The organism is Mycolicibacterium chlorophenolicum, from assembly GCF_001044235.1.
GTDB lineage: Bacteria > Actinomycetota > Actinomycetes > Mycobacteriales > Mycobacteriaceae > Mycobacterium > Mycobacterium chlorophenolicum.
The window spans coordinates 617,573-673,877 of record NZ_JYNL01000020.1; the positions used below are offsets into that span (position 1 = coordinate 617,573).

Annotated in this window: 55 protein-coding genes and 2 tRNA genes (2 of these 57 cut by a window edge); 17 read left to right on the forward strand and 40 right to left on the reverse strand. The window is 70.2% G+C overall.

Going from position 1 to position 56,305, the window contains the following annotated elements:
- The 14 genes from smc to MCHLDSM_RS11135 form a co-directional block, all read right to left on the reverse strand.
- On the reverse strand, positions 1-3,291 hold the 5' portion of the coding sequence (gene smc / locus MCHLDSM_RS11070; RefSeq protein ID WP_048470083.1) for a chromosome segregation protein SMC. It extends 297 nt beyond the left edge of the window; 3,291 of the gene's 3,588 nt are visible here — the first part of the coding sequence; it begins with the start codon at positions 3,289-3,291; the stop codon falls past the left edge of the window.
- A 26-nt stretch (positions 3,292-3,317) separates the two neighbouring features.
- Entirely contained in the window at positions 3,318-3,602 is a 285-nt protein-coding gene (locus MCHLDSM_RS11075) for an acylphosphatase (protein ID WP_048418130.1), read from the reverse strand.
- A complete protein-coding gene (locus MCHLDSM_RS11080; RefSeq protein WP_048470084.1) occupies positions 3,586-4,002 on the reverse strand; it encodes an OsmC family protein in 417 nt (138 codons plus the stop codon). The genes MCHLDSM_RS11075 and MCHLDSM_RS11080 overlap by 17 nt, the downstream gene beginning before the upstream one ends.
- Positions 4,003-4,097: 95 nt before the next feature.
- Positions 4,098-4,949 (reverse strand): bifunctional DNA-formamidopyrimidine glycosylase/DNA-(apurinic or apyrimidinic site) lyase, encoded by an 852-nt coding sequence (gene mutM / locus MCHLDSM_RS11085; RefSeq protein ID WP_048470085.1) that lies wholly within the window; start codon positions 4,947-4,949, stop codon positions 4,098-4,100.
- On the reverse strand, positions 4,942-5,643 hold the full coding sequence (rnc, locus tag MCHLDSM_RS11090; RefSeq protein ID WP_048470086.1) for a ribonuclease III: 702 nt from the start codon (positions 5,641-5,643) through the stop codon (positions 4,942-4,944). The genes mutM and rnc overlap by 8 nt, the downstream gene beginning before the upstream one ends.
- Positions 5,640-6,230, reverse strand: a complete 591-nt coding sequence (locus MCHLDSM_RS11095; RefSeq protein WP_048470087.1) for a YceD family protein — start codon at positions 6,228-6,230, stop codon at positions 5,640-5,642. Before MCHLDSM_RS11095 ends, rnc begins: the two co-directional genes overlap by 4 nt.
- A gap of 59 nt (positions 6,231-6,289) precedes the next feature.
- On the reverse strand, positions 6,290-7,027 hold the full coding sequence (gene sepIVA, locus MCHLDSM_RS11100; protein WP_048418125.1) for a cell division protein SepIVA: 738 nt from the start codon (positions 7,025-7,027) through the stop codon (positions 6,290-6,292).
- A gap of 101 nt (positions 7,028-7,128) precedes the next feature.
- Positions 7,129-7,695 carry a hemerythrin domain-containing protein gene (locus MCHLDSM_RS11105; protein WP_048470088.1) on the reverse strand — a complete coding sequence of 189 codons (567 nt, stop codon included), beginning with the start codon at positions 7,693-7,695 and terminating at the stop codon, positions 7,129-7,131.
- Between the two features lie 85 nt (positions 7,696-7,780).
- On the reverse strand, positions 7,781-8,257 hold the full coding sequence (gene coaD, locus MCHLDSM_RS11110) for a pantetheine-phosphate adenylyltransferase (RefSeq protein WP_048470089.1): 477 nt from the start codon (positions 8,255-8,257) through the stop codon (positions 7,781-7,783).
- A 39-nt stretch (positions 8,258-8,296) separates the two neighbouring features.
- Positions 8,297-8,851: a 16S rRNA (guanine(966)-N(2))-methyltransferase RsmD gene (gene rsmD, locus MCHLDSM_RS11115; protein WP_082168840.1), complete on the reverse strand. Its 555-nt coding sequence runs from the start codon at positions 8,849-8,851 to the stop codon at positions 8,297-8,299.
- Entirely contained in the window at positions 8,848-12,252 is a 3,405-nt protein-coding gene (locus tag MCHLDSM_RS11120; RefSeq protein WP_048470091.1) for a pyruvate carboxylase, read from the reverse strand. The genes rsmD and MCHLDSM_RS11120 overlap by 4 nt, the downstream gene beginning before the upstream one ends.
- A gap of 28 nt (positions 12,253-12,280) precedes the next feature.
- Entirely contained in the window at positions 12,281-12,916 is a 636-nt protein-coding gene (locus MCHLDSM_RS11125; RefSeq protein WP_048470092.1) for a vitamin K epoxide reductase family protein, read from the reverse strand.
- A complete protein-coding gene (locus tag MCHLDSM_RS11130) occupies positions 12,913-13,680 on the reverse strand; it encodes a DsbA family protein (RefSeq protein WP_048470093.1) in 768 nt (255 codons plus the stop codon). The genes MCHLDSM_RS11125 and MCHLDSM_RS11130 overlap by 4 nt, the downstream gene beginning before the upstream one ends.
- Before the next feature lie 33 nt (positions 13,681-13,713).
- Positions 13,714-14,826, reverse strand: a complete 1,113-nt coding sequence (locus tag MCHLDSM_RS11135) for an alpha/beta hydrolase (protein WP_048470094.1) — start codon at positions 14,824-14,826, stop codon at positions 13,714-13,716.
- Positions 14,827-14,989: 163 nt separating this feature from the next.
- On the opposite strand from MCHLDSM_RS11135, the gene MCHLDSM_RS11140 reads away from it, so the two are divergent.
- From MCHLDSM_RS11140 to MCHLDSM_RS34985, 5 genes are all read left to right on the forward strand, one after another.
- Positions 14,990-15,829 (forward strand): aldo/keto reductase, encoded by an 840-nt coding sequence (locus tag MCHLDSM_RS11140; protein WP_048470095.1) that lies wholly within the window; start codon positions 14,990-14,992, stop codon positions 15,827-15,829.
- Positions 15,830-15,847: 18 nt separating this feature from the next.
- Entirely contained in the window at positions 15,848-16,372 is a 525-nt protein-coding gene (locus tag MCHLDSM_RS11145; RefSeq protein ID WP_048470096.1) for a hypothetical protein, read from the forward strand.
- Between the two features lie 118 nt (positions 16,373-16,490).
- On the forward strand, positions 16,491-16,996 hold a 506-nt coding region (locus MCHLDSM_RS39215; protein ID WP_234713949.1), incomplete at its 3' end, for a PepSY-associated TM helix domain-containing protein.
- Between the two features lie 67 nt (positions 16,997-17,063).
- Positions 17,064-17,888, forward strand: a complete 825-nt coding sequence (locus tag MCHLDSM_RS39220) for a PepSY-associated TM helix domain-containing protein (protein WP_327083151.1) — start codon at positions 17,064-17,066, stop codon at positions 17,886-17,888.
- A 76-nt stretch (positions 17,889-17,964) separates the two neighbouring features.
- Positions 17,965-18,249 carry a hypothetical protein gene (locus MCHLDSM_RS34985; protein ID WP_082168841.1) on the forward strand — a complete coding sequence of 95 codons (285 nt, stop codon included), beginning with the start codon at positions 17,965-17,967 and terminating at the stop codon, positions 18,247-18,249.
- A 2-nt stretch (positions 18,250-18,251) separates the two neighbouring features.
- Here MCHLDSM_RS34985 and MCHLDSM_RS11160 read toward each other — a convergent pair whose 3' ends face one another.
- From MCHLDSM_RS11160 to MCHLDSM_RS11170, 3 genes are read right to left on the reverse strand one after another with little or no spacing between them, the layout of a single operon-like run.
- The gene (locus MCHLDSM_RS11160) at positions 18,252-18,959 is read right to left on the reverse strand and encodes an HNH endonuclease family protein (protein WP_048470098.1); all 708 of its coding nucleotides are present in this window, start codon (positions 18,957-18,959) and stop codon (positions 18,252-18,254) included.
- The gene (recG, locus tag MCHLDSM_RS11165) at positions 18,956-21,184 is read right to left on the reverse strand and encodes an ATP-dependent DNA helicase RecG (protein ID WP_048470099.1); all 2,229 of its coding nucleotides are present in this window, start codon (positions 21,182-21,184) and stop codon (positions 18,956-18,958) included. The genes MCHLDSM_RS11160 and recG overlap by 4 nt, the downstream gene beginning before the upstream one ends.
- Before the next feature lies 1 nt (position 21,185).
- Complete coding sequence (locus MCHLDSM_RS11170) at positions 21,186-22,820, reverse strand: fatty acid kinase ATP-binding subunit FakA (RefSeq protein ID WP_048470100.1); 1,635 nt, start codon at positions 22,818-22,820, stop codon at positions 21,186-21,188.
- Positions 22,821-23,033: 213 nt separating this feature from the next.
- Between MCHLDSM_RS11170 and rpmB the strand changes: the two genes are divergently transcribed.
- Positions 23,034-23,228 (forward strand): 50S ribosomal protein L28, encoded by a 195-nt coding sequence (rpmB, locus tag MCHLDSM_RS11175; protein WP_043407506.1) that lies wholly within the window; start codon positions 23,034-23,036, stop codon positions 23,226-23,228.
- 16 nt (positions 23,229-23,244) lie between these two features.
- Here rpmB and MCHLDSM_RS11180 read toward each other — a convergent pair whose 3' ends face one another.
- Positions 23,245-23,922: a uracil-DNA glycosylase gene (locus tag MCHLDSM_RS11180; RefSeq protein WP_048418111.1), complete on the reverse strand. Its 678-nt coding sequence runs from the start codon at positions 23,920-23,922 to the stop codon at positions 23,245-23,247.
- A 27-nt stretch (positions 23,923-23,949) separates the two neighbouring features.
- The gene (locus MCHLDSM_RS11185; RefSeq protein ID WP_048470101.1) at positions 23,950-24,897 is read right to left on the reverse strand and encodes a thiamine-phosphate kinase; all 948 of its coding nucleotides are present in this window, start codon (positions 24,895-24,897) and stop codon (positions 23,950-23,952) included.
- Between the two features lie 107 nt (positions 24,898-25,004).
- Here MCHLDSM_RS11185 and MCHLDSM_RS11190 point away from each other — a divergent pair, with 107 nt between their 5' ends.
- A complete protein-coding gene (locus tag MCHLDSM_RS11190; protein WP_048418109.1) occupies positions 25,005-25,247 on the forward strand; it encodes an Lrp/AsnC ligand binding domain-containing protein in 243 nt (80 codons plus the stop codon).
- Between the two features lie 10 nt (positions 25,248-25,257).
- Positions 25,258-25,806: a DUF3515 domain-containing protein gene (locus MCHLDSM_RS11195; protein ID WP_048470102.1), complete on the forward strand. Its 549-nt coding sequence runs from the start codon at positions 25,258-25,260 to the stop codon at positions 25,804-25,806.
- On the opposite strand, the gene MCHLDSM_RS11200 is transcribed toward MCHLDSM_RS11195, so the two are convergent.
- From MCHLDSM_RS11200 to MCHLDSM_RS11210, 3 genes are read right to left on the reverse strand one after another with little or no spacing between them, the layout of a single operon-like run.
- The gene (locus tag MCHLDSM_RS11200; RefSeq protein WP_048470103.1) at positions 25,803-26,906 is read right to left on the reverse strand and encodes a D-alanine--D-alanine ligase family protein; all 1,104 of its coding nucleotides are present in this window, start codon (positions 26,904-26,906) and stop codon (positions 25,803-25,805) included. The genes MCHLDSM_RS11195 and MCHLDSM_RS11200 overlap by 4 nt on opposite strands.
- A 12-nt stretch (positions 26,907-26,918) precedes the next feature.
- Positions 26,919-28,034, reverse strand: a complete 1,116-nt coding sequence (locus MCHLDSM_RS11205) for a cystathionine gamma-lyase (protein ID WP_048470104.1) — start codon at positions 28,032-28,034, stop codon at positions 26,919-26,921.
- Positions 28,035-28,038: 4 nt separating this feature from the next.
- On the reverse strand, positions 28,039-29,016 hold the full coding sequence (locus MCHLDSM_RS11210; protein ID WP_048470292.1) for an NAD(P)H-dependent glycerol-3-phosphate dehydrogenase: 978 nt from the start codon (positions 29,014-29,016) through the stop codon (positions 28,039-28,041).
- Positions 29,017-29,078: 62 nt separating this feature from the next.
- Between MCHLDSM_RS11210 and cofC the strand changes: the two genes are divergently transcribed.
- From cofC to mutT1, 3 genes are read left to right on the forward strand one after another with little or no spacing between them, the layout of a single operon-like run.
- Positions 29,079-29,753: a 2-phospho-L-lactate guanylyltransferase gene (gene cofC / locus MCHLDSM_RS11215; RefSeq protein WP_407661924.1), complete on the forward strand. Its 675-nt coding sequence runs from the start codon at positions 29,079-29,081 to the stop codon at positions 29,751-29,753.
- A 52-nt stretch (positions 29,754-29,805) separates the two neighbouring features.
- On the forward strand, positions 29,806-31,968 hold the full coding sequence (locus MCHLDSM_RS11220) for an RNA degradosome polyphosphate kinase (protein WP_048418103.1): 2,163 nt from the start codon (positions 29,806-29,808) through the stop codon (positions 31,966-31,968).
- Positions 31,969-32,001: 33 nt separating this feature from the next.
- Positions 32,002-32,901 (forward strand): 8-oxo-(d)GTP phosphatase MutT1, encoded by a 900-nt coding sequence (gene mutT1 / locus MCHLDSM_RS11225; RefSeq protein ID WP_048470106.1) that lies wholly within the window; start codon positions 32,002-32,004, stop codon positions 32,899-32,901.
- 95 nt (positions 32,902-32,996) lie between these two features.
- Here the strand turns inward: mutT1 and MCHLDSM_RS11230 are convergent, their stop codons facing one another.
- The 3 genes from MCHLDSM_RS11230 to leuC form a co-directional block, all read right to left on the reverse strand.
- Complete coding sequence (locus tag MCHLDSM_RS11230) at positions 32,997-33,671, reverse strand: HU family DNA-binding protein (protein WP_048470107.1); 675 nt, start codon at positions 33,669-33,671, stop codon at positions 32,997-32,999.
- Between the two features lie 202 nt (positions 33,672-33,873).
- Positions 33,874-34,467, reverse strand: coding sequence for a 3-isopropylmalate dehydratase small subunit (gene leuD / locus MCHLDSM_RS11235; RefSeq protein WP_048470108.1), 594 nt, complete (start codon positions 34,465-34,467; stop codon positions 33,874-33,876).
- Positions 34,468-34,474: 7 nt separating this feature from the next.
- On the reverse strand, positions 34,475-35,926 hold the full coding sequence (leuC, locus tag MCHLDSM_RS11240; RefSeq protein WP_048470293.1) for a 3-isopropylmalate dehydratase large subunit: 1,452 nt from the start codon (positions 35,924-35,926) through the stop codon (positions 34,475-34,477).
- A 38-nt stretch (positions 35,927-35,964) separates the two neighbouring features.
- On the opposite strand from leuC, the gene MCHLDSM_RS11245 reads away from it, so the two are divergent.
- The gene (locus tag MCHLDSM_RS11245; protein WP_048470109.1) at positions 35,965-36,666 is read left to right on the forward strand and encodes an IclR family transcriptional regulator; all 702 of its coding nucleotides are present in this window, start codon (positions 35,965-35,967) and stop codon (positions 36,664-36,666) included.
- A 37-nt stretch (positions 36,667-36,703) separates the two neighbouring features.
- On the opposite strand, the gene MCHLDSM_RS11250 is transcribed toward MCHLDSM_RS11245, so the two are convergent.
- The 4 genes from MCHLDSM_RS11250 to MCHLDSM_RS11265 all read right to left on the reverse strand — a co-directional run bounded on the left by MCHLDSM_RS11250 (position 36,704) and on the right by MCHLDSM_RS11265 (position 39,306).
- A tRNA-Glu gene (locus tag MCHLDSM_RS11250) sits at positions 36,704-36,779 on the reverse strand.
- Between the two features lie 60 nt (positions 36,780-36,839).
- A tRNA-Gln gene (locus MCHLDSM_RS11255) sits at positions 36,840-36,914 on the reverse strand.
- 116 nt (positions 36,915-37,030) lie between these two features.
- On the reverse strand, positions 37,031-38,521 hold the full coding sequence (gltX, locus tag MCHLDSM_RS11260; RefSeq protein ID WP_048470110.1) for a glutamate--tRNA ligase: 1,491 nt from the start codon (positions 38,519-38,521) through the stop codon (positions 37,031-37,033).
- Positions 38,518-39,306, reverse strand: a complete 789-nt coding sequence (locus MCHLDSM_RS11265) for a fumarylacetoacetate hydrolase family protein (protein ID WP_048470111.1) — start codon at positions 39,304-39,306, stop codon at positions 38,518-38,520. The genes gltX and MCHLDSM_RS11265 overlap by 4 nt, the downstream gene beginning before the upstream one ends.
- Before the next feature lie 157 nt (positions 39,307-39,463).
- On the opposite strand from MCHLDSM_RS11265, the gene MCHLDSM_RS11270 reads away from it, so the two are divergent.
- Positions 39,464-40,639 (forward strand): MFS transporter, encoded by a 1,176-nt coding sequence (locus MCHLDSM_RS11270; RefSeq protein WP_407661923.1) that lies wholly within the window; start codon positions 39,464-39,466, stop codon positions 40,637-40,639.
- On the opposite strand, the gene MCHLDSM_RS11275 is transcribed toward MCHLDSM_RS11270, so the two are convergent.
- The 3 genes from MCHLDSM_RS11275 to serA are packed head-to-tail and all read right to left on the reverse strand — an operon-like array spanning position 40,627 to position 43,828.
- The gene (locus MCHLDSM_RS11275; protein ID WP_048470113.1) at positions 40,627-41,220 is read right to left on the reverse strand and encodes a hypothetical protein; all 594 of its coding nucleotides are present in this window, start codon (positions 41,218-41,220) and stop codon (positions 40,627-40,629) included. The two genes, MCHLDSM_RS11270 and MCHLDSM_RS11275, sit on opposite strands and share 13 nt — an antisense overlap.
- A 2-nt stretch (positions 41,221-41,222) precedes the next feature.
- On the reverse strand, positions 41,223-42,233 hold the full coding sequence (locus MCHLDSM_RS11280) for a 3-isopropylmalate dehydrogenase (RefSeq protein WP_048470294.1): 1,011 nt from the start codon (positions 42,231-42,233) through the stop codon (positions 41,223-41,225).
- An 8-nt stretch (positions 42,234-42,241) separates the two neighbouring features.
- Positions 42,242-43,828: a phosphoglycerate dehydrogenase gene (gene serA / locus MCHLDSM_RS11285; RefSeq protein ID WP_048470114.1), complete on the reverse strand. Its 1,587-nt coding sequence runs from the start codon at positions 43,826-43,828 to the stop codon at positions 42,242-42,244.
- 32 nt (positions 43,829-43,860) lie between these two features.
- On the opposite strand from serA, the gene MCHLDSM_RS11290 reads away from it, so the two are divergent.
- Both MCHLDSM_RS11290 and wrbA read left to right on the forward strand, forming a co-directional pair.
- Positions 43,861-45,291, forward strand: coding sequence for a phytoene desaturase family protein (locus MCHLDSM_RS11290; protein WP_201780373.1), 1,431 nt, complete (start codon positions 43,861-43,863; stop codon positions 45,289-45,291).
- A 32-nt stretch (positions 45,292-45,323) separates the two neighbouring features.
- Positions 45,324-45,920, forward strand: a complete 597-nt coding sequence (wrbA, locus tag MCHLDSM_RS11295; protein WP_048470116.1) for an NAD(P)H:quinone oxidoreductase — start codon at positions 45,324-45,326, stop codon at positions 45,918-45,920.
- Between the two features lie 61 nt (positions 45,921-45,981).
- Here wrbA and ilvC read toward each other — a convergent pair whose 3' ends face one another.
- The 3 genes from ilvC to MCHLDSM_RS11310 are packed head-to-tail and all read right to left on the reverse strand — an operon-like array spanning position 45,982 to position 49,381.
- A complete protein-coding gene (gene ilvC, locus MCHLDSM_RS11300) occupies positions 45,982-46,983 on the reverse strand; it encodes a ketol-acid reductoisomerase (RefSeq protein ID WP_174545894.1) in 1,002 nt (333 codons plus the stop codon).
- 47 nt (positions 46,984-47,030) lie between these two features.
- Positions 47,031-47,531: an acetolactate synthase small subunit gene (gene ilvN / locus MCHLDSM_RS11305; protein WP_048470118.1), complete on the reverse strand. Its 501-nt coding sequence runs from the start codon at positions 47,529-47,531 to the stop codon at positions 47,031-47,033.
- Positions 47,531-49,381, reverse strand: a complete 1,851-nt coding sequence (locus tag MCHLDSM_RS11310; RefSeq protein WP_048470119.1) for an acetolactate synthase large subunit — start codon at positions 49,379-49,381, stop codon at positions 47,531-47,533. The genes ilvN and MCHLDSM_RS11310 overlap by 1 nt, the downstream gene beginning before the upstream one ends.
- A gap of 274 nt (positions 49,382-49,655) precedes the next feature.
- Here MCHLDSM_RS11310 and MCHLDSM_RS11315 point away from each other — a divergent pair, with 274 nt between their 5' ends.
- Positions 49,656-50,051 carry a PH domain-containing protein gene (locus tag MCHLDSM_RS11315; protein WP_048470120.1) on the forward strand — a complete coding sequence of 132 codons (396 nt, stop codon included), beginning with the start codon at positions 49,656-49,658 and terminating at the stop codon, positions 50,049-50,051.
- Between the two features lie 3 nt (positions 50,052-50,054).
- Here the strand turns inward: MCHLDSM_RS11315 and MCHLDSM_RS11320 are convergent, their stop codons facing one another.
- Positions 50,055-50,885: a DoxX family protein gene (locus MCHLDSM_RS11320; protein ID WP_231508227.1), complete on the reverse strand. Its 831-nt coding sequence runs from the start codon at positions 50,883-50,885 to the stop codon at positions 50,055-50,057.
- Between the two features lie 136 nt (positions 50,886-51,021).
- Between MCHLDSM_RS11320 and MCHLDSM_RS11325 the strand changes: the two genes are divergently transcribed.
- Entirely contained in the window at positions 51,022-52,143 is a 1,122-nt protein-coding gene (locus tag MCHLDSM_RS11325) for a PQQ-dependent sugar dehydrogenase (protein WP_048470121.1), read from the forward strand.
- Position 52,144: 1 nt separating this feature from the next.
- Here the strand turns inward: MCHLDSM_RS11325 and MCHLDSM_RS11330 are convergent, their stop codons facing one another.
- The 4 genes from MCHLDSM_RS11330 to gatA form a co-directional block, all read right to left on the reverse strand.
- Positions 52,145-53,509 (reverse strand): sensor histidine kinase, encoded by a 1,365-nt coding sequence (locus MCHLDSM_RS11330; RefSeq protein ID WP_048470122.1) that lies wholly within the window; start codon positions 53,507-53,509, stop codon positions 52,145-52,147.
- A 7-nt stretch (positions 53,510-53,516) separates the two neighbouring features.
- Complete coding sequence (gene gatB / locus MCHLDSM_RS11335; protein WP_048470123.1) at positions 53,517-55,019, reverse strand: Asp-tRNA(Asn)/Glu-tRNA(Gln) amidotransferase subunit GatB; 1,503 nt, start codon at positions 55,017-55,019, stop codon at positions 53,517-53,519.
- A 121-nt stretch (positions 55,020-55,140) separates the two neighbouring features.
- Complete coding sequence (locus MCHLDSM_RS11340; RefSeq protein ID WP_048470296.1) at positions 55,141-56,172, reverse strand: ATP-dependent 6-phosphofructokinase; 1,032 nt, start codon at positions 56,170-56,172, stop codon at positions 55,141-55,143.
- Between the two features lie 18 nt (positions 56,173-56,190).
- Positions 56,191-56,305, reverse strand: partial view of an Asp-tRNA(Asn)/Glu-tRNA(Gln) amidotransferase subunit GatA gene (gatA, locus tag MCHLDSM_RS11345; protein WP_048470124.1) — the final stretch only. Its footprint extends 1,388 nt past the window's final position; the window shows 115 of its 1,503 coding nt (coding positions 1,389-1,503); the start codon falls outside the window, past its right edge — the gene reads right to left on this strand; the stop codon is at positions 56,191-56,193.

Below are 56,305 nucleotides of genomic sequence, written 5' to 3' on the forward strand. Positions count from 1 at the left end.
GGACAGCAGCGACAGGCGCTTGATCTTCTTGCCCGGCGGCCGGGCCTCGACCTCGATGCCGGTGGTCAGCATGTCGCTGGGGTCGGTCAGCAGCAACCGGCCCTCACCGCCGGGGAACAACGTCGAAAAGACCTGCGAGAACTCACGTTCGACGTCGGCATAGGCTTCGGAGAAGACCTGCAGGATGCGCGCGTCGACGTCGGCGACCACGTCGAGCAGGTCCTTGCGGGCGGCCTTGACGTCCTCGAGCTGGGTGGACAGGAAGTTGTAGCGCTCCTCCAGCGCTGCGAACTCCTCGAGCGCGAGGGGGTTGACCCGGCCCAGCTCTGCCAGCTCGCGCTCGGCCCGCTTGGCGCGCCGCTCCTGGGTGGGCCGGTCGTAGGGCATCGGCGCGGGCGCGGTCACCTGCTCCCCGCGTTCGCGCGCCTGCTCGTATTCGGCCATCTCCAGATCCGACGGCGGCAGCGGCACGTCAGGTCCGTACTCGGCCACGAGGTCGGCCACCGCCATCCCGAACTGCTCGAGCACCTGCTGCTCGAGCTGCTCGATCCGCATCGCCGCCTGCGCCTTGGCGACCTCGTCGCGGTGCAGGGCGTCGGTGAGGGCCGTGATTCGGGTGGTGAGCTCGGTGACCTCCTCGCGGGCCCTGGTCAACTCCGCAGCCCGGACCTGACGCTCGGCGGCGATCTCGTCACGGATCCGCGATCCGACGGCCACCGCGACGCTGAGCCGCTGCGCGACCAGTCGACCGGACTCGGCCACTGCCTCGGCCACCGCCGCGGCGCGCACCCGCGCCTCGCGGGCCTGCCGGGCCCGGATCCGGGCCTCCCGTTCGGCCGCCGCCGCGCGACGCAGCGAATCCGCCCGTCCGCGAACGGCATTCGCGCGTTCCTCCGCGGTGCGCACGGACAGCCGGGCCTCGACCTCGGCGGCACGGGCGGCCTCGGCCGCGGCGGTCGACTCCTGCCGGCCGACGGGCTCGGCCTCGAACATCGGCTCCTGCTGAGCGTTGTGCAGCCTCGCCTCGAGCTCACTGAGTTCGGCGACCGTGCGGTTACGCCCGGCCTCGAGTTCGTTGCGCTGCGTGATCAGCCGCTGCCACTCGTCGTCGGCGGCGCGGGCGTCCTGACCCAGCCGACCGAGCTGCTCGTAGATCGCCGAGATGGCCGAGTCGGATTCGTTGAGCGCGGCCAGCGCCTGTTCGGCGGCGTCCTGACGGCTGGCCTGCTCGGCCAGCGCGCCGGCCAGCGCCGCTGAGAGTTCGGCGGTCTGCCGCTCGGCGGCGACCAACTCGGTGCGCGCCTTGTCGACCTCGGACTGGATCTCCAGCGTGCTCGGCTTGCGATCCGAGCCACCGCTCACCCATCCCGCCCCGACGAGATCCCCGTCGGCGGTGACGGCTCGTAGATCCGGCTGTGCGGCAACGCATTCCAAGGCTGAGGCGAGGTCATCGACGACCGCGACACCGGCCAGCATCGCGGTCACCGCACCCCGCAGGCGCGGGGCGGGGTCGACCACGTCGAGCGCCCACACCGCACCGGCAGGCAACGTCGCCGTCGTACCGGCGGGCGCCGTCGGCCAGTCCCCCAGCACCAACGCGGCCCGTCCACCGTCGGACTCCTTGAGCGCATTCAGTGCGTCGCGAGCGGCCCCGACATCCTCGGCGGCCAGCGCATCCGCGGCCGCGCCTAGCACGGCCGCGATCGCCGCCTCGTGGCCGGGCCGCACCTTGACCAGGGCGGCGACCGAGCCGAAAAGGCCTGCGCCGCTACGGTTCTGCTGCAGCCAGGCGGCACCGTCCTTGCGGTCGAGGCCGACGGACAGTGCGTCGATGCGGGCCTGCAGCGACGCGACCTGCCGTTCCCCGGCACGTTCGGCGGCCTGCAGTTCGGCGACGCGTTCGTCGGCCAACCGCAGCGCGGCGACGGTCCGGTCGTGGTGCTCGTCGAGGCCGACCTCGCCCGCGTCGAGCTCCGCGACGCGGGCCTGCACCGTCTCGAACTCCGCCTGGGTCTGCTGAGCGCGCGCGGCCGCCTCGTCGATGCCCGCGCTCAGGCGCGCCACCGTCTCGTCGATCGACTCGACGCGAGTGCGCATCGTGTCGACCTGCCCGTTCAGCCGCGCCAGGCCCTCCCGGCGGTCGGCCTCGGCCCGGGCGGCCGCCATGTGGGCGCGTTCGGCCTCGGCGGCGACCTGCTCGCGATCGGCGAGTTCGGCGCGGGCGGACTCGAGTCGGGCCCGCGACTCCTCGAGTTCCTCGAGCAGCAGCCGTTCCTGTTCGGCCACCTCGTCGGCCTGCGCCTCGAGGGCGTCGGGATCGGGGCCGCTGGACGACGCCGGCTCGGCGTCGAGGTGCTGGGCGCGTTCGCTGGCGATGCGCACGGTCGCGCTCACGCGTTCCGCGAGCGCGGAGAGCCGGAACCACCGCTGCTGCGCCGCGTCGGCCCGCTCGCTGAGTTCGGTCACCGCGGCTTCGTGCGCGTCGAGTTCGAGGGTGCGCGTCTCGAGCCGGCGGGTCAGCTCGTCGTGTTCGCGGCGCAGCGTCGTCTCGGCCTGATCGGTGTCGTCGAACTCGGCCTTGCGCGTCACCAGGTCGTCGGCGGCCAGCCGCAGCCGCGCGTCCCTCAGGTCGGCCTGGATGGTCTGGGCGCGGCGGGCCATCTCGGCCTGGCGGCCCAGTGGCTTGAGCTGGCGGCGCAGTTCGGTCGTCAGGTCGGTGAGCCGCGCCAGGTTGGCCGCCATCGAGTCGAGCTTGCGGACCGCCTTTTCCTTGCGCTTGCGGTGCTTGAGAACGCCCGCGGCCTCCTCGATGAACGCCCGCCGGTCCTCCGGGCGCGACTCGAGGATCTCCGAGAGCTTGCCCTGGCCGACGATCACGTGCATCTCGCGGCCGATGCCGGAGTCGGACAGCAGCTCCTGCACGTCCATCAAACGGCAACTGCTGCCGTTGATCTCGTACTCGCCGGCGCCGTCGCGGAACATCCGCCGGGTGATCGACACCTCGGAGTACTCGATCGGCAGCGCGTTGTCGGAGTTGTCGATCGTCAGCGTCACCTCGGCGCGGCCGAGCGGCGCCCGCGACGACGTCCCGGCGAAGATGACGTCCTCCATCTTGCCGCCGCGCAGCGTCTTGGCGCCCTGCTCGCCCATCACCCAGGTGAGCGCGTCGACGACGTTGGACTTGCCCGAGCCGTTGGGGCCCACGACGCAGGTGATGCCGGGCTCGAAGCGAAGAGTCGTCGGCGAGGCGAAGGACTTGAAGCCCTTCAGCGTCAGACTCTTCAGATGCATGACGCGTTACCCTACCGCCGGGAGGCTCAGCGCTCGGTGAAGCCCGAGAGCGCGTCGGCCGCGGCGGACCAGTCGGCGACGACCGTGTCGACGTGACCCGGGGTTTTCCCGCCTTCGAGCAGGTCAAGCAGCTTTTCGCAGGCATCGCGGGGGCCCTGCGCGACCACCTGCACGCGGCCGTCCGGTTTGTTCGCCGCGAAGCCCGTCAGCCCGAGCTCGAGCGCCCGCGACCGTGTCCACCAGCGGAAACCCACTCCCTGCACATGGCCGTGCACCCACGCGGTGAGTCGGACGTCACTCTCCCCCAACATCTTTCACCTCAAATGTCACTTCAGTACCATTCTTCAACGTGCGTCCCACCGTGCACACCTGGTCGATGGCGCGCTCGACCACGGTCCGCAGCCGGGTGAGCTCCTCGGGCGACAGGCCCGACAGATCCAGTTCGAGCGACTCCTCGAGCAGCGGATAGCGCTCCTGCTCGCGGTCGGCGGCCCCGGCGACCCGGATCGTGGCGCGGTAGTCGTCGCCCAGGCGGCGGCGCAGCGGCTGATCACTGCTCAGGCCGCTGCACCCGGCCAGGGCGATCTTCATCAGCTCACCCGGGGTGAACACCCCCTCGTCGTCTTCGGAGCCGATGAGGACTTCCGCGCCGCGCGTGCTGCGTCCCGTGTAGCGCCGCACGCCTGTGCGCTCCACCCAGAGTTCGGTCATGCCCTATTTCTACAACCTCGCGCGGAAGCGCATTCCTGGTTGTGATCGCGCCCGCCCCACAGCCGGGAATGCGCTTCCGCGAGGGCCGACCGGCCTCAGCGCGCGCGGGGCCGTGGCTGGCAGTGCGGGCAGTGGAACGAGGAGCGGTTCATGAACTTGTCCCGCCGCATGATCGCCCCGCAGCGCCGGCACGGTTGGCCCTCGCGGCCGTACGCGTCCAGCGACCGGTCGAAGTAGCCGGACTCGCCGTTGACGTTCACATACAGCGAGTCGAACGACGTGCCGCCCTGGCCCAGCGCGTCGGTCATCACCGCGGCGGCGGCGTCGAGCAGCTCACCCAGCTTGGCCTTCGACAGCCCCGACGCCAGCCGGGCCCCGTTGACCTTGGCCCGCCACAGCGCCTCGTCGGCGTAGATGTTGCCGATGCCCGACACCACCGTCTGGTCCAGCAGCTGGCGTTTGATCTCGGAGTGCTTGCGCCGCAACACCGCAACCACACCGTCGCGATCGAAGTGCGGGTCGAGCGGATCGCGGGCGATGTGCGCGACGGGCACCGGCACCTCGTCGCCGTCGACCGTGACCGTGTCGGTGATCATCCATCCGCCGAACGTCCTCTGGTCGACGAAGCTCAGCGTGGTGCCGTCGTCGAGCAGCGCGGCGATGCGCAGATGGTTCTCGTTCGGCACCGGGCCGAGCAGCATCTGCCCGCTCATCCCGAGGTGCACCACCAGGGCCGACTCGTCGGACAGCTTGAGCCACAGGTATTTTCCGCGCCGGCCCGTTCCGGTGATCGTCATGTCGAGGAGCCGGGCGGTCAGATCCGCCGGGCCGGCTTCGTGGCGGCGCACCGCGCGCGGGTGGTGCACCCGCACCGCGGTGATGGTCCGGCCCGCGACGTACCGGTGCAGCCCACGCCGGACGACCTCGACCTCGGGGAGTTCAGGCATCCCGCTCTTCGGTCAGGGAATTCCATGCCGCCGCTGCGGCCTTGAGTTCGGCTTCCTTCTTCGTCTTGCCCACACCGGTGCCGTACTCGCGCTCGGCGATCACCACGGTGGCGGTGAACTCCTTGTCGTGGTCGGGCCCGGTGGAGGTCACGTTGTACACCGGCGCGCCCAGCCCGCGCGACGCCGTCAGCTCCTGCAGGCTGCTCTTCCAGTCCAGGCCGGCGCCGAGAGTCGGTGCGGTGTCCAGCAATTCGCCGAACAGCCGGAGGATCACCTCCCGCGCCGCCGCGGCGCCGTGCTCGAGATAGATGGCGCCGAGCAGGGATTCGACACCGTCGGCGAGGATGCTGGACTTGTCGGCGCCGCCGGAGTTCTCCTCGCCCTTGCCCAGCAGCAGATAGCTGCCCAGGCCCTTGTCCGAGAGCCGCCGCCCGACATCGGCGAGCGCCTGGGTGTTGACGATGCTCGCGCGCAGCTTCGCCAGGTCGCCTTCGGAGCGTTCCGGATGACGGTGGTAGAGCTCCTCGGTGATCGTCAGCCCGAGCACCGAGTCCCCGAGGAATTCGAGGCGTTCGTTGGTGGGCAGGCCGCCGTTCTCGTACGAGTAGCTGCGGTGGGTGAGCGCGATGGTGAGCAGTTCTGCGGGCAGCTCGATGCCGAGCGCCTCGAGGAGGGGCTGGCGGTCGCCCGTCACGACTCGTCTCCGGGCTGCTCGCGGAGCTGCGCGAGTTTGGCCCACCGGGGATCGATCTGCTCGTGCTGGTGTCCGGGCTCGGCGTCGGCCATCCGGACGCCGCACTCGGGACACAGTCCGGCGCAGTCGGGGGTGCACACCGGCGAGAACGGCAGCGCCAGCCCGATGGCGTCGATGATCGGCTGCTCCAGGTCGACGGTGTCGGTGCCGCCGTCGCGGCCGACGCGGGGCACCTCGTCCTCGTCGGTCGTCGCCTCGGTCGTGCTGTCGGGGTAGGCGAACAGCTCGGTCAGGTCGACCTCGACGTCACCGGTCACCGGCCGCAGGCACCGCGCGCACTCGCCTTCGGTGGGCGCCGACACGCTGCCCGTGACGAGCACGCCTTCCGACACCGATTCCAGCCGGAGCTCGAGGTGCATCGGCGCACCCTCGGGCACCGCAATCAAGTCCAGCCCGATCCGCGCCGGACTGGGCACGGTGTCGTCGACGGTGATCATCGAGCCGGGCCGCCGGCCGAGCCGGGAGATGTCGATGACCAGCGGCGATCGTGACCCCCGGCGCGCCGCGGCGTTAACGCGCGTCGCCATGGTCGTATCGTACGGCGGACCCGGCGGCACCTGTGCGCCGCCTGTGCCGCCGCGGGTCGCTAGCGGGCGGCGTAGTCGTGGGTGCCGGCGGCGGTCCGCAGCTGGTGACGGCCGCGGCCGACCGAGCGGATGGTGCCGTTGAGGAAGTCCTCGAACTCGGCGAGTTTGCTGTCGACGTAGATGTCGCACTCGCCGCGGAGCCGGTCGGCCTCGGCGTGTGCCGAGTCGATCATCCGGGTGGCCTCGGCGGTGGCGGTCGCGACGATCTCGGTCTGCGACACCAGCCGCTGCTGCTCCTTGATGCCCTCCTGCACGGCCTTCTCGTAGGCGAGGTTGCCGCTCTCGAGCAACCGGTCGGCCTCGGACTTGGCGCGTCCGGTGCTGGCCTCGTACTCGCGCTTGGCGGTCGCGGAGATGCGGGCCGCCTCTTCGCGGGCCTCGCCGACCATGCGTTCGCTGTGCTGGCGGGCCTCGGCGACCATGCGGTCGGCCTGGGCCTTGGCATCGGCGAGCAGCCGGTCGGCCTCGGCGCGGGCGTGGTTGACCATCGAGTCGGCCTCCGCGTTGGCCGTCGACACGGTGGATTCGGCGTGGTCCTTGGCTTCGCGCAGCAGGGTGTCCCGCGCGTCGAGCACGTCCTGGGCGTCGTCGAGCTCGCCGGGGATCGCGTCCTTGATGTCGTCGATGAGCTCCAGGACATCGCCGCGGGGAACGACGCAGCCGGCCGTCATCGGCACGCCGCGGGCTTCTTCGACGATCGCGCCCAGTTCGTCGAGCGCTTCAAAAACTCGGTACACGGCGGCACCCCTTCAGGCGTAGTTGTTAGTGACCAGTGTGCCTGGTGTTACGCCTGTGACTGAGTTTCCGCGCCGGTGTGTCGCGCTCGCGTGCCGTGGGGTCAGCGCAGCGCGGCGCTGATGACGTCGCGGGCGCGGTCCAGCATGGAGGCGAACGGCCCGACGGCGAAATTCAGCTTGGCCGACTCGACCCCGGGATGCGGCCGAGTGGGGGCGATCGCCTCGGCCGCCCTCACCGCGGCGGCGAGGCCCCTGAGCTCGCTCTCGTCGAGATCGCGCTCGAGCTTGGTGAACTCCTCGGTCTCCTCGCGTTCGGCATGCTCGAGTACGGCCTCTCGGAACGCGGTCAGCTCGGTGATGAACGCGTCGGAGCCGACGTCCATCGACTCCAGCTTGGTCAGCTGCACCTTCGCCTCGTGCTCCTCGCGCAGGCGCGCGTCGACGATGTCGTCGCCGGCGGCGCCGTCGTTGCGGGCCCGCGGGTGCACCACCATCTCCTCGGCCGTCTCGTGCACCGCGAGGAGTTGGCGCAGTTCGACGAACGCCTGCTCGCGGGCCTTGGTCCCCGAGGCTCCCAGCACCTCCTCGAACAGGTCCTTGATCAGATTGTGCTGGTCACGCAGGAACGCGATGACGTCGTCGGTCGATTGCACGAATGTCTCAACCACGGCGGGTACCTCCGTCAGGCGGATGGGTGGATGGGCGGCGCGGGGGCTGTCGCGCCTGCGTGTTACCTACCCGCCGACGGGCGGCTCAACCGCGCAGCTTGGCCTGCAGCCGGGCGTTGACGGCGGCCGGCAGCAACTCGGAGACGTCGCCGCCCAGCATGGCGACCTCCTTGGCCAGCGACGACGACACGAACGAATACTGCGGGGTGGTGGCGACGAAGAAGGTGTCGACACCGGCGATGTGCTTGTTCATCTGCGCCATCTGCAGCTCGTACTCGAAATCGGTGCCGGTGCGCAGACCCTTCACGATGGCGGTCAGGCCGCGGCTCTTGACGAAGTCCACGACCAGGCCCTGGCCGGACTCGACGCGCAGGTTCGGCAGATGACCGGTGGACTCGACGATCATCTCGATGCGCTCGTCGAGATCGAACATGCCCTTCTTGGCCGGGTTGACCAGAATCGCGACGACGACCTCGTCGAACTGGGCGGCAGCGCGTTCGAAGATGTCGATGTGCCCCAGCGTCACCGGATCGAAGGATCCCGGACACACCGCTCCGCTCATGGGGGTCGACGCTAGCAGCGGCAACCGGTGCCGCAGACGTCAGGCACGTTGGGCGAGCTCGACGCGGGTGTCGCCGTAGCGCCGGGACTTCCACGCGCTCCACCCGTCGGGCCAGACGATCTCCGGAACGGACGTGGGCCGCTCGACGACGACGACCGATCCACCGGTCACCCAGCCGTGGTCGGCCAGCGCGACAACGAGATCCGTCACCTCCCCGGTGGTGACCGCATACGGCGGGTCGGCGAGCACCAGGTCCGCCGGTGCGCCGGCCGCTCCGGCGAGGACGGTGGCCACCGGTGCGCGCCGCACGCGTGCTCCCCGCGCGCCCAGGGAGGCGATGTTGCGGTCGATCACCGCGGCGGCCCGCGCATCGGATTCGACGAACAGCGCCGACCGTGCTCCCCGCGACAGCGCCTCCAGACCGAGCGCCCCGGATCCGGCATAGAGGTCGACGACGTCGATGCCGGCGAAGTCGAGGCGCACCGTCAGCAGGTTGAACAACGACTCCCGGACCCGGTCGGTGGTCGGGCGGGTGCCGCGCTGAGGCACCGCGAGACGGCGCCCCCCGAACTCACCGGCGATGATCCGGCTCAGTGGACCACCACCAGCAGGTCCCCGCCCTCCACCTGCGCGGTCGCCGCCACGGCCACCCGGGTCACTGCGCCCGCCTTGGGCGCGGTGATGGCGGCTTCCATCTTCATCGCCTCGATCGTCGCGATCGTCTGGCCGGCGTCGACGGTGTCGCCCTCGGCGACGTTGACGGTGACCACCCCGGCGAACGGCGCCGCGATGTGGTCGGGATTCGTCCGGTCGGCCTTCTCGGCGACGGGGACGTCGCTGGCGATGCTGCGGTCGCGGACCACGACCGGGCGCAGCTGGCCGTTGATGATGCACATGACGGTGCGCATCCCGCGCTCGTCGGGATCCGAGATCGCCTCCAGCCCGATCAGCAACTCCACGCCCCGCTCGAGGGTGACCCGGTGCTCGTCGCCGTGACGCAATCCGTAGAAGAACTGGTTGGCCGACAGGCTGGAGGTGTCGCCGTACACCTCGCGGTGCGCCTCGTACTCCTTGGTCGGGCCGGGGAACAGCAGCCGGTTCAACGTCGCCTGCCGGGTGGGCCCGACCTGCGTGAGGGCCTGCTCGTCGTCCTCGCTGAGCGGGGTCGGCGGCTTGGCCGGGGCGCGGCCGGCCAGCGCCTTGGTGCGCAGCGGTTCCGGCCACCCGCCGGGCGGGTCGCCCAGCTCACCGCGCAGGAACCCGATGACCGAGTCGGGGATGTCGAACTTGTCCGGCTCGGCAGCGAACTCGTCGGCGGTGATGCCGGCGCCCACAAGTGCCAGCGCGAGATCGCCGACCACCTTCGACGACGGGGTCACCTTGACCAGCCGGCCGAGGATCCGGTCGGCGCCGGCGTAGGCGGCCTCGATCTCCTCGAAGCGGTCCCCGAGCCCGAGAGCGATGGCCTGCTGACGCAGGTTCGACAACTGTCCGCCGGGGATCTCGTGGGTGTACACCCGCCCGGTCGGCGTGGTGGGGCCGGATTTGGCAACGTCGAAGGGCGCGTACACCTTTCGCAGCGCTTCCCAGTAGGGCTCCAGATCGCACACCGCCGACAGCGACAGGCCGCTGTCGTACTCGGTGTGCGCGGTGGCCGCGACGATGGAGCTCAACGCCGGCTGGCTGGTGGTGCCCGCAAGGGGTGCCGACGCCCCGTCGACGGCGCTGGCCCCGGCCTGCCAGGCCGCCAGGTAGGTGGCCAGCTGCCCGCCCGGGGTGTCGTGGGTGTGCACGTGCACCGGCAGGTCGAACCGGCTGCGCAGCGCGCCGACCAGTGCCGCCGCGGCCTGCGGGCGCAGCAGCCCGGCCATGTCCTTGATCGCGAGCACGTGAGCACCGGCGTCGACGATCTGCTCGGCCAGCTTGAGGTAATAGTCGAGCGTGTAGAGGTTCTCCCCCGGATCCGACAGGTCCCCGGTGTAGCTCATCGCGACTTCGGCGACGGCCGTTCCGGTTTCGCGCACCGCGTCGATCGCGGGCCGCATCGAGTCGACGTTGTTGAGCGCGTCGAAGATCCGGTAGATGTCGATCCCGGTCGCCGTCGCCTCCTGGACGAAGGCGTGCGTCACCGATTCGGGGTAGGGCGTGTAGCCCACCGTGTTGCGACCGCGCAGCAGCATCTGCAGGCAGATGTTGGGCACGGCCTCGCGCAGCGCGGCCAGCCGTTCCCACGGGTCTTCTTTCAGGAAGCGCAGTGCCACATCGTAGGTCGCGCCACCCCAGCATTCGATCGAGAGCAACTGGGGGGTCAGCCGCGCGATGTAGGGCGCCACCATCAACAGCCCGGAGGTGCGGATGCGGGTGGCCAGCAGCGACTGGTGGGCGTCGCGGAACGTGGTATCGGTGATGCCGACCGATTTCGATTCGCGCATCCACCGGGCGAACGCCTCCGGTCCGACCTCGGTGAGCAGGTGTTTGCTGCCGCGCGGCGGCATTGTGTCGAGGTCGATCTGCGGCAGCTTGTCGTGCGGGTAGACCGTCGAGGTCCTGGGCCCGTGCGGTTGGTTGACCGTCACGTCGGCGAGATAGTTCAGGATCTTGGTGCCGCGGTCGGCGGGCGACCGCGCGGTCAGCAGATAGGGCCGGTCGTCGATGAACGAGGTGTTGACCCGCCCCGCGCGGAAGTCGGGATCGTCGATCACCGCCTGCAGGAACGGGATGTTGGTCGACACCCCGCGGACCCGGAACTCGGCCAGCGCCCGGTGCGCCCGGGCTACCGCGGTCTCGAAATCCCTTCCGCGGCAGGTCAATTTGACGAGCATGGAGTCGAAGTGCGCACCGATGTCGGCGCCCAGATGTGCGCCGCCGTCGAGGCGGATGCCCGCCCCGCCCGGTGACCGATAGGCGGTGATCCTGCCGGAGTCGGGCCGGAAACCGTTGGCCGGATCCTCGGTGGTGATTCGGCACTGCAGTGCGAAACCCCTTGGCGCGGTGAGCATGTCCTGGCTCAACCCGAGGTCGGCGAGCGTCTCGCCCGAGGCGATGCGCAGCTGGCTGGCCACCAGGTCCACATCGGTGATCTCCTCGGTGACCGTGTGCTCGACCTGGATGCGCGGGTTGCACTCGATGAACACGTGATGGCCGCGTTCGTCGAGCAGGAATTCGACGGTACCGGCGCAGGAGTAGCCGATCTCGCGGGCGAAGGAGACCGCGTCGTCGCAGATGCGCTGCCGCAGATCGGCGGGCATGTTCGGCGCCGGCGCCAGCTCGATCACCTTCTGGTGGCGGCGCTGCACGCTGCAGTCCCTCTCGAACAGGTGCATGACGTGGCCGTCGGTGTCGGCGAGGATCTGCACCTCGATGTGGCGCGGGTTGAGCACCGCCTGCTCGAGGTACACGGTCGGATCGCCGAACGCCGACTCCGCTTCCCGGCTGGCGGCTTCCACCGCCTCGGCCAGCGCGGCAGGATCGGTGACCCGGCGCATGCCGCGCCCGCCTCCGCCGGAGACGGCTTTGACGAACAGCGGGAACTCCATGTCCCGCGCGGCGTCGACCAGCTCGTCGACCGACGCCGACGGCGCCGAGGAGGTCAGCACCGGCAGGCCCGCGGCGCGGGCGGCCTCGATCGCGCGCGCCTTGTTGCCGGTCAGCTCCAGGACCGCGGCGCTGGGCCCGACGAACGTGATGCCGTTCGCGGCGCAGGCCGCGGCGAGTTCGGGGTTCTCGGAAAGGAAGCCGTAACCGGGGTAGACGGCGTCGGCGCCGGCCGCGAGCGCCACCCGCATGATCTCGTCGACGGACAGATAGGCCCGGACGGGATGGCCCACGTCACCGATCTGATAGGACTCGTCGGCCTTCAACCGGTGCAGCGAATTGCGGTCCTCGTGCGGGTACACCGCGACGGTGGCGATGCCCATTTCGTACGCGGCGCGGAACGCCCGGATGGCGATCTCACCGCGGTTGGCAACGAGGACTTTGGAAATCTGACCGGCCACGGTTCACCTTAACCGGCCGCGACGCCGATCAGATCAGTGTCGACCAGTAGTTCCAGAACCGCTCGAGGATCAACAGGATGACCGCGGTGAACCACAGCGCCACCAGCGACCAGCGCCAGGTGTGGATCGCGCGGACGACGGCGTTGCCGCTGCGCTGCGGCTGCAGCGCGAGCGAGGTGGCGACCACCAGTAGCGGGACCGTCACGCTCCACACCACCATGCAGTACGGGCAGAGCGCCCCGATGCGGTAGAGGCTCTGGAAGATCAGCCAGTGCACGAACACCGTGCCCAGCAGCGAGCCGACCGCCAGCCCCGCCCAATACCAGCGGGGCAGCGCCACCTTGGCGACGGCCAGCACGCCGGTGACCACGACCACGGCGAAGGACACGATGCCGATCAGCGGGTTCGGGAAGCCGAACACCGAGGCCTGCGGGGTGATCATCACCGAGCCGCAGGACAGCACCGGGTTGATGCTGCAGGTGGGCACGTAGTCGGGGTTGATGAGGATCTCGATCTTCTCGATCGTCAGCGTCATCGCCGCGGTGAGACCGATGACCCCGGCGATGAGAACCCACCACGCACTGCGGCGCGGTACCGCGACACCGCCCGGCTCGCCGGCCGACGGATCGGTCTGCTCGACGGGTCCGGTCGCGGTGACGGTCATGACGCGGGCACCGGCGCGGGAGCAGGCGGAGCGGCCTCGAGGCCCGGCACGTCACCCACGATCGTGCGGAGCTTGGCGACCAGCTCGTCGGGGGTGCTGTATTGGTAGTCCTCGCCGTTGATGCGGATGGTGGGCGTCGCCTTGATGCCGGTGGCACCGGCGAGCCCCTTCACCATGTCGACGAAGCGGCCCTTGTTGATGCACTCGGGCACGGTCCCGGCGGCGCCGGCCTGCCGGGCCACCTCCACCAGCCGGGCGTTGTCCGGATAGCTGGTTCCGGTCTCGCTGGGCTGCTGGGCGTAGAGCGCGGCGTGGAATCTGCGGAACGCGTCGTTGGACTCCTCGGCCACGCAGTAGGCCGCGCCACCGGCGCGCGACGAGTAGTTCTGGTTCTGCGGACGGTCCAGGATGCTGACCATGTAGTAGTCGGCGGCGATGACGCCGGCGTCGACCAGCTTGTTGATCGTAGGCCCGAACTGCTGCTCGAAGGCGCCGCAGTGGGGGCACAGGAAGTCCTCGTACATCGACACGACGGCCTTGGGCTCGTCGGTGCCTTCCTTCTTGATCACACTCGAGGAGGCGACGCGGATGGACTTGGTCTCGCCCGCGGTGGGCTGGTCATCGGCCGACATCACGATGTAGAGCACCAAGGCGACCGCGAAGATCACCACGACCGAGGTCAGACCGATCTGCACGAGCAGGTTGCGCTTGCGGTCGGCTGCCTTCAGGTCGTACCGCGCGTTCTTCTTGGGTTTGGTGGCCACGGGACACAGAGTACCGGCGCCGCGCGATGCTCCTCAGCCAACGCGGCTCAGATGTGCCCGCATCGCCGAGATCACATCCGCGGTGGCGGTGGCGCTGGCGCCCCCGAGCGGGAAGAAGTTCGCGAAGCCGTGCACCACCGAGCCGTACTCGCGGTAGTCGACCGGGGTGCCCGCCGCGCGCAGCGCGTCGGCGTAGTGACGGCCCTCGTCGCGCAGCGGGTCGAAGCCCGCGGTGACCACCAATGCGGGGGCCAGACCCGAGTGGTCGGCGGCCAGCAGCGGGGACACGTCCGGGTGGGTGCCGTCGACCGGCGCGTCGCCGAGGAACCGGGCGGTGAACCAGTCCATGTCGCGCTGGGTGAGGAAGAAGCCGTTGGCGAACAGTGTTCTCGACCGCGTCGACGCGCCGTGGTCGGTGACGGGATAGAGCAGCAGCTGCAGCGCCGGTGCCGGCACGTTCTCGGCGCGCGCCCGCAGCGACACCACGGCCGACAGATTGCCGCCGGCGCTGTCCCCGCCGACGGCCACCCGCCGCGGGTCGGCGCCGAGCGCGGCCGCATTGTCCCGGGCCCACAGATAGGCGGCGAAGGCGTCGTCGGCACCCGCCGGCGCCTTGTGCTCGGGGGCGAGCCGGTAGTCGACGGACAGCACGTGCACCGCACCCGAGCGACAGATCTCACGGCACAGGTCGTCGTGGGTGTCGAGGCTGCCGATCACGTGACCGCCGCCGTGATAGAAGACCAGCAGCGGCGCGTTCGGCTCGGTCGTGCGGTAGTGCCGGGCCCGGATCGGGCCGACCGCGCCGGACACCGTCAGGTCGGTCACCTCGGGCACCGGGATGCGCCGGTGGAAGCTGGCCGCCAGCTGTTCGAGCTGGGCGCGGGCGGCGTCGACGTCGTCGTCGGCCACCAGGCCGTCGAGGCCGAGGGCCTGCTGACCCGCGAGCATCAGATGCAGCGTGGTGTCGAGGGTGTTGCCGTCCAGGGTGATCGAGCGGCCACCGAGCAGCGCACGCTTGACCGGCTGCGGGATGCGGGGCAGCCCGCGCAGCGTGACACCGGCCACCGCGTTCGCCACGGCGTCGCGGCGGCGGGCCGGACGCGCAGCCGCGGTGGCGGATCGCTCGCTGGTCACACTGGAGGTCATGGGTGCTCCTTTTCTCGGCTGAGCCGTGATCCGCGACCGGCGACGCGGCATGGCGCTGATTAGGCGCGGTCTCCCTGCGGCAATATAGTCATCGAAGCCGACGGCACCGGCCTCGCGTGCCTGTGCCCGGTGAACGAGCATCCACTTCAGCAAAGAAGGTGTCATGACTTCGGCGGCCGCAATCCCCACCGTCACGCTCAACGACGACAACACGATGCCGACACTCGGCCTCGGTGTGGGCGAGTTGTCGGATTCCGAGACCGAGCAGGCCGTGCTGGCCGCGCTCGAGGCGGGCTACCGGCTCATCGACACCGCCGCGGCGTACGGCAACGAGGCGGCGGTCGGTCGGGCGATCGCGACGTCGGGTGTGCCCCGCGAGGACGTCTTCGTCACCACGAAGCTCTCGCCCGAGGAGTTCGGCTTCCAGTCCTCGCAAGACGCCCTGAAGGCGAGCCTGCAGCGGTTGGGTCTCGACTACGTCGACCTGTACCTCATCCACTGGCCGGTCGGCGAGGGCGGCAAGTACATCGACAGCTGGGGCGGTCTGATGAAGGCCAAAGAGGTCGGCGACACCCGATCGATCGGGGTCTGCAACTTCCACGCCCACCACCTCGACGACATCATCAGCCTGTCGTTCTTCACCCCCGCGGTGAACCAGATCGAACTGCACCCGCGGCTCAACCAGGCGGAGTTGCGCGCCGTCAACGCCGAACACGGCATCGCCACCGAGGCCTACGGCCCGCTGGGGGTGGGCAACCTGCTCGACCACCCGGCCGTGACCGCCGTCGCCGAGGCGCACAGCCGGACGCCGGCACAGGTGCTGATCCGCTGGAGCCTGCAGCTGGGCAACGTGGTCATTCCGCGCTCGTCGTCACCCGAGCGGATCGTCGCCAACTTCGACGTCTTCGGTTTCGAGCTCAGCGACGACCAGATGAGCTCGTTGAACGGCCTCGACGACGGCACCCGGTTCCGTCCCGATCCGGACACCTACACCGGGAGCTAGCCGGTTAAGGTGCGTGGCGTGGACACGCCGCGGACGCGCGCTCGTTCGGTGCGCGGCGCCCTGGTCGGGGTGTCCTCGGCGGCGATGACGACCGGAGCGCACATCGCGGCCGGCGGCGGCGTTCCCCGCGGCCCGGCTCTGATCGTCGCGCTGCTGATGTGCGTCACCGCCGGCGCGCTCGTCGCGCGCGTGCGGTGCGACGGTCTCACCGGGTACACCGCCATCGCCGCGGCGCTGGCCGGAGCGCAACTCGCCGGACACGTGACCCTGATGGTCGGCGCCCACCAACACCACAGCGCGGCCGGCCCGTCCTGGTTCATGCCCGCCGCGCACCTCGGCGCCGCTGCGCTTCTCGGTGCGGCGATCACGTCCGTCGAATACCTCTACGCCGTCTGTGTGTCGGTGCTCTGCTGGCTGCGGCTGTTCACGCTGCGCGCGCCTCGGGCGTCGTCCCCGGTCATCCGGCCCCGCCCCGATGTGGCGGTGCGCCAACCGGTTCTGAGCTTCGGTCTGGGCATGCGCGCCCCGCCTGCGGTGGCCTAGCACTTCTTTTTCTCCCCTGATCGACCCGCAGCGCCTGCGCTGGGGTCGTCGTGTGCCGCTGCGCGCGCTCCGTGCCGCGCCGGCGAACCCTCTTTCTCCGCTGACACGAAGGCTTTCCATGACCCTGTCCGACGACACCGTCGAACCCCTGTCCCCCGCCCCACCGACATCGCCCACGCGCCGACGATGGCGCCCGTTCGTGGTCCGTCTGCACTTCTACGCGGGCGTGCTCGTCGCGCCGTTCCTGCTCGTGGCTGCCGTCACCGGTGGCCTGTACGCCCTGGCGCCGAGCTTGGAGCGGGTCGTCTACCGCGACATCCTGTCCGTCGAGCCGCACGGACCTGCGTTGCCGTTGGGCGATCAGGTCGCGCGCGCCCGCACCGTCCGCCCGGATCTTGCGGTGACGACCGTCCGGCCGGCCGCCGCGCCCGGCGACACCACCCGCGTCTCGTTTCACGACCCGGCGCTGGAAGAAGACCGGTCCCGCACCGTGTTCGTCGATCCCCGCACCGGCGACGTCCTCGGGGAGGAGGTGACGTGGTTGGGCTACCTCCCGCTGAGCACCTGGCTCGACGGGCTGCACCGGCACCTCAATCTCGGTGAGCCGGGCCGGATCTACAGCGANGACGGCAGCCTTGATGCCGGTCAGCTGCGGCTCGATCAACGCGAACCCGGTGGCGAAGTTGCGCCATTGCGCCGCGGCCGCACGGCCCGGATCCTCACCGTGGACCGCAGCGGGTCGGGACGTTCCCGCACGATGAATTGGCATGGCGCCAGCGGTATCTGGCTGCTGGCCGGGTTGCTGTTCCTCTCGGCGACGGGCATCACGTGGTCGACGTACGCCGGTGCGCACGCCACCGAGATCCGGTCGGCCTTGAATTGGCAACGGCCGCAACTGGTCACCGCACCGGCGCAGTCCCACGCCGGGCATCACGGAGCCGAGGGGGCGGTGACCGACCCGGCCGCTCTCGACTACGACGGTGTGCTCGACGCCGCAGCACGGCACGGCGTGCGGATGCCCGTCGAGATCACCGCACCCGCCGAACCCGGTGCGACGGCGAGCGTCACCGAGATCGACGAGCCGTTCCGTTGGACCACGAACGCCGCCGCGGTGAACCCGACGGATCTGACGGTGACGAGCGCCGTCGACTACTGGCGCGACTACTCGGTGATCGCGAAGCTGGCCGACTGGGGCATCCGCGCGCACATGGGATTCCTGTTCGGTCTGCTCAACCAACTCGCGCTGCTCGCTGTCGCGATCGGACTGGTGACGGTCATCGTGCGCGGATACCGGATGTGGTGGCAGCGCAGGCCGACGCGGGGATCGAACTGGGCGGTCGGCCGACCACCGGCGCGGGGAGGCATCAGAGCGCTCCCTCCGGTGGCGATCGCCGCTGTCGGCGTCACCGCGGTGGCCGTGGGCTGGTTCCTGCCGCTGCTCGGATGGACGCTGGCGGCCTTCGTCATCGTCGACGTCATCGTTGCCGCGGTGGCGAGAACTAGCCGTGCGGCGTAAGGGCGAAAGCCTCTAGCGCGGGCGGAGCCGACGCGGTGCAATGGATGCACGCTGTCCTCGGCGAGAGGTGTCCACCATGTCCAAGCGTGTACTCATCACCGCGTTGGCGGCCGCGGCGACGGCGGTCGGCGCAGCGCTGCTGCCCGTCTCGGCGCCGCAGACCTTCACCGCCCAGCAGCCGTGGGATCCCGGCTGCTGGGGACCGTTCTCGTGGAATTCGGGCGAGTGCGACTGGTCCCCGGGGATGGGCGGCTCGACCACCAACGGCCCGTGGGATCCGTCGGTGACCGGACCCGGCCAGTTCAACCGGGGCGGAATGGGGCCCGGCATGATGGGACCCGGCATGATGCAGGGCTCGTAGCCTCAGCCCCGCGGGCAGGTGTCGGCGGCCTCGCGCAGCACCGGCACCGACGGCGCGTCGACCGGGAGGCCGTAACCCCGCAGCACGGCGATGTACTGCATCGCGTACTGACAGTGGAACGCCGCGTTGGGCGGCATCCACAGCGCCGGCTCCTTGTCGCCCTTGTCCTGGTTGGCCTGTCCGTCGACGGCGAGCAGATTGGCCGGATCGTTGGCGAACCGGGTGCGCAGCTCGTCGTTCCAGGTGCGCGCGCCCAGATCCCACGCCAGCGCCAGCGGCACGAGATGGTCGATCTGCACCGCCGCGCCGATCTGGTTGCCGCGCGTGAACGGCACCACCTCGCTGGTGTACGGGTCGAGCAGGGTGCCGGTGGCCACGGCGACGGGGCACCGCTTGATCGCCACGTAGGTCTTGTCCGCGAGGTCGCGGTTGAGGATGTCGTTACGGGTGTCGCACCCGTTGTGGCCGCCGGGCGCGGTGGTGTCGTCGGTCCAGGACTCGCCGAACGCGTCGCGGCGGTAGTCGTGGCTGCGGACGCGCGCCGGGATCTCGGCGACGCCGGCGAGCACGTCGACTCCGGGTGCGACCGTGGGGATGTCGGCCTGGGCGATGAAACGCGACGGGCCCTGCGCCGACGACGTGACCTGGACCGCCACCACGATCGCCAGCACCGCGGCGATCATCAGCCACAGCTGCTGCCTGCGGGTCACGACTTGTCCAGATACTGCACGCGGTCATCGGCGGTGAACGGCGCCGAGAGCGCCAGCATGCCCGGATCCGAGGGGTCCGACGCGTAGACCGCTTCGCAGAGCTCCCTGGCCGCGTAGATGATGTCGGCGTGTTCGGCCAGCGACAGAAACCTCAGGGTGATCGGGCGACCGGATTGGTTCTGCCCCAACACATCTCCCTCGCTGCGTTCACGTAGATCGAGGTCGGCGAGCGCGAAACCGTCCAGCGTGCCGGCCACTGCCGTGAGCCGCTGTCCGGCCTTGGAGTTCTCCGGCAGCCGCGTGGCCAGCAGGCACAGACTCGGGTGCTGCCCACGCCCGATCCGGCCCCGCAGCTGATGCAGCTGACTGATGCCGAAGCGGTCGGCGTCCATCACCACCATCACGGTGGCGTTGGGTACGTCGACGCCGACCTCGATCACCGTCGTGCAGACCAGCACGTCGATCTCCCCGGCCCGGAACGCCGCCATCACGGCGTCCTTCTCGTCGCCCGAGAGCCGGCCGTGCATGAGCCCCAGCCGCACGCCTGCCAGCGGACCGTGCTGCAGCCGCTGGTACATCTCGACGACCGTGACCGGTGGCGGCCCGGCCTGCTGTTTGTCCTTCTTTCCCTTGGCGGGCTTGTCGTCCTCGTCGATGCGGGAGGCGACGACGTAGGCCTGCCGCCCGGCCCGCACCTCCTCGGCGATCCGCGCCCACGCCCGGTCGAGCCAGGCCGGCTTGTCGGTGACGAAGATCGTGTTCGTGGTGATGGGCTGGCGGCCGCGGGGCAGTTCCCGCAGGGTGGAGATCTCGAGATCGCCGTAGACGGCCAGGGCCACCGTCCGGGGAATCGGCGTCGCGGTCATCACCAGAAGATGGGGCGTGATGCCCTCAGGAGCCTTGCCGCGCAGGCGATCCCGCTGCTCGACGCCGAACCGGTGCTGCTCGTCGACGACCACCATGCCGAGCCGGTCGAACTCCACGGCGTCCTGCAGCAGCGCGTGCGTGCCGATCACGATCCCCGCCTCGCCTGAGGCCACCTCGCGGCGCACGTCGCGCTTCTGCTGCGCCGACATCGAGCCGGTCAGCAGCGCCACCCTGGTGGCGTGCTCCCCGCCGCCGAGCTGACCCGCCATCGCCAACGGACCCATCATGGCGCGGATCGACTGGGCGTGTTGGGCGGCAAGGACTTCGGTGGGCGCGAGCAACGCGCACTGGTATCCGGCGTCGATCATCTGCAGCATCGCCAGCAGCGACACCACCGTTTTCCCGGACCCGACCTCGCCCTGCAGCATGCGGTTCATCGGGCGGGTGGCGGCGATCTCACCCGAGATCACCTCGAGCACCTCGTGCTGGCCCTGGGTCAGCGCGAACGGCAGCTGGGCCGTCATCGCCGCCCTCAGTCCGTCATCGCGCCGCGCGGCGACCGGGCCGGTACCGCTGAGTTGGGTGTGCCTGCGGACCACCAACCCCCACTGCAGGCCGATCGCCTCGTCGTAGGTGAGCCGTTCGATGGCCCGGGCCCGGTCGCGCTCGTGTTCGGACACGTGGACCGAGCGCAGCGCGGCGTCCTCGGACAGCAGATCCTGTTCGCGCACAAACGATGTCGGCAACGGCTCGGCGACAGGGTCGAGCACCGCCAGCATCTGCCGGATGCACGCGTAGATCTCCCAGGTCTGCACCTTCGAGGTGGCGGGATAGATCGGGAAGTAGTCCTTCTCGAACTCGGCCAGCAGCTCGTCACCGGTGGCGCCGGTCGAATCGGCGATCGCCGTCAGCGATTTCGTCCCGACGCTCTTGCCGTCGGAGGTCAGCACCATGAACGCCGGGTGCGTCAACTGCATGACGTCCCGGAAGTAGCCGACCTCGCCCGACAGCATCACCTTCGCGCCCTCGACGAGCGTCTTCTTCAGGTACTTGGCGTTGAAGAACGTGGCGGTCACCTTGGGCCGCCGGTGCCCCAGCGTGACCACCAGGTACTCCCGCCGCGGTTGGCGGTTGGTCCATCTGGCCTCGGCCTTGGTGATGACGTCGACGAACGTGACGTGTTCGCCTTCCTCGAGGTCGAGGTCCTCCCCCTCCCCCCGCACGCTCATCGAGTCGCTGTACTTGCGGGGGTAGTACCGCAGCAGCTCCCCGACCGTGGTGATGCCGAGGTTCTCCTCCAGCTTCACGGCGGACTTGCTGCCGATCACGAAATCCAGGCGGTCGTTCAGCGACGCCACGTCACTCCACCCCGATCAGCAGGGCGTCGCCGTGGTGGCCGGTGTCGAAGGTCACCATCTCGGTACCCGGATGCGTCCGCCGCACATGGTCGAGGAGGGCCTCGGCGACCGCCGTTCCGACACCCCGACCGGTCAGCACCGTCACCAATTCACCACCGGCCGCCAGGAGCAGGTCGATCAGTCCGGCGCCGGCGGTGACCACGTCGTCGGCGACGATGACGACCTCGTCCCCGGCGATGCCGAGACCGTCGCCGGGCTTGCAGGTGCCCGCCCACGTCAGCGCTTCCTCGGCGGCCACCCGCACCGACCCGTAGCGCGCGGCCGCGGCCGCGCGGGCCATCGTGTAGCCGTCGTCGACCACCCGGTGCGCGGGGTCGTGCACCGCGAGCGCCGCGAGGCCCTGCACCATCGACCCGGCCGGCACCGGCACCATGTTGATGCCCCAGTCCGAGGCGACCGCCCAGCCGGCGAGCAACTCCTCGGCGGCGACGTAGCCGTTCGGCAGCACCATGACCTGCTCGGCGCCCGTGTTGACCAGCGCATGCAGCAGCTGATGGGCACTGACCGGCAGACCGGGCCCGGCCCGCAGGACCTGTGCCCCCTCGCCGGTGAACAGGTTCTCGGCGCCGTCGCCGTCCACGACGGCCAGCACCGCACGTTCGCGCACCCACCCACCGGCCGGATGCCGGTCGGCCCCGCTGCTCAGCGACGTGATCTGGATGCGGCTGGGGGTGCCGACCTCGAGCGCGGCCTCGACCGCGGCGCCGGCGTCGTCGACATGGACGTGCACCGAGTACCGGTCCGAGTCCCCGGCGCCGGACGCCGCGATCGCGACGGACTCGCCGAGGTCGTCGAGGCGGGCGCGGAGCCTGTCCACGCCGTCGGCGTCACAGCCGCTGAGCAGATACATCACCTCGAACTGCGGGGCCCCCGGCGGCGGCGCCGCCGGCGTCGCGGAGTCGGCGGGTTCAGGCCGGTAGCGGGGCCGAACCGGGGCGTGCCCCGCCAGCGTGGTGGTCAGCGCATCGAGCAGCACCAGCAGACCGCGGCCACCGGCGTCGACCACCCCGGCGTCGGCGAGCACCTCGAGTTGGCTGGGGGTGCGGTCCAGCGCCGCCAGCGCGCCCTGCGCGCTGAGCGCGACCACCTCGGTGAGGTCGGCCTGCTCGGCAGCCGCGTCCTCGGCCGCCGCGGCGGCGGCCTGCAGAACCGAGGTGATGGTTCCGGGGACGGCCTCACCCATCGATGTGACCACCAACGTGACCGCGTGGCGCAGCGCCGCGGCCAACAGCGCGCCGTCGATGTCGGCGATCACCCGGTCCTCGGCGGCGGCCGCCGTCACATCCGCGAGCGCGCGCAGGATCTGCGACAGGATCACCCCGGAGTTCCCGCGCGCCCCCCGCAGCGCGCCGTCGGCCAGCGCAGCCGCCACCGCGGTGACGTCGTCGAGGTCGGCGCGGGAATCCGCCTGCGCCCAGGCCGCCCGCATCGTGAAGAGCATGTTGGTGCCCGTGTCGGCGTCGGCGACGGGGAAGACGTTCAGCGCGTTGATCTCGTCGGTGTGCCTGATCAGCTCCGATACCGCCGCATGGGCCCAGCGCCGCAGCGCCGACGCATCGAGCCGCCGAGCTGACATCCTCACCTCCGCATGCCCTCACCGCGCCGCTTCGCCGTCGGCGTCAGCCTAGCCACTGGGCCGGACACCACCGAAAGACGACGTGGTCAGGGCTGTTGATAACCTGGCGGAACCGTTTTGGCGTTCCCGGGGCCGCCCGGTATTCTGGTCGGGTTGTCGGGTCACCCGTCCGGTCGTTGGCCCCCAAGCACTGACTTACGAGGAGTTCTCACTATGGCTGCCGTGTGCGATATCTGCGGGAAAGGCCCCGGCTTCGGCAAGTCGGTGTCGCACTCCCATCGCCGGACCAGCCGCCGGTGGAACCCGAACATCCAGTCCGTGCGTGCGGTCGCCCGCCCGGGCGGCAACAAGCAGCGCGTGAACGTGTGCACCTCCTGCCTCAAGGCAGGCAAGGTCTCCCGCGGCTGATCGCCGTTCCGCGACGCTAGGGCAGCCGCCAGTCCACCGGCTCTGCTCCCCTCTGCACGAGCAGTTCGTTGGCGCGGCTGAACGGCCGTGATCCGAAGAACCCCCGCGATGCGGACAGCGGCGACGGGTGCGCCGATTCGATGATCGCCGTGTCGCCGAGCATCGGCTTCAGTGTCGCGGCGTCGCGTCCCCACAGCACGGCCACCAGCGGTTGGCGCCGCTCCACCAGGGCCCGGATCGCGCACTCGGTGACCGCCTCCCAGCCCTTGCCCCGATGCGACGCCGGTGTCCCCGGGCGCACGGTCAGCACTCTGTTCAACAGCATCACGCCCTGTTCCGACCACGGGGTGAGGTCGCCGTTGGCGGGGGCCGGATAGCCGAGGTCCTGCTGATATTCGGTGTAGATGTTCGCCAGGCTGCGCGGCAGCGGGCGGACATCGGCGCCCACCGAGAAACTCAGGCCCACCGCATGCCCGGGCGTCGGGTAGGGGTCCTGGCCGACGATCAGCACCCGCACCGCGTCGAGGGGGAACGTGAACGCGCGCAACACGTGCGCACCGGTCGGCAGATACCGGTGCCCGGCGGCCAGCTCGGCACGCAGGAACTCCCCCATCTTCGCGACCTGTTCCTCCACGGGGGCGAGCGCGACCGCCCACGATTCGTCGACCAGTTCCTTGAGAGCGCGTGCCGTCACGACAGGCCAACTTAGCGGCCCGCCGGCTCAGTACGACTTCCAGCCCGTGCTGCCGGTCCAGGCGGCGCCGTCGACGGTGACCGGGGCCGCGCCGACCTCGTGTACCCGGCCGATGATCCGCCAGCCCGGCGGCGGCTCCGCGGCGAAGGTGGCCACCAGCGCGTGATCTTCGCCACCGCCGAGGACGCACTGCCGGGCGTCGACGCCGGCGACGGCCGCGGCGGGGGCGACGGCGTCCAGATCGGTCGCCAGCTCGTCGAGGGCCAGGTCGATGTGCACGGCCGACGCCTCCGCGATGTGTCCGAGGTCGGCGAGCAGACCGTCGGAGACGTCGGTCATCGCGGTCGCGCCGGCTCGTGCGGCGATCGCGCCCTGCCCATAGGGCGGCTCCGGCACCAGATGGCGCCGCCGTATCGCCTCGAACTCGTGAATTTCGTTGCGCCACAACATGTATCCCGCGGCAGACCGGCCGAGCTCACCGGCGACCGCGACCACGTCGCCGGGCCGGGCTCCGCTGCGCAGCACCGGCGGGCGGCCGCCGAGGTCCCCGAGCACGGTCACCGAGATCACCCACTGCGGTGCCGCCACCATGTCGCCGCCGACGATGCCGGCGCCCAGCCGCGACGCCTCCTGCCACATCCCGTCGGCCAGTTCCACGGCCCGCGTGGTCGCGGTGTCCGCGGGGGCGCCGAACGCGACCACGAACGCGGTCGCGCTGCCACCCATCGCCTCGATGTCGGCGGCGTTCTGCGCGATGGCCTTTCGGCCCACGTCCCGCGGCGCCGACCAGTCCAGCCGGAAGTGCCGCCCCTCGACCAGCATGTCGGTGCTCACCGCCACCCGGCCGTCCCCGGACGTGACGACGGCGGCGTCGTCGCCCGGCCCGACGACGACGAACGGGGGCTGTCGCCGCCCGGCCACCAGACGGTCGATGACGGCGAACTCGCCCGCCTGCGCCAGCGTGCCGTCCGCCATCGGTGTCACTCCTCGCATCACGTCCGTGGCCTGAACGCTCGGCTCACCTGCGGTACGTTTGGTCCCTGCGGCGTGGAGTCTATGCAGCCAGACGGAGGGATTGCGGCGTGGTCGAGGCTTTCGTGCTCATCCAGACCGAGGTCGGTCGCGCCGAAGTCGTCGCCAAGCAGCTCGCCGGGCTTCCCGGCGTGCTGTCGTCGGAGTACGTGACCGGCCCCTACGACGTCGTGGTGCGGGCCGGCGCCGAGAGCCTGGCCGAGCTGCGCGCCACCGTGGTCCCCAGCGTGCAGCAGGTCTCGGGCATCACCCGCACACTGACCTGCCCGATCGCCGAGGCGGCGCAGCCCTAGAGTTGCCCGGGTGAACAGCGACACCGGCGACGGCCCGCCGCGGGCCGTCCTCGTCGCGGCGATCGTGCTCGCCGTCGGCGCCGTGGTGGCGGTCCTCGTGGTCGCGGCGGTCCTCCAACGCACACCCGGGCCCACCCCCGTGGCGGTGTCGGCGGTGCCGGCGCCCCGGGCCGACAGCACCGAGTGCGCCACCCTCGTCGCCGCGCTCCCCGACCGGCTCGGTGACTTCCGGCGCGCCCCGCTCGTCGACCCCGCGCCGGCGGGGGCCGCGGCGTGGCAGCCCGAGGGCGGCGGCGAGCCGCTCATCCTGCGCTGCGGGGTGCAGCGGCCGGCCGACTTCGTCGTCGGGGCACCGCTGCAGGTCGTCGACGCGGTGTCGTGGTTCCGGGTGCAGGACAGTGCGGGTGGCGACCGGGCCACGTGGTTCGCGGTGGACCGGCCGGTCTATGTGGCGCTGACGTTGCCGCCGGGCTCCGGGCCGGACGCCATTCAGACGATCTCGACGACGCTCGCCGCGAAGCTCCCGGCCACGGCGCCGGACCCGGCCCCGCTGGGCTAACGCAGGCCGGTGCCTCGGGCGACGGCCGTCTCGACCATCGTCGCGAGCAGCGTCGGGTAGTCGACGCCGCTGGCCGCCCACATCCGCGGGTACATCGAGATCGTCGTGAACCCGGGCATCGTGTTGATCTCGTTGATGACGGGTCCGTTGTCGGTCAGGAAGAAGTCGACACGTGCCAGCCCCTGGCAGTCGATGGCCTGGAAAGCCCGGATCGACAGTCCGCGGATCTCCTCGGCGACGGCGTCGTCGATCTTGGCGGGCACGTCGAGCTCGGCGGCGTCGTCGAGGTACTTCGTCTCGAAGTCGTAGAAGCCGTCCTCGCGGCCCCGGACACCGGCCACCCGGATCTCGCCGGCCGTGCTGGCCTCGAGGCGGCCGTCGGGGAACTCCAGGACGCCGCACTCGAGCTCACGGCCGGGGACGGCCGCCTCCACGATGACCTTGGGGTCGTGCCGGCGGGCGGCGTCGATCGCCCTGGGCAGCAGGTCCCAGCTGGTGACCCGGCTGACACCGATCGACGAGCCGCCGCGCGCCGGTTTGACGAAGACGGGCAGGCCCAGCCGCTCCCGGTCCTCCAGCGACACCGTGGCGGTGCCGGGCCGCAGCACCACCTGATCGCCGATCGGCAGTCCGGCCACCGCGAGCAGCTTCTTGGTGAATTCCTTGTCCATCCCGACCGCGCTGGCCAGCACGCCGGCGCCCACATACGGCACCCCGGCGAGTTCCAGCAGACCCTGGATGGTGCCGTCCTCGCCGTAGGGCCCGTGCAGCACCGGGAAGACGACGTCGACCGAGGCCAGGACGTCGCCGGCCGCGTCGCCCAGCGAGAGCAGCTGGCCACGCCGGGCCGGGTCAGCGGACAGCGCGAGCTCGGTGCCGGAGGACCCGGTGACGCTGGGCAGCGTGCCGTCGGTGATGGCCAGCGTCTCCGGCCGGCCGTCGGTGAGCACCCACGCCCCCTGCGGGGTGATGCCGACCGCGACCACCTCGAACCGCTGCGGATCGAGGTTACGCAGGATGCTGCCTGCGGAAACACACGAGATCGCGTGTTCGGAACTCCGTCCGCCGTAGACGACGGCAACGCGGGTGCGGGCAGTCACAACCTAGAGAGGCTACCGGCCGACCCCACCGAGAGCCGACTCGATATCGCTGACCAGGTCTTCGGTGTCCTCGATGCCGCACGAGATGCGGGCGAAGCCCGCCGGTACGGCGTCGCCCCACCGCGCCCTGCGGTCGACGGAGCTGTGCACGCCCCCGAAGCTGGTGGCGCCGACCAGCAGCGCGCTGCGGCTGACGAGCGCGTGGACGGCGTCGGCGTCGGCCAGCTCGACGGCCACGATGCCGCCGAAGCGGCGCATCTGCTGCGCCGCGACGGTGTGGGACGGGTCGTCGGGCAGGCCCGGGTAGCGCACCGCGGTGACGGCCGGGTGCGAGCGCAGCATCAGCGCGACCGCGGCGGCGTTCTGGCACTGCCGCTCGAACCGCAACCCGAACGTCGCGAGGCCCCGCAGCGCCAGCCACGCCTCGAAGGCCCCGAGGATGGGTCCGGACAGCAGCCGCTCCCGCTCGAGGCGGTCCAGCACGTCGGCGCGGTTGCCCGCGACGTAGCCGGCGAGCAGGTCGTGGTGGCCCGCCAGCGCCTTGGTGGCGCTGCCGACGACGAAGTCGGCGCCCAGCGACAGCGGCTGCTGCCCCAGCGGTGTGGCGGTGGTGTTGTCGACGATCAGTACGGCGCCGCGCGGCCGGCACAGCATCGACAGCCGGTGCAGGTCGACCACGTCCAGACCCGGGTTCGACGGGGTCTCCGCCAGCACCACATCGGCGTCGCGGGCGGCCTCGCACATGTCGGCGCAACGCGCCTGCACCACGGTCACCCCGCGCGGCGCCAGGTACTCGGTGGCGTAGGCACGGACCTGGTAGTACCCGTCGGCCGGTACGACGAGCGTCGTCCCCGGTTCGGCGACCACCCTCAGCAGCGACGTGATCGCGGCCATCCCGGATCCGAACACCGTTGCGGCCGTGGCTCCTTCGAGCTGGGCCAGGGCCGCCTCCAGATGTCGCCAGGTCGGATTGTGCCTGCGCCCGTAGCTGTCCAGCGCGTCGTCCTCGTCGGCCGGAAGATGATACGCCGCAGCGGGAACCGGCACCGGCCCCAATGGCGCTCCGGGAACCACTTCGGAGGCAACAGCTTTGAGGCTGCGGGTGGAATCCCCGTACGAGCTGCTCACCTGCTCACTCCGGCTTGGTGGTGCGGCCCAGCAGCAGCGCCACCGCATCGTCGACGGACAGACCCTTGTGACACACCCCGTGAACCGCCTCAGTCAACGGCATCTCGACGTCGTAACTCGTCGACAGCGCCAGCACCGACGTGCACGAGGTGACGCCCTCGGCGACGTGCCCGCCGGTGGCCGCCAGCGCGGCGGCCATCGTGCCGCCCTGCCCGAGACGTTCCCCGAAAGACCGGTTGCGGGAGTGCGGTGACATGCAGGTCGCCACGAGGTCGCCGATACCCGCAAGGCCGGCCAGCGTTGCCGGCTTGGCGCCCAACGCGATTCCCAGTCGCATGATCTCGGCGAGTCCGCGGGTGATGATCGCGGCGGCAGTGTTCTCACCGAGGCCCACGCCCGCCGCCATCCCGGAAGCGAGCGCGATGACGTTCTTGCATGCGCCGCCGATCTCCGCGCCGATCACGTCGGCATTCGTGTACGGCCGGAAGTAGCCGGTGGCCAGTGCCCGCTGCAGGGCCACGGCGCGCCCGGAGTCGCTGCAGGCGATCACGGTGGCGGCGGGCTGCTCGGCGGCGATCTCGCTGGCGAGGTTCGGCCCCGAGACGACCGCCACGCGGGACGGGTCGGCGCCGGTCACCTGCACGATGACCTGGCTCATCCGCATCAGCGTGTCGAGTTCGATGCCCTTGGCGAGGCTGACCAGCGTGGTGTCGGGCCCCACAGCGGCCTTCCATTCGGTCAGGTTGGCCCGCAGGGTCTGCGACGGCACGGCCAGCAGCACCGTGCAGGCGCCGTCCAGCGCCTCGGCACCGTCGCTGGTGGCCCGGATGGAGTCGGGCAGCGCGACGTCGAGGTACCCGGGATTGCGGTGGGTCCGGTTGATCTCGTCGGCCAACTCCGGTCGGCGTGCCCACAGGGTGACATCGTTACCGGCGTCGGCCAGCACCTTGGCCAGCGCTGTGCCCCACGCCCCTGCACCCATCACCGCCGCCTCGACCACGGCTTCACACTAGTCGGGAATAACGGACTGGCAGGATGACGCTCGTGAGCGGCATGGACACCTTCGCGGCCGCCCGACCGCGGCCCCCGGACGCCGACGTCACCCTGGTGATCGCGGTGAAGCGTCTCACCGCGGCCAAGACACGGTTGGCACCGGCGTTCTCCGCGGCGACGCGGGGCGGCGTCGTGCTGGCGATGCTCGTCGACACGATCGCCGCCGCGGCGGCCGTCGATGCGGTGCGGTCGGTGATCGTGGTGACCCCCGACACCCACGCCGCGGCGGCGGCCGGCCGGCTCGGGGCGCTGACACTCGCCGACCCGACCCCCGAGGGCCACCCCGACCCGCTGAACAACGCGCTGACCGCAGCGGAGACGATGGCCCGCCGCGACACCGCCAATGTCGTTGCGCTGCAGGGAGATCTACCGGCGCTTCGCAGCGAGGAACTCGCCGAGGCGATCGCGGTGGCGCGGCAGCACCCGCGCAGCTTCGTCGCCGACCGGCACGGCAGCGGGACGGCGGCACTGCTGTCCTTCGGAGTGCCGTTGGCGCCGCTGTTCGGCGCAGATTCGGCCGCGCGGCACCGCCGTTCGGGCGCCGTCGAATTGACCGGCGAGTGGTCCGGACTGCGCTGCGACATCGACACCGCCGAGGACCTGAGGGCCGCCCAGGACCTCGGAGTCGGCCCGGCGACCTCGGAGGCGATCGGCGCGCTGCGCTGAGTGGCCGCCGGACTGCTAGCCGCAGCACCCGTCGATAGGGAATCATCGGGGCATGACCGAAGCGCAGACTCGACCGGACGACGCCGACACCACGACGACCGTGGACGCGTCCGACGCGGCGCCCGAGGCTCCCCCGGCTGCGACCTCGCCGACGGTCGACAACCCGCTGCCCGAGGACCGCTATCTCAACCGTGAGCTGAGTTGGCTCGACTTCAACGCCCGGGTGCTCGCCCTGGCGGCCGACCCGTCACTGCCGCTGCTGGAACGCGCGAAGTTCCTGGCGATCTTCGCCTCCAATCTCGACGAGTTCTACATGGTGCGCGTCGCGGGCCTCAAACGGCGCGACGAGATGGGGCTGTCGGTCCGCTCGGCCGACGGCCTGTCGCCGCGCGAACAACTCCGGCGGATCAGCGAGCGCACGCAACAACTCGCGAGCCGGCACGCGCACGTGTTCCTCGACGCGGTGCGCCCGGCGCTGGCCGACGAGGGCATCGTCCTGGTCACGTGGGCCGAACTCGACGATGCCGAACGCGGCCGGCTCTCCACGTACTTCCACGAGCAGGTGTTCCCCGTCCTGACTCCCCTGGCCGTCGACCCGGCCCACCCGTTCCCGTTCGTCAGCGGTCTGAGCCTCAACCTGGCCATCACCGTCAAGCACCCCGACGGCGGTCAGCACTTCGCCCGAATCAAAGTGCCCGACAACGTGGACCGCTTCGTCGAGCTGCCCCCACGGGAGGGCAGCAACGACGTCGCGCGCTTCTTGCCGATGGAGGATTTCATCGCCGCGTTCCTTCCGGTCCTGTTCCCCGGCCTGGAAATCGTCGAGCACCACGCCTTCCGGATCACCCGCAACGCCGACTTCGAAGTCGAGGAGGATCGCGACGAGGATCTGCTCAAGGCACTCGAACGCGAGCTGGCCCGGCGCCGGTTCGGCTCCCCGGTGCGGCTGGAAGTCTCCGACGACATGACCGAGGGCATGCTGGAACTGCTGCTGCGTGAACTCGACGTCGCGCCCGGCGACGTCGTGGAAGTTCCCGGGCTGCTGGATCTCTCGTCGCTGTGGCAGGTCTACGGCGTGGACCGGCCCGCGCTGAAGGATCCGCCGTTCGTGCCGGCCACACCGCCCGCCTTCGGTGAGCGCGAGACCCCCAAGAGCATCTTCTCGACGCTGCGCGACGGTGACGTCCTCGTCCACCATCCCTACGACTCGTTCTCCACCACGGTGCAGCGCTTCATCGAGCAGGCAGCGGCCGACCCCAACGTGCTGGCCATCAAGCAGACGCTGTACCGCACCTCGGGCGACTCACCGATCGTCAACGCGTTGATCGACGCGGCCGAGGCCGGCAAGCAGGTCGTCGCGCTCGTGGAGATCAAGGCCAGGTTCGACGAGCAGGCCAACATCAAGTGGGCCCGTGCACTGGAACAGGCGGGCGTGCATGTGGTCTACGGCCTCATCGGCTTGAAGACGCACTGCAAGACCTGTCTGGTGGTGCGCCGGGAGGGGTCGACGATCCGGCGTTACTGCCACATCGGCACCGGCAACTACAACCCGAAGACCGCGCGGCTGTACGAGGACGTGGGCCTGCTCACCGCCGCGCCCGACATCGGTGCCGACCTCACCGATCTGTTCAACTCGCTGACGGGCTACTCCCGCAAGGAGTCCTACCGCAATCTGCTCGTCGCCCCCTACGGCGTGCGCCGGGGCATCGTCGAACGGATCGACCGGGAGATCGCCGCCACCCGCGACGGCGCGGAGGGCCGGATCCGCCTGAAGGCCAACGCGTTGGTCGACGAACAGGTCATCGACGCGCTGTACCGGGCGTCGCAGGCCGGCGTCCGCGTCGAGGTGGTGGTGCGCGGGATCTGCGCGCTGCGCCCGGGCGGTGAGGGGTTCTCCGAGAACATCACCGTGCGCTCGATCCTCGGTCGATTCCTCGAACATTCACGGATCATTCACTTCCGCGCCATCGACGAATACTGGATCGGCAGTGCCGACATGATGCATCGTAATCTCGACCGGCGCGTGGAGGTCATGGCTCAGGTCAAGGATCCACGGCTGACCGCACAACTCAACGACATCTTCGAATCGGCGCTCGATCCGGGCACGCGCTGTTGGGAGCTCGGCGCCGACGGGCACTGGACGGCATTGCCTCAGGAGGGACAGACCGTGCGCGACCATCAGGTGTCGATGATGGAAAGCCACCGCCATCCATAGTTCCCTCTCTTCGCAGAGCAGGCGGGTGCGGCGGTGGTGAACACCGAACCGATCCTCGCCGCGGGGGCTGTGCTGTGGCGCCCGCAGGAGGGAACGGGCACACCGGAGATCGCCGTCGTGCACCGTCCCCGCTACGACGACTGGTCGCTGCCCAAGGGCAAGCTCGACCCGGGTGAGACGGCGCCGGTCGCCGCGGCGCGGGAGATCGCCGAGGAGACCGGCTTCCGCGCCCACCTCGGTCGCCGCCTGCCCTCGGTGAGCTACTCGGTCGACGGCGTCCCCAAGAAGGTGCGGTACTGGGTGGCCCGCTGTGTCGGCGGCGAGTTCACCCCCAACGAAGAAGTGGACGAACTGAAGTGGTTGCCGGTCGAGCAGGCGATGGCGCAGCTGGAGTACGCGCTCGACCGCAAGGTGCTGCGCCGCTTCACCGCGCTGCCCGCCGACACCACGACGGTCCTGATCGTGCGGCACGCCACCGCGGGCAGCAAGTCCCGGTACACCGGTGACGACCGAAAGCGCCCGCTGGACAAGCACGGCCGCGCTCAGGCCGAGGCGCTGGTGAGCCAACTCCTCGCGTTCGGCGCCGGTGACCTGTTCGCCGCCGACCGCGTGCGCTGCCACCAGACGCTGGACCCGCTGGCCGAGGAGCTCGGCGTGCCGATCCGGACCGAGTCCGCGTTGACCGCAGAGGCGTACGCCGACAACCGCAAGAAGGCGCGGCAGCGGGTGCTCGAGATCGCCGCGACCGCCGCGCACCCCGTGATCTGCACGCAGGGGGAGGTCATTCCCGACCTCATCGCCTGGTGGTGCGAGCGGGACGGCGTGCGGCCGGACAAGTCACGCAATCGCAAGGGCAGCACCTGGGTGCTGACGCTGGTGGGCGGACGGCTCGCGTGCGCCGATCACATCAGCTCACCACTGGCCGCGAAGTAGTACCGCCGCACCAGAATTCGGGGCGGCCCCAGCGCATGTCCGGACACACGAAAACGCCGCGGGTACCAGACCCGCGGCGTGTTCGGTGAAACGGACTACTTGCGACCGCGCTTGGCCGGAGCCTTCTTGGCGGGCGCCTTCTTGGCGGGCGCGGCCTTCTTGGCCGGAGCCTTGGTCGCGGCCTTCTTGGCGGGCGCGGCCTTCTTGGCCGGAGCAGCCTTCTTGGCCGGAGCCTTGGTCGCGGCCTTCTTGGCCGGAGCCTTCTTCGCCGGCGCAGCCTTCTTCGCCGGAGCAGCCTTCTTGGCCGGCGCAGCCTTCTTGGCCGGCGCAGCCTTCTTCGCCGGAGCAGCCTTCTTGGCCGGAGCCTTCTTGGCGGGCGCGGCCTTCTTCGCCGGCGCAGCCTTCTTGGCCGGAGCCTTCTTGGCCGCCTTGCGCGCAGTGCTGCCCGCGGTGACACCGCGCTTCACTGCCGGGCCTTCGGCCGGAAGCTTCTGCGCGCCGGAGACAACGGCTTTGAACTGAGCGCCGGGACGGAACGCAGGCACAGACGTCGGCTTGACCTTGACCGTCTCGCCGGTGCGCGGATTACGGGCGACGCGAGCGGCGCGGCGCCGCTGCTCGAAGACACCGAAGCCGGTGATGGTGACGCTGTCACCCTTGTGCACCGCGCGCACGATGGTGTCGACGACGTTCTCCACCGCTGCGGTCGCCTGCCGACGATCCGAGCCCAATTTCTCCGTGAGTACGTCGATGAGCTCTGCTTTGTTCATGCAAAACCTCCGGGAACCAGTGGTCCTCCTTGGACCGACTAGAGGACACGGTAAACCCAATCCCTGCTGATTTCCAAGAGCCACGCGCAATTTCAGGGCGCGCCAGCGAACTTTTTTCAATCCGGTTGGCCCCCTTCGGGTCCTGCCGGACGGGCCCAAAAGCGGATTGCAGCGGGGCGATTTCGCCTATTTCAGCGCCGAATCAGGCCGGCAGGGTACGTGGTTTCCACTCGGGCCGACGCGTTTCGAATTCCTCGATTTCGGCGGCTTTCCGCAGCGTAAGGCCTATATCGTCGAGTCCTTCGAGCAGCCGCCACGCGGTGTAGTCGTCAATGTTGAACGGCACCACAGTCGTTCCCGCGGTGACGGTCCGATCTTGAAGATTGACAGTGATTTCCGTCCCGGGATGCTGCTCGATGATTTTCCACAACAATTCCACGTCGTCCTGTGCCACTTCGGCCGCCAGAAGACCGGCCTTACCCGCGTTTCCCCGGAAAATATCGGCGAATCGGGACGAGATGACCACCCGGAAACCGAAGTCCATGAGCGCCCACACCGCATGTTCGCGTGACGACCCGGTGCCGAAATCGGGCCCCGCCACCAGAACCGAACCCCGGTCGAAGGGCGGTTGATTGAGCACGAAAGCCGGATCGTTGCGCCAGGCCGCGAACAATCCGTCCTCGAATCCTGTGCGCGTCACCCGCTTCAGATAGACCGCCGGGATGATCTGATCGGTGTCGACGTTGGTGCGGCGCAGCGGCACGCCGATTCCGGTATGGGTCGTGAAGGCTTCCATCGCAGTTCTACTTTCCGTGGCTCGTCGCGGGAATGAGGTCGGCCGGGGAGGACAGAGTGCCGCGCACGGCGGTCGCCGCGGCGACCGCGGGCGACACCAGATGGGTGCGGCCGCCCTTGCCCTGCCGTCCCTCGAAATTGCGGTTGGACGTCGAGGCGCACCGCTCCCCCGGGGCGAGCTGGTCGGGATTCATGCCCAGGCACATCGAGCACCCGGCCTGCCGCCACTCCGCGCCCGCCGCGGTGAAGATCTCGCCCAGGCCTTCGGATTCGGCCTGAGCGCGCACCCGCATGGATCCGGGAACGATCAGCATGCGGACCCCGTCGGCGACGGTGCGGCCGCGCAGCACGTCGGCGACCACCCGCAGATCCTCGATCCTGCCGTTGGTGCACGATCCGACGAACACCGCGTCGACCGCGATGTCGCGCATCGGGGTACCCGCCTGAAGGCCCATGTACGCCAAAGCCTTTTCGGCGGTCTGGCGCTGCGCCTCGTCGAACATCTCCTCGGGGTCGGGTACGGACCCGCCCAGCGGCACGCCCTGACCGGGGTTGGTCCCCCAGGTCACGAACGGGCTGAGCGTCGAGGCGTCGATGTGCACCTCGGTGTCGAAATGCGCGCCCTCGTCGGTGCGCAGCTGACGCCACGCGGCGACGGCTTCGTCCCACGCGGCACCGGTCGGGGCGTGCGGGCGGCCCTTGAGGAACTCGAAGGTGGTGTCGTCGGGAGCCACCATGCCGGCGCGGGCGCCCGCCTCGATGCTCATGTTGCAGATCGTCATCCGGCCCTCCATCGACAGCGATTCGATGGCTCTGCCCCGGTATTCGATGACGTGACCCTGTCCACCGCCGGTGCCGATCTGGGCGATCACGGCCAGGATGATGTCCTTGGCGCTGACGCCCGGTGGCAGTTCGCCGTCGACGTTGACCGCCATCGTCCTGAACGGCCGCAGCGGAAGCGTCTGGGTGGCGAGGACGTGTTCGACCTCCGACGTGCCGATGCCCATCGCCAGCGCCCCGAACGCGCCGTGCGTGGACGTGTGGCTGTCGCCGCAGACGATGGTCATGCCGGGCTGCGTCAGACCCAACTGCGGCCCGATGATGTGCACGATGCCCTGCTCGGCATCGCCCATCGGATGCAGTCGGATGCCGAATTCTTCGCAGTTGCGGCGCAACGTCTCCACCTGGGTGCGCGACACCGGGTCGGCGATCGGCTTGTCGATGTCGACCGTGGGCACATTGTGATCCTCGGTGGCGATGGTCAGATCGGGCCGCCGTACCGGACGCCCCGCCAGCCGCAGACCGTCGAACGCCTGCGGGCTGGTGACCTCGTGCACGAGGTGCAGGTCGATGTAGATCAGGTCGGGTTCTCGGGCGTCGCCGGTGCCGGCACCCTCGACGACGACGTGATCGCTCCACACCTTCTCGGCCATGGTGCGCGGGCTGTGCGCGTTGTCCATCTTGACCATCTCACATTCTGGGAAGCTAGTATCTCCTTGTGAGACAGGATAGCGGCATCGGCGTGCTGGACAAAGCGGTGGCGGTGCTGCACGCGGTGGCCGAGTCACCGTGCGGGCTGGCCGATCTGTGCGAGCGCACGGCGCTGCCCCGCGCCACCGCCCACCGGCTGGCCGTCGGACTGGAGACGCACCGGATGCTCTCGCGCGACGGCGACGGGCAGTGGTGCCTCGGCCCCGCGCTCGCCGAGCTGGCCAGCCACGTCCGCGATCCGCTGCTGGCGGCCGGGGCCGCGGTACTGCCGCGCCTGCGGGAACTGACCGGGGAGAGCGTGCAGCTCTACCGCCGCGACGGCACCGCGCGAATCTGCGTCGCGGCACTGGAACCGCCTGCCGGTCTTCGCGATACGGTCCCGATCGGAACGCGTCTGCCGATGACCGCGGGATCGGGGGCCAAGGTGCTGCTCGCCTACGCCGACGCAGCCACCCAGCAGAGCGTGCTTCCCGGCGCGGCGTTCACCGACCGCACTCTGGCGGAGGTGCGCCGGCGGGGATGGGCGCAGAGCGTGGCCGAGCGCGAACCGGGCGTCGCCAGCGTGTCGGCGCCGGTGCGCGACGGGCGCGGAGCCGTCATCGCCGCGGTGTCGGTCTCCGGGCCGATCGACCGGATGGGCCGGCGGCCGGGTGCGCGCTGGGCCGCCGACCTGGTGGCGGCGGCCGATGCGCTGACACGCAGACTCTAGAAACCACAAAGCTCCGGATCGCCGGGATCCGGAGCGGTGGTACCCCCGATGGGATTCGAACCCACGCTACCGCCGTGAGAGGGCGGCGTCCTAGGCCGCTAGACGACGGGGGCTAGAACATGTTTCGGAGGGACAGCATAGCTCAGGGAACAAAGCTGGCCTAATCCGATCGTTGGCTGGGGTACCAGGACTCGAACCTAGAATGGCTGAACCAGAATCAGCTGTGTTGCCAATTACACCATACCCCATTGGCTGCCTATCACTGCAGGTCATAGGCACTTTTCCTGACCCAGCTCACCGCAGTGGCGCTGCGGCGGGCTTCTGGCGGGCCGACGAGCAGACTACCAAAGATCTCGGGGTGCTTTCACACCCCCGGGTCCACCCCCGCCGCGGCGTGGTCCCGGCCCGCCCGCAGCCGGGCCAGCGTGCGCTCGCGGCCCAGCAGCTCCAGCGACTCGTACAGCGGCGGGCTCACCGAGGACCCGGTGACGGCCACCCGCACCGGACCGAAGGCCTTGCGGGGCTTGAGTTCGAGACCGTCGATCAGCGCCCGTTTCAGCGCGTCCTCCAGCGCGGTGTGATTCCACTCGCCGACTGCCTCCAGCGCGGCGATCGCCGCGTCGAGCACCGGCACGGCCTCGGGCCGCAATTCCTTGCCGGCGGACTTCTCGTCCAGACCGAACGCGCCGTCGTCGAGGAACTTGAGCAGATCCCAGGCGTCGCCCAGCACGACGATGCGCGTCTGCACCAGCCCCGCGGCTTCGGCGAACTGCGCCTCGCCCAGACCGGTGTCGTGACCGTGCTCGGCGAAGAACCCAGCGAGACGGCGGGTGAACTCCGCCGGCTCGAGCAACCGGATGTGCTCGGCGTTGAGCGCGTCGGCCTTCTTCTGGTCGAACCGTGCGGGGTTGGAGTTGACGTCGACCACGTCGAACGCCGCGACCATCTCCTCGAGGCTGAACACGTCCCGGTCGTCGGCGATCGACCAACCCAGCAGCGCAAGGTAGTTGAGCAGGCCCTCGGGGATGAAGCCGCGATCGCGGTGCAGGAACAGGTTGGACTGCGGATCACGCTTGGACAGCTTCTTGTTCCCGTCGCCGAGCACCGGCGGCAGGTGCGCGAACCGGGGTGTGCCGTCGGCGACGCCGAGCCGCTCCAGGGCCGCATAGAGCGCGAGCTGGCGCGGTGTGGACGGCAGCAGGTCTTCGCCCCTCAGCACATGCGTGATCTTCATCAGCGCGTCGTCGACCGGATTGACCAACGTGTACAAGGGTTCTCCGTTGCCGCGGGTCAGCGCGAAGTCCGGGATCGAGCCGGCCGGGAACGTCGTCGGTCCGCGGACCAGGTCGTCCCACGTCATGTCGGTGTCGGGCATGCGCAGCCGCACCACCGGCCGGCGGCCCTCGGCGCGGAAAGCCGCCCGCTGCTCGTCGGTGAGGTCGCGGTCGTGGTTGTCGTAGCCGAGCTTGGGGTTGCGACCGGCGGCCAGATGACGGGCTTCCACCTCCTCGGCGGTGGAGAAGGCCTCATAGGCGTCGCCGGCGTCGATCAGCCGGTTCAGCACGTCGGCGTAGAGCTCGCGTCGACCCGACTGCCGGTAGGGCTCATAGGGTCCGCCGACTTCTGGTCCCTCGTCCCAGTCGAGTCCGAGCCATCGCAGCGCGTCGAGCAGCGCCTGGTAACTCTGCTCGCTGTCGCGCGCGGAATCGGTGTCCTCGATCCGGAACACGAAGGTGCCCCCGGTGTGCCGGGCGTACGCCCAGTTGAACAGCGCGGTACGGATCAGCCCGACATGCGGCGTACCGGTCGGCGAGGGGCAGAATCTGACCCGAACGGCCTGAGTGAGACTGGTCACGACTTTCCTTTGCGCACAACGGGATTGGTGAGTGTTCCGATGCCTTCGATGCTGACGCTGACCGTGTCGCCGTGCTCGAGGGGCCCGACGCCCTCAGGGGTTCCGGTCAGGATGAGGTCCCCGGGCAGCAAGGTCATCACCGCGGAGATCCATTCGATGATCGCGCCGATGTCGTGGATCATCAACGACGTTCGGCTGCGCTGCTTGACCTCTCCGTTGACCTCGGTCCGGATCTCCAGATCGGCGGGGTCGACGTCGGTGACGATCCACGGACCGACCGGACAGAACGTGTCGTGGCCCTTGGCGCGCATCCACTGGCCGTCCTTGGCCTGCTGATCGCGGGCGGAGACGTCGTTGGCGATGGTGTACCCGAGGATGTTCTCGGCGGCACGGGCGGCAGGCACGTCCTTGCAGGGCCTGCCGATCACCGCGGCGAGCTCACCCTCGAAGTGCACCGGGTGGGCATCGGCGGGCAGTTGGATCGCGGTGTTGGGCCCGATGATCGCGGTGTTCGGCTTGAGGAAGATGATCGGATCCTCGAACGTGCCGCCGCCCATCTCCTCGATGTGTGCGGCGTAGTTCTTGCCCATGCAGACGACCTTGCTCGCCAGGATCGGGGCCAGCAGTCGAACGTCGGCCAGCGGCCACTGCCGTCCGGTGAAGGTCGGTGAGCCGAACGGGTGTTCGGCGATCTCCCGCGCGACCGCCTCGGCGGGATTCTCGGACGGACCCTCGATGGCGACGAAGGCGACCCCGTCGGGGCTGGCGATTCGACCAAGACGCATGGGCCTCAGCCTAGTGCCCGGCCTACGCCCCGCCGCGCCGACGCCGGAGTCCGGCAGCACATCTCACTATATGGGAAAGTAGTTCAGCATTTTGAGACGCATGTGGAACCATGGCCTTGTGAACACGTCGGCGATCGGCACCGGGCGGCGATGGTCGATGCTGGTCGTCGCCCTCGGCGCGACGTTGTGCGCCAACGTGTTCATCAACGGTGTGGCCTTCCTCATCCCCACGCTGCACCGCGAGCGCGGGCTGGACCTCGCCCAGGCCGGCCTGATGTCGGCGCTGCCCAGCCTCGGCATGGTGGTGACGCTGATCGCGTGGGGGTACGTCGTCGACCGGGTCGGCGAGCGGGTGGTGCTGACGCTGGGGTCGGCGTTGACCGCGGCCGCGGCATTCGGCGCCGCATCGGCGGACTCCCTGGTGGCTGTGGGGATCTTCCTGTTCCTCGGCGGCATGGCGGCGGCGAGCAGCAACACCGCGAGCGGCCGCCTCGTGGTGGGGTGGTTCGACGCCGAGAAGCGCGGCCTGGTGATGGGGATCCGGCAGACCGCCCAGCCGCTGGGGGTCGGCCTGGGCGCGCTGGTGATCCCGCGGCTGGCCGAGACGGGTGGAGTGTCGAGCGCCCTGGCCTTCCCGGCCATCGTCTGCGCGGTCTCGGCGGTGGTGTGCGCCGTGGCCGTGCTCGACCCGCCGCGGCCCGCCCGGGCCGAAGCCGACGACGCCGACTTGGCCAACCCCTACCGCGCCTCGTCACTGCTGGTGCGCATCCACCTGACGTCCCTGCTGCTCGTGGCACCCCAGGCGATGGTGTGGACGTTCACCCTCGCGTGGCTGATCACCGACCGCGGGTGGTCCGCCGGCTCGGCGGGGGCGCTGGTGACCGTCGCCCAGATCCTCGGCGCCGGCGGGCGGATCGGCGCGGGCCGGTGGTCGGATGCCGTGCTCAAGCGCTCCGGTGACGTGCTGAGCTCGCGGATGCGCCCCGTCCGCAGCATCGCCGTGGCCGCCGCCGCGGCGATGGCCCTGCTGGCGCTGACCGATTGGCTGGACTCACCGGTGAGCATCGCGCTGATGATGGTCGCCTCGGTGGTGACGGTGTCGGACAACGGGCTGGCCTTCACGGCGATCGCCGAGATCGCCGGACCGTTCTGGAGCGGACGGGCCCTGGGCACCCAGAACACCACCCAGCTCCTCACCGCCGGGGTCACTCCCCCGCTGTTCGGCGCGCTGATCGGGGTCGCGGGTTACCCGGCGGCCTTCGCGGTGTGCGCGCTGTTCCCGCTGCTGGCGATCCCGGCGGTGCCCGGCACCACTCGCGCTCACCGCGACTGAGCGGCGCGCGGCAGCAGCGCAAGCGCGGCCACCAGGAAGCACAGCGCGCCGAGGAACGTGCCGACGTTGGCCAGCCACTCGTCTTCGGTGACCCCGGTCTTGCGGACGAACGCGGCCACCGCGGACACCGCGAACGCGATGCACCCCAGCAGGTTCACCGCGCCGGCCAGCCAGTCGCGCGAGCGCAGGTCGATCAGGCCCGCCGTGGCGCTGACGGCGATCATGCCCAGGACACCGCTGAGCAGGAACGCCGTCGACCCGGTGGCGTCGGGAACCCACACGTAGCGCCGCTCGGCGGTAACGGCGTGCGCCCACACCGCGGCCCCGGTGCTGAGGTTGAACAGCAGCGTCCCCACGAATTGCAGTGCTGCCGAGGACCATTCGGCGCGCGCATCCGGGTCGGCCAGCCGCAGCTGCATCCAGGCCGCGGTGGTGAAGAACCACGACCCGGCGAAGCAGAGCGCATCGGCCGCGCCGGCACCTGCCCACGAGGGAAAGCCGGGCACGGTGGCGAGCGCGAAGAACGACGAGCCGATCGCGAACAGCCAACACTGGCGCGTCAGCGTCGCGAATCCGGCTATGGCTACAGCTTCCCGATGATGCGCTCGGCGACCTGGGCGGTCGTGAGCCGCTTGTCACCGCGCGTGGCGAGGTGTTCGGCGACCGCCGTGTCGACGCGGGCGGCCGCGTCGAGCTCGCCGAGGTGGGCGAGCAGCAGCGACACACTCATGATGGCCGCCGTCGGATCGGCGATGCCCTGCCCGGCGATGTCGGGCGCGCTGCCGTGCACCGGCTCGAACATCGACGGATTGGTCAGCGTGGCATCGATGTTGCCGCTGGCCGCCAGCCCGATGCCGCCGCACACCGCGGCAGCGAGGTCGGTGATGATGTCGCCGAACAGGTTGTCGGTGACGATGACGTCGAACCGGCCCGGGTCGGTGACCAGGTGGATGGTCGCCGCGTCGACGTGCTGGTAGGCCACCTCGACGTCGGGGTACTCCGCGGCCACGCTCTGCACCGTGCGCCACCACAGCGAGCCTGCGTAGGTCAGCACGTTGTTCTTGTGCACCAGCGTCAGATGCTTGCGGCGGGCCTGGGCGCGGTGGAACGCGTCGTGGACCACGCGGCGCACGCCGTAGGCGGTGTTGACGCTGACCTCGGTGGCGATCTCGTGGGGGGTGTCGACGCGGATCGCGCCGCCGTTGCCGGTGTAGGGCCCCTCGGTGCCCTCCCGCACGACGACGAAGTCGATCTCGGGGTCACCGGCCAGCGGGCTGCGCACCCCCGGGTAGAGCCGGCCCGGACGCAGGTTGATGTGGTGGTCGAGCTCGAAGCGGATCCGCAGCAGCAGACCGCGCTCGAGCACGCCGCTGGGCACCGACGGATCGCCGATCGCGCCGAGCAGGATCGCGTCGTGCCCCTTGAGCTCCTCGAGCACCGAGTCGGGCAGGACCTCGCCGGTCTTGTGGTACTGCCGCGCGCCGAGCTCGTATTCGGTCTTCTCGACACCGGGGAACACGGCGTCGAGGACCGTCAGCGCCTGCCCGATGACTTCGGGGCCGATCCCGTCGCCACCGATCACCGCGAGCTTCACCGGGGACGTCATGACAGATCCACCACTTCCAGCGTCGTCGCGTCGACGTCGCTGCCGATGGCGGCCAGCACGTCCTCGGGCACCTGCCGATCCAGGCGGAGCATGATCGTCGCCCCGCCCCCTTCGGCGTCCTGGCTGAGCTGCGCGGCCAGGATGTTGACCGCCGCGCCGCCGAGCAGCGTGCCGATCTTGCCCAGCGCGCCGGGCCGGTCGTCGTAGTTGATGATCAGGTTGACGCCCTCGGCGCGCAGGTCGAGGTTGCGGCCGTTGATCTGGACGATCTTCTCGACCATCTGCGGGCCCGACAGCGCGCCGGCCACGTTGACCGTCGACCCGTCGGCCGAGACGGCGCGCACGTCGACCACACTGCGGTGATTCGGGCTCTCGGTCTCGGTGTCGATCGAGGCCTCGACGCCGCGCTCGGCGGCCAGCGCCGGCGCGTTGACGAACGTCACGGGGTCCTCGATCACCGCGGAGAACAGGCCGCGCAGCGCCGAGAGCCGCAGCACCTCGACCTCCTCGGAGGCCAATTCCCCGCGCACCTGCACGCACAGGTTGGTCGGCAGTTCGGGCGACAGGGCCCCGGCGAGCAAGCCGAGTTTGCGCACCAGATCGAGCCAGGGCGCGACCTCTTCGCCGACCACACCGCCGCCGACGTTCACCGCGTCGGGCACGAACTCCCCGGCGAGTGCGAGTCGCACGCTGGCGGCCACGTCGGTGCCCGCCCGGTCCTGCGCCTCGGCCGTCGATGCCCCGAGGTGCGGGGTCACCACGACCTGGGGAAGTTCGAACAGCGGGCTGTCGGTGCACGGCTCGGTGGCGAAGACGTCGAGGCCGGCCGCCCGCACATGGCCCCCGGTGATCGCGTCGGCGAGGGCCTGCTCGTCGATCAGCCCGCCGCGGGCGGCGTTGACGATGATCACGCCGGGCTTGGTCTTGGCCAGGGCGTCCTTGCCGATCAGGCCCGCGGTCTCCTTGGTCTTGGGCAGGTGCACCGAGATGAAGTCCGCGCGGGCGAGCAGTTCGTCGAGGGTCAGCAGCTCGATGCCCAGCTGGGCGGCGCGGGCGTGCGAGACGTACGGGTCGTAGGCGGTGATGTGCGCGCCGAAGGCGGCCAGCCGCTGGGCCACCAGCTGGCCGATGCGCCCGAGGCCGACCACGCCGACGGTCTTGCCGAAGATCTCGGTGCCGGAGAACGACGACCGCTTCCAGGTGTGTTCACGCAGGGTCGCGTCGGCGGCCGGGATCTGCCGCGCGGCGGACAGCAGCAGCGCCAGCGCGTGCTCGGCGGCGCTGTGGATGTTCGACGTCGGCGCGTTGACGACCAGCACACCGCGGGTGGTGGCGGCGTCGACGTCGACGTTGTCCAGGCCCACACCGGCGCGGGCGACGATCTTGAGCTTCGGCGCCGCGGCGAACACCTCGGCGTCGACGGTGGTGGCCGAGCGCACCAGCAGGGCGTCGGCGTCGGCGACCGCGGCCAGGAGCTTCTCCCGGTCGGGGCCGTCGACCCAGCGAACCTCGACCTGGTCCCCCAGGGCCTCGACGGTCGATGGGGCCAGCTTGTCGGCGATCAGTACCACGGGCAGACTCACGAGGCTTCAGCGTAATGGGCTCTAATGGCGGGGTGGACGTCACCGTCGTCGGAAGCGGCCCCAACGGCTTGGCGGCCGCCGTGATCTGTGCGCGCGCCGGGCTGTCCGTGCGGGTCATCGAAGCCCAGTCGACGTTCGGCGGCGGCGCGCGCAGCCAGGCCGACCCCGACTATCCCGGCGTGCTGCACGACGTCTGCTCTGCGGTGCACCCGCTGGGGATGGTCTCCCCGTTCTTCGCCGAGTTCGACCTCGCCGCCCGCGGTGTCGAACTGGTCACCCCGGAGGTGTCCTACGCCAATCCGCTGCCGGACCGCGCGGCGGCGGTCGCCTACCGCTCGCTGGACCGCACGTGCGACGAATTGGAGGACGGTTCGTCGTGGCGGCGGCTGTTCGGTCCGCTCACCGACCACGTCGACGGGGTGCTCGGCTTCTTCCTCGGCGACAAGCGCTCGCTCCCTCCCGATCTCGTCACCACCGTCCGCACCGGTCTGCGGGTCCTCGCGATGGGCAGCCCGGCGTGGGGTCTGCTGCGCGGCGACGATGCCCAGGCCCTGTTCACCGGTGTTGGCGTGCACGCCATTTCGCGCATGCCCTCCCCCGTCAACAGCGGCGCCGGCTTGATGCTCGGCACCGTGGCCCACACCGCCGGCTGGCCGGTGCCGGTGGGTGGCACCCAGACGATCGCCGACGCGCTGCTCGCCGACGTGCGGGCCCACGGCGGCGAACTGGTGCTCGGCGAACCCGTCACCACCCCGCCCGACGGTGTGGTCATCTGGGACACCGCGCCGACCGCGCTGCTCGACATCTACGGCGACCGGGTGCCGTCGCGGTACGCGAAGGCGTTGCAGCGGTACAGGTTCGGCCCCGGGGTGTGCAAGGTCGACTTCGTCCTCTCCGGTGACATCCCGTGGCGTGATCCGCGGGTCGGCCGGGCGCCGACGGTGCACATGGGCGGGACGCGCGCGCAGATGGCGCTCGCCGAGCGGGAGATCGCCGCGGGCCGGCACGCCGCGTGGCCGATGACGTTGGCCGCCCTGCCGCACCTGGCCGACCCCTCGCGCATCGACGAGCAGGGCCGTCGACCGCTGTGGACCTACTCCCACGTCCCGGCCAACTCACCGGCCGACCTCACCGAGACCGTGACCGCCCAGTTCGAACGTGCCGCGCCGGGATTCCGGGATCTGGTGCTGGCCGCCCGGTGCGTGCCCGCCGCCCGGATGGCCGACCACAACGCGAACTACGTCGGCGGCGACATCATCGTCGGCGGGGCGACGCTGTTCGCCGCCATGATCGGCCCCACGTGGCGGCTGAACCCGTGGACGACGCCGATCCCGAGGGCGTACCTGTGCTCGTCGGCCACGCCGCCGGGCACCGGGGTGCACGGCATGTCGGGCTACTACGCGGCGCGCACGGTGCTGCGGCGCGAATTCGGCATCACCACCATGCCGCGCCTTTCGCCGTAGCTTCTGCCGCGCGGATCCGTAGGCTGCCCGGTATGACGAAGCTCGCAGTGATCTATTACTCGGCCACCGGCCACGGCACCGCGATGGCGAACCGTGTCGCCGCCACCGCGGAGTCGGCAGGCGCCGACGTGCGGTTGCGCCACATCGCCGAGACCCGCGACCCCGAGTCGTTCGCGGGCAACTCCGCGTGGTCGGCCAATTACGAAGCCACCAAAGATCTTCCGGCCGCCACCGGGGACGACATCGTGTGGGCCGACGCGGTGATCTTCGGCTCGCCCACCCGGTTCGGCAACACCGCGTCGCAGTTTCGCGCGTTCATCGATTCGCTGGGCGGGCTGTGGGCCCAGGGCAAGCTCGCCGACAAGGTGTACGCGGGGTTCACGTCGTCGCAGACCGCCCACGGCGGACAGGAGACCACGCTGATCACGCTGTACATCACGCTGATGCACTTCGGCGGGATCATCGTGCCGCCGGGTTACACCGACGGGGTGAAGTTCGCCGACGGGAACCCCTACGGCGTCGGCCATGTCACCGGCCCGGAGAATCGCAACGAGCTCGAGGACGCGACGCTGGACGCGCTCGACCACCTGGCCCGCCGCGTCGTCGGCGTCGCCGACCGCCTGTCCTGAGAGCGATTTCGGCGTGGCCGGTCGCGCTATCCGCGACTGACCACGCCGAAATCACAAGGGATCAGGCCGTTTCGGTGATCGGCCGGTCCACCCAGCTCATCAGGTCGCGCAGCTTCTTGCCGGTGACCTCGATGGGGTGCTCGGCGTTCTCCTTGCGCAGCTGCTCGAGCTCCTTGTTGCCTCCCTCGACGTTGGCCACGAGCCGCTTGACGAAGGTGCCGTCCTGGATGTCGGCCAGGATGTCCTTCATCCGCTTCTTGGTGTCGGCGTCGATCACCCGCGGCCCGGACAGGTAGCCGCCGAACTCCGCGGTGTCGGACACCGAGTAGTTCATCCGGGCGATACCGCCCTCGTACATCAGGTCGACGATCAGCTTGAGCTCGTGCAGCACCTCGAAGTACGCGAGCTCGGGGGCGTAGCCGGCCTCGACCATGACCTCGAAGCCGGTCTTGACGAGTTCCTCGGTGCCGCCGCACAACACGGCCTGCTCACCGAACAGGTCGGTCTCGGTCTCGTCCTTGAACGTGGTCTTGATGACGCCGGCGCGGGCACCGCCGATCGCCTTGGCGTAGGACAGGGCCAGGGCCAGGCCCTCACCCTTGGGGTCCTGCTCGACCGCGACCAGGCAGGGCACGCCCTTGCCGTCGACGAACTGCCGGCGCACCAGGTGTCCGGGGCCCTTGGGCGCCACCATGCCGATGGTCACGCTGGCCGGCGGCTTGATCAGACCGAAGTGGATGTTGAGGCCGTGGCCGAAGAACAGCGCGTTGCCGTCCTCGAGATTGGGCTCGATGTCATTGGTGAAGATCTCGGCCTGCGCGGTGTCGGGCGCCAGCAGCATGATCACGTCGGCCCACTTGGCGACCTCGGCGGGGGTGTCGACGTCGAGGCCCTGCTCGGTGACCTTCTCGCGCGACTTGGAGCCCTCCTTGAGGCCCACCTTCACCTGAACGCCGGAGTCGCGCAGGCTCAACGAGTGCGCATGCCCCTGGCTGCCGTAGCCGATGACGCCGACCTTGCGGCCCTGGATGATCGACAGGTCCGCGTCGTCGTCATAGAACATCTCAACTGCCATTGTCGTGAATCTTCTTTCTACTGTTGGTGACGGTTTTACTTGGTGCCGATTCCGCGGGGGCCACGCGACAGCGACACCACACCGGACTGGACGATCTCACGGATCCCGTAGGGCTCCAGCACGCGCAGCAGCGCCTCGAGCTTGCCCGGGGTTCCGGTGGCCTCGACGGTCAGCGACTCGTTCGACACGTCGACGACCTTGGCGCGGAACAGGTTCACGGCCTCGATGACCTGACCGCGGGTCGTCGCGTCAGCGCGCACCTTGATCAGGGCGATCTCGCGCGACACGGCGTTGTCGTCGTCCTGCTCGACGATCTTGATCACGTTCACGAGCTTGTTGAGCTGCTTGGTGATCTGCTCGAGCGGCGAGTCCTCGACGTCGACCACGATCGTCATCCGGGACAGGTCCTTCTGCTCGGTCGCGCCGACGGCCAGCGAGCAGATGTTGTAGCCGCGCCGCGAGAACAGCGAGGCCACGCGGGCCAGGACGCCGGGCTTGTCCTCGACGAGCACCGACAGGGTATGGATGGTGCTCATCAGGCGTGTCCCTCTTCGTTGTCGAACAGCGGACGGATGCCGCGGGCGTGCTGGATCTCGTCGTTGCTGGTGCCCGCGGCCACCATCGGCCAGACCTGGGCGTCGGCCCCGACCACGAACTCGATGACGACCGGGCGGTCGTTGATCGCGCGCGCCTGATCGATCACCTCGGCGACGTCTTCGGCACGCTCACAGCGCAATCCGACACACCCCAGCGCCTCGGACAGCTTGACGAAGTCCGGGATGCGTCGGGTGTGCGTGGCCAGATCGGTCTGGCTGTAGCGCTCTTCGTAGAACAGCGTCTGCCACTGCCGGACCATGCCCAGGTTGCCGTTGTTGATCAGCGCGACCTTGATCGGCACGCCCTCGATCGCACAGGTGGCCAGTTCCTGGTTGGTCATCTGGAAGCAGCCGTCGCCGTCGATGGCCCACACCTCGGTGTCGGGGCAGCCCATCTTCGCGCCCATCGCCGCGGGCACCGCATAGCCCATCGTGCCGAGACCCCCGGAGTTGAGCCAGGTCTTGGGCTTCTCGTACTTGATGAACTGCGCGGCCCACATCTGGTGCTGACCCACGCCCGCGACGTAGATCGCGTCCGAGCCGGCGATCTTGCCGAGGGTCTCGATGACGTACTCCGGTGAGAGGCTGCCGTCGCTCTGCGGGCCGTAGCTCAGCGGGTAGGTCGACTGGAGGCCCCGCAGGTACTCCCACCAGGTGTCGAGGGTGGTCGTGCCGAGCCCGCCGTCGCGGCGCAAGGCCTCGATCAGGTCGGTGATCACCGCCTTGACGTCGCCCACGATCGGCACGTCGGCGTGCCGGTTCTTGCCGATCTCGGCGGGGTCGATGTCGGCGTGGATCACCTTGGCGTCGGGCGCGAAGGAATCCAGCTTGCCGGTCACCCGGTCGTCGAACCGGGTGCCGAGCGCGATCAGCAGATCGCTGCGCTGCAGTGCGGCCACCGCGGCCACGGTGCCGTGCATGCCGGGCATGCCGAGATTCTGCGGGTGGCTGTCGGGGAAGGCGCCCCGTGCCATCAGCGTGGTGACCACCGGGATGCCGGTCAGCTCGGCGAGATCCAGCAGCTGCTCGGACGCCTCACCGCGGATCACACCGCCACCGACGTAGAGCACCGGCTTGCGGGCGGCCGTGATCAGCTTCGCCGCCTCGCGGATCTGCCGGTTGTGCGGCTTGGTGTTCGGCTTGTAGCCGGGCAGTTCGAACTTCGGCGGCCAGCTGAAGGTGCACTGGCCCTGCAGCACGTCCTTGGGGATGTCGACCAGCACCGGCCCGGGGCGTCCGCTGGAGGCGATGTGGAACGCCTCGGCGATGACGCGGGCGATGTCGTCGCCGTTGCGGACCAGGAAGTTGTGCTTGGTGATCGGCATCGTGATGCCGGAGATGTCGGCTTCCTGGAACGCGTCGGTGCCGATCAGCCCGCGCCCGACCTGACCGGTGATCGCGACCACCGGGATCGAGTCCATGTAGGCGTCGGCCAGCGGGGTCACCAGGTTGGTCGCGCCCGGACCCGAGGTCGCCATGCAGACACCGACCCGTCCGGTGGCGTGCGCGTAGCCGCTGGCGGCGTGGCCACCGCCCTGCTCGTGCCGGACCAGGACGTGGCGCAGCTTCACCGAGTCGAACAGCGGATCGTAGACCGGCAGCACGGCGCCGCCGGGGATGCCGAAGATCACGTCGACGTCGAGTTCCTCGAGCGAGCGGATGACGGCTTGTGCGCCGGTGAGCTGGTGCGGGGCAACCGTTTTCGGCTGCGGGGCGGCCGGGGTGGCGGTCTGACTCCCGTTCGCCGGGGTCGCCGACTGCTCAGGTGGTCGCTTGGTGGGTGCGCTCACGGTGTCCTCTTGTCCTGTCGACTCTGGTAGATCTTCTCAAATCGGTGCTGGGGCAACAAAAAACCCCCGTCAGCCGGGCGGCTGTACGAGGGTTGCGCGTCGATGCGGTGGTGCTATGCCCGGACCAGGGCTAGCGCGGCATCAACGCGCAACCCAATTACTACGAGCGAGCCCGGGGTCTGCATAGCAGATGACGGTAGCCCCCGAACTGGACTGCGGTCAAATTCGCCGTCGGCGCCCAAGTCCCCGGTCACAGCGGTGGGATGATGGAGCCATGGGTTCCTCCGCCGCGTCGTCTCCCGCCCCGGTCGTGATCCGGATCTCCCCCATGGCACATCTCGCCGTGGTCCTGCTGACGCTCGCCCTGCTGTCGGTGGTGTTCGCCGGGCCGGTGTGGTTCGTCGCGCTGCTGGTGATCCCGGTGCTGCTGTCGGTGGCGATCGCGCGGTACCGCACCGTCGCCGACCGCGACACCGTCACCGCGCGCACGCTGCTGGGCAGTCAGACGCTGCGCTGGGAGGACATCGCCGGGCTGCGGTTCGGCCGCAAGGCGTGGGCTCAGGCTCGGCGCGGCGACGGCACCGAGGTGTCGCTGCCGGCCGTCACGTTCGCGACGCTTCCGGTGCTGACGGCCGCCAGCGGCGGCCGGGTGCCCAATCCGTACGAGTGACGCTCAGGACAGCGGGTTGGCGCCGTTGAGCAGCACCCAGATCGCGACGCCCGCCCCGACGCCGAGGACCAGCGCGGCGAAGGACCCGAGGAACGGCCGCCGGGCCCAGCCACGGCCGGCGTCCAGGCCGTAGCGCCCGGGGCCGATCAGGATGATCGCCGCCACGACGGCCACCAGGATGACCTCGTACTCGTGGCCGTCGGTCAGGAAGGCCGACAGCCGCGCCTCGTTGTGCGCGTCGATGGCCTCGGCCAGCACCGCGTTGATCAGGTAGGCCAGCGCGCCGGCCGCCGCCACCGGGGTGAACAGCCCCAGCACCAGCAGCACCCCCGCCACGATCTGCCCGCCGGCGGCCACGTAGCTCAGGATGTCGGCGTACTGGAACCCGACGCCGGCCAGGTAGTCCCGGAACCCGCCGAGCCCCGATCCGCCCCAGATGCCGAACATCTTCTGCAGGCCGTGCGCGACCAGCAGCAGCCCCACCGCGACCCTCAGGACCAGCAGGCCCAGGTCCTGGGTGCCTCTGCGGTCCCGCTCCCGGTGCTCGTCGAGCACACCGACCTCGGTGGGCGCCGCGGTCGACCCGTACGAGCCGGGCGCCAGGCCGGTGCCGGGCTGCACGTACGGCAGCGGCTCTGCGTCGTTCAACAGGGCGAACGGCTGCTGGTCGGCCGGCTTGGCCGAGTCGTAGCGCGGGATCGCCGTCGTCTCGAAGTCGCCGCCGTACTGCGCCGACGGCAGGTCGTCCTCGGGGTCCACCAGCCGCGCCGACGCGGGCCGGCCGGCCGATTCGTCGGGCCGCTGCCAGGGTCGTGGGTCATGGGGACTCGTCACGACTGCCAGGGTAAGTGCAGCTGCGGCCGTCGCCGGGAATTGGCGCGGCGCGCCCGACCATGTGTTTTGCCGCTTCGGGGCAGGTCGGGCCGGGACGCGTGGCGAGCACTCCGAAACGATCCGTAATCTGGCTCGCATGAGTCAGCGCCGGTCGTTGCGGGCAGCCGCGGTCCTGCTGTGCGCGGCGACGCTCGGCAGCGCCGGCTGTGCGCGGTTCGATTCGGCGCAGTCGCAGCCGTTCACGACCGAACCGCAGATGGCGCCGGGGCCGACGTCCACGCCGCCGCCGCCACCTCCGCTGCCGGCCCAGCCGTTCCCCAAGCAGTGCCCGGCACCCGGCGTGATGCAGGGCTGCCTGGACAGCACCAGCGGGCTGATCATGCTGCCCGACAGCCAGTCCGCGCTGGTGGCCGAGCGGGTCACCGGCGTGGTCAAGCAGGTCGCCACCAAGGCCGAACCGTTCGTCAAGTTGACGCTCCCGGTCGACGGCAGCGGTGACGGCGGCCTGATGGACATCGTGCTGTCCCCGACCTACGCGCAGGACCGGCTGATGTACGCCTACGTCAGTACCCCGAGCGACAACCGGGTGATCCGGATCGCCGACGGCGACGTCCCCAAGCCGATCCTGACCGGCATCCCCAAGGGCGCCACGGGCAACACCGGCGCGCTGGTCTTCACCAGTCCGACCACGCTGATGGTGCAGACCGGTGACGCGGGCGATCCGGCCCTGGCCGCCGACCCTGGGTCTATGGCGGGCAAGCTGCTGCGCATCGAGCAGCCCACGACGGTCAACCAGGCACCGACGACCACGGCGCTGTCGGGCCTGGGACCCGGTGGCGGCATGTGCATCGATCCGTCCGACGAGTCGCTCTACGTCACCGACCGGACGCCGACCGCCGACCGGTTGCAGCGCATCACCAAGGACTCGAAGGTGTCGACGGTGTGGACGTGGCCGGACCGACCCGGGGTGGCCGGCTGCGCGGCGCTCGACGGCACCGTGCTGGTCAACCTCGTCAACACCAAGCAGACCGTGGCGGTGCGGATGGCGCCCGACACCGGCGCGGTCACCGGGGAGCCGGAGGTGGTCCGTCAGGACCAGCACGGCCACGCCTGGGCGCTGCAGGTCGCCCCCGACGGCAACATCTGGGGTGCGACGGTGAACAAGACCTCCGGGGACGCCGAGAAACTCGACGACGTGGTGTTCCCGCTGTTCCCGCAGGGCGGCGGCTTCCCGCGGGCCAACGACGAGAAGACCTGATCTAGCTCGGCCCCGAGCCGGGCAGGCGCAGGATCAGCCGGGTGCCGCCCAGCGGGCTGACCTCCAGAGCCGCTGTGCCGCCGTGGATCTCGGCCTGCTGGGCGACCAGCGCCAGGCCCAGGCCGGAGCCCGACCGCGATGCGGTGGAGCCGCGGTGGAAGCGCTGGAACACCGCCTCGCGTTCCTCGGCCGGCACCCCGGTGCCGTTGTCGTCGACGGCGATCTCCACCCCATCGGCCGAGCTGATCACGCTGAGCTGCACCCGCGTCGCACCGCCGTGCTTGACCGCGTTGGCGATGGCGTTGTCGATGACCAGGCGCAGGCCCGCCGGCATCCCCAGCATCAGCACGGTCGTCGACGAGGCCAGCGACACCTCCAGACCGGGGTAGTTGTGCATGGCGTCGTGAGCGGCGCGGTCGAGCAACTCGGCCACGTCGAGCGGCACGAAATCGGCCACCGTGGTCAGTTCGCCCTGCGCCAGCCGCTCGAGAGCGGCCAGCGTCGCCTCGATCCGGGATTGGGTGCGCATCACGTCGCCGATGACCTCGGCGCGCTGTTCGGGACCCAGATCCAGCGTCATCAGCACCTCGAGGTTGGTGCGCATCGCGGTCAGCGGCGTCCGCAGCTCATGGGAGGCGACGGCGGCGAAGTCCCGCGCCGATTCGAGCGCCGCCCGGGTGCGCTGCTGCTCGTCGCCGATGCGGGCGAGCATGCCCTCCACCGCCTCGGAGATCTCCACGGCCTCCCACACGCCGCGCACCTGCACCTCGTCGGGGTTGGACTGGGCGTTGATCGCACGCGCCTGCTGGGCCAGCAGCCGGAACGGGTTGACCATGATCAGGGCGATCACCCAGCCGACGAGCAGCGTCGTGACGATCACCCCGGCGCAGATCCAGAACACCCGCCAGTGCAGGGAGTCGATGCGGGCCTGGGTGTCGGCCAGCGGCGCGCCGAGCGCGATCGACGCGGTGCCGGTCGTGATCGTCCGGACGCGGTACTCGACACCGCCGATGGTCGCGTCGGCGTAGCCGCTGGGCAGTTCGGGCAGCACGATGTCGGCGGGGATGGACACCGCGACGGTGCCGATGCGCGCCGTGCGCACCAGTCCGCCCTCGGCGGGTTCGGGGCCGATCCCCTCCTGCGCGCTGCGCAGCAGTGTGTTCACATCGCCCAGGCTGGACAGCGAGTCCAGGCGGCGGTCCAACTGGTCGTACTGGTCGTTGGTGACGCCGACCCACACCCAGACCCCGAGCGTCAGCACCAGGATGATGACGCCGACTTGGGCCAGGATCACGATCGAGCGCAGCGACAACAGCCGCAGCGGGTGCGACAGCAGGCGCAGAACCAGGTCCTGGGCGCGCTTCATGAACGCGTCAACTGCAGGCGGCCATGACCAGTTCACGCACGCGCGCAGCGTCCGCCTGACCCTTGGTCGCCTTCATCACCGCACCGACGATCGCACCGGCGGCCTGGACCTTGCCGCCGCGGATCTTCTCGGTGATGTCGGGGTTGGCGGCCAGCGCTTCGTCGACGGCGGCCTGGATCAGCGAGTCGTCGCGCACCACCGCGAGCCCGCGGGCCGTCATCACCTCGTCGGGCTCACCCTCCCCGGCGAGCACCCCCTCGACGACCTGACGGGCCAGCTTGTTCGACAGCTTGCCGTCGTCGACGAGCTTGACCACCGCGGCCACCTGGGCCGGTGTGATGGACAGGTCGGCCAGCTCGACGCCCGCTTCGTTCGCCTTCTGCACCAGGAAGTTGCCCCACCAGGCGCGCGCGGCGTCACTGGACGCGCCGTGGTCGACGGTGGCCGCGATCAGATCGAGCGCGCCGATGTTGACCAGGTCGCGCATCACCTCATCGGAGATGCCCCACTCCTGCTGAATCCGATTGCGGGACAACCACGGAAGTTCCGGGATGGTGGCGCGCAACCGCTCGACGAGGTCGGCGCTGGGCGCGACGGGTTCGAGGTCCGGTTCGGGAAAGTAGCGGTAGTCCTGCGCGGTCTCCTTGCTGCGCCCCGGTGAGGTGTAGCCGTCCTCGTGGAAGTGCCGGGTCTCCTGGTGCACGACGCCGCCGGACTCGAGAACCGCGGCCTGCCTGCGCATCTCGTAGCGGACCGCGACTTCCACGCTCTTGAGCGAGTTGACGTTCTTGGTCTCGGTGCGCGTGCCGAATTCGGCCTGCCCGACGGGCTTGAGGGAGACGTTCGAATCGCACCGCATCGAACCCTGGTCCATCCGCACGTCCGAGACGTCCAACGCGCGCAACAGGTCTCGCAGCGCGGTCACGTACGCCCGGGCGATCTCGGGGGCGCGCGCCCCGGCGCCCTCGATCGGTTTGGTGACGATCTCGATCAGCGGGACGCCGGAGCGGTTGTAGTCGGCGAGCGACGTCGTCGCCCCCGCGATGCGACCGGTGTCACTTCCCAGGTGGGTCAGCTTGCCGGTGTCCTCCTCCATGTGCGCGCGCTCGATCTCGATTCGCCACGTGGTGCCGTCGTCAAGGGGGACGTCGAGGTGGCCGTTGATCGCGATCGGCTCGTCGTACTGGGAGATCTGGTAGTTCTTCGGCTGGTCCGGGTAGAAGTAGTTCTTCCGGGCGAACCGGCCCCACGGTGCGATGTCGCAGTTGAGCGCCAGCCCGATGCGGATCGCGGACTCGACCGCGGTCTGATTGAGCACCGGCAGCGAGCCGGGCAACCCCAGGCAGACCGGGCACACCTGCGTGTTGGGTTCGCCGCCGAACCGGTTGGCGCATCCGCAGAACATCTTGGTCTGCGTCGACAGTTCGACGTGCACCTCGAGGCCCAGGACCGGCTCGTAGGCGGCGATCACCTGGTCGTAGTCCAGCAGCTCGGCGGTGTCGACAGACATGGCACTGATCCTAGTGGGTCACTTTTTCCTCGCGAGCAGACACGAACTCGCATGCTTTCGCGGCGATTCACACGAGTTTGCGTTCCCCAGCTGACGCGTGGGCCCATCTCGCCGGGAAAACTCAGCCGAAGAACTCCGCGGCGTCGTCGTAGCGGCTCTGCGGCACCAGCTTGAGCTGGCGGACCGCGTCGGCCAAAGGCACGCGGCCGATGTCCTGCCCGCGCAGCGACACCATCATCCCGTATTCGCCGGCATGCGCCGCGTCGGCGGCATTCACGCCGAACCGGGTGGCCAGCACCCGGTCGTACGGCGTCGGGGTGCCGCCGCGCTGCACGTGGCCGAGCACGGTGACCCGGACCTCCTTGTTGATCCGCTTCTCGACCTCGACGGCGAGCTGCTGGGCGACGCCGGTGAATCGCTCGTGACCGAACTCGTCGGTGCCGCCCTTCTTCAGCGACATCGACCCCTCGGCGGGCTTCGCACCCTCGGCGACCACACAGATGAAATGCGAATCCCCGCGCACGAAGCGCTGTTTGACGAGCCGGCACACCTCTTCGACGTCGAAGGGCTGCTCGGGGATCAACGTCATGTGCGCACCGGAGGCGAGCCCGGCGTTCAGCGCGATCCAGCCCGCGTGCCTGCCCATCACCTCGACGAGCATCACCCGCTGATGCGACTCGGCCGTGCTGTGCAGCCGGTCGATGGCGTCGGTGGCCACATGCAACGCGGTGTCATGCCCGAAAGTGACGTCGGTGCAGTCGATGTCGTTGTCGATGGTCTTCGGCACCCCGACCACCGGCACGTTCTCCTCCGACAGCCAGTGCGCCGCGGTCAGCGTGCCCTCTCCGCCGATCGGGATCAGCACGTCGATGCCGTTGTCCTCGAGCGTCTGCTTGATCTGGTCCAACCCGGCCCGCAGCTTGTCGGGGTTCACCCGCGCGGTGCCCAGCATGGTGCCGCCCTTGGCGAGCAGGCGGTCGTTGCGGTCGTCGTTCTTGAGCTGGATGCGCCGATCCTCGAGCAGGCCCCGCCAGCCGTCCTGGAAACCGACCACCGACGAGCCGTACCGCACGTCGCACGTGCGCACCACCGCTCTGATCACCGCGTTCAGGCCAGGGCAGTCACCACCGCCGGTCAGTACTCCGATGCGCATGGTGACCATCCTCCCCTTTCACAGCGCAGTTGGCAGAGGACCTCGGGCAACTTCATAGGCGGCCCCCACCCGATAGAGCCGGTCATCGGCCAGCGCCGGCGCCATGATCTGCAGTCCCACCGGCAGATTGTCG

What these genes read in the sequence shown, in the direction of transcription:
- gatB (WP_048470123.1), bottom strand. Translation starts at nt 55,019, where the DNA reads ATGTCTGTCGACACCGCCGAGCTGCTGGACTACGACCAGGTGATCGCC.
- MCHLDSM_RS11080 (WP_048470084.1), bottom strand. Translation starts at nt 4,002, where the DNA reads ATGACCGAACTCTGGGTGGAGCGCACAGGCGTGCGGCGCTACACGGGA.
- MCHLDSM_RS11135 (WP_048470094.1), bottom strand. Translation starts at nt 14,826, where the DNA reads ATGACCTCCAGTGTGACCAGCGAGCGATCCGCCACCGCGGCTGCGCGT.
- MCHLDSM_RS11330 (WP_048470122.1), bottom strand. Translation starts at nt 53,509, where the DNA reads ATGAAGCGCGCCCAGGACCTGGTTCTGCGCCTGCTGTCGCACCCGCTG.
- MCHLDSM_RS11140 (WP_048470095.1), top strand. Translation starts at nt 14,990, where the DNA reads ATGACTTCGGCGGCCGCAATCCCCACCGTCACGCTCAACGACGACAAC.
- wrbA (WP_048470116.1), top strand. Translation starts at nt 45,324, where the DNA reads ATGACGAAGCTCGCAGTGATCTATTACTCGGCCACCGGCCACGGCACC.
- MCHLDSM_RS11125 (WP_048470092.1), bottom strand. Translation starts at nt 12,916, where the DNA reads ATGACCGTCACCGCGACCGGACCCGTCGAGCAGACCGATCCGTCGGCC.
- ilvN (WP_048470118.1), bottom strand. Translation starts at nt 47,531, where the DNA reads ATGAGCACCATCCATACCCTGTCGGTGCTCGTCGAGGACAAGCCCGGC.
- MCHLDSM_RS34985 (WP_082168841.1), top strand. Translation starts at nt 17,965, where the DNA reads ATGTCCAAGCGTGTACTCATCACCGCGTTGGCGGCCGCGGCGACGGCG.
- leuD (WP_048470108.1), bottom strand. Translation starts at nt 34,467, where the DNA reads ATGGAAGCCTTCACGACCCATACCGGAATCGGCGTGCCGCTGCGCCGC.
- rpmB (WP_043407506.1), top strand. Translation starts at nt 23,034, where the DNA reads ATGGCTGCCGTGTGCGATATCTGCGGGAAAGGCCCCGGCTTCGGCAAG.
- MCHLDSM_RS11220 (WP_048418103.1), top strand. Translation starts at nt 29,806, where the DNA reads ATGACCGAAGCGCAGACTCGACCGGACGACGCCGACACCACGACGACC.
- ilvC (WP_174545894.1), bottom strand. Translation starts at nt 46,983, where the DNA reads ATGTTCTATGACGACGACGCGGACCTGTCGATCATCCAGGGCCGCAAG.
- MCHLDSM_RS11315 (WP_048470120.1), top strand. Translation starts at nt 49,656, where the DNA reads ATGGGTTCCTCCGCCGCGTCGTCTCCCGCCCCGGTCGTGATCCGGATC.
- MCHLDSM_RS11265 (WP_048470111.1), bottom strand. Translation starts at nt 39,306, where the DNA reads ATGCGTCTTGGTCGAATCGCCAGCCCCGACGGGGTCGCCTTCGTCGCC.
- MCHLDSM_RS11185 (WP_048470101.1), bottom strand. Translation starts at nt 24,897, where the DNA reads ATGGCGGACGGCACGCTGGCGCAGGCGGGCGAGTTCGCCGTCATCGAC.
- MCHLDSM_RS11230 (WP_048470107.1), bottom strand. Translation starts at nt 33,671, where the DNA reads ATGAACAAAGCAGAGCTCATCGACGTACTCACGGAGAAATTGGGCTCG.
- MCHLDSM_RS11270 (WP_407661923.1), top strand. Translation starts at nt 39,464, where the DNA reads ATGCTGGTCGTCGCCCTCGGCGCGACGTTGTGCGCCAACGTGTTCATC.
- coaD (WP_048470089.1), bottom strand. Translation starts at nt 8,257, where the DNA reads ATGAGCGGAGCGGTGTGTCCGGGATCCTTCGATCCGGTGACGCTGGGG.
- MCHLDSM_RS11095 (WP_048470087.1), bottom strand. Translation starts at nt 6,230, where the DNA reads ATGGCGACGCGCGTTAACGCCGCGGCGCGCCGGGGGTCACGATCGCCG.
- mutM (WP_048470085.1), bottom strand. Translation starts at nt 4,949, where the DNA reads ATGCCTGAACTCCCCGAGGTCGAGGTCGTCCGGCGTGGGCTGCACCGG.
- MCHLDSM_RS11210 (WP_048470292.1), bottom strand. Translation starts at nt 29,016, where the DNA reads ATGGGTGCAGGGGCGTGGGGCACAGCGCTGGCCAAGGTGCTGGCCGAC.
- MCHLDSM_RS11075 (WP_048418130.1), bottom strand. Translation starts at nt 3,602, where the DNA reads ATGTTGGGGGAGAGTGACGTCCGACTCACCGCGTGGGTGCACGGCCAT.
- MCHLDSM_RS11325 (WP_048470121.1), top strand. Translation starts at nt 51,022, where the DNA reads ATGAGTCAGCGCCGGTCGTTGCGGGCAGCCGCGGTCCTGCTGTGCGCG.
- MCHLDSM_RS11340 (WP_048470296.1), bottom strand. Translation starts at nt 56,172, where the DNA reads ATGCGCATCGGAGTACTGACCGGCGGTGGTGACTGCCCTGGCCTGAAC.
- leuC (WP_048470293.1), bottom strand. Translation starts at nt 35,926, where the DNA reads ATGGACAACGCGCACAGCCCGCGCACCATGGCCGAGAAGGTGTGGAGC.
- MCHLDSM_RS11170 (WP_048470100.1), bottom strand. Translation starts at nt 22,820, where the DNA reads ATGTCAGCTCGGCGGCTCGATGCGTCGGCGCTGCGGCGCTGGGCCCAT.